65 protein-coding genes and 7 pseudogenes (2 of these 72 cut by a window edge) are annotated in these 55,741 nt (G+C 55.3%); 47 read left to right on the forward strand and 25 right to left on the reverse strand.

Annotated features, from left to right (window positions below):
- The 6 genes and pseudogenes from ACQ86N_RS21400 to ACQ86N_RS21425 form a co-directional block, all read left to right on the forward strand.
- Positions 1-758, forward strand: the 3' portion of a protein-coding gene (locus ACQ86N_RS21400) for a RagB/SusD family nutrient uptake outer membrane protein (protein ID WP_431216884.1). The gene continues 784 nt to the left of window position 1, outside the view; the window shows 758 of its 1,542 coding nt (coding positions 785-1,542); the start codon falls outside the window, past its left edge; the stop codon is at positions 756-758.
- A gap of 19 nt (positions 759-777) precedes the next feature.
- Complete coding sequence (locus tag ACQ86N_RS21405) at positions 778-1,401, forward strand: phytanoyl-CoA dioxygenase family protein (protein ID WP_431216885.1); 624 nt, start codon at positions 778-780, stop codon at positions 1,399-1,401.
- A gap of 31 nt (positions 1,402-1,432) precedes the next feature.
- Positions 1,433-1,594 (forward strand): hypothetical protein, encoded by a 162-nt coding sequence (locus ACQ86N_RS21410; RefSeq protein ID WP_431216886.1) that lies wholly within the window; start codon positions 1,433-1,435, stop codon positions 1,592-1,594.
- Positions 1,595-1,654: 60 nt separating this feature from the next.
- A pseudogene (locus ACQ86N_RS21415) lies at positions 1,655-3,939 on the forward strand (glycosyl hydrolase).
- A gap of 45 nt (positions 3,940-3,984) precedes the next feature.
- Positions 3,985-4,434: a glycosylhydrolase-like jelly roll fold domain-containing protein gene (locus ACQ86N_RS21420; protein WP_431216887.1), complete on the forward strand. Its 450-nt coding sequence runs from the start codon at positions 3,985-3,987 to the stop codon at positions 4,432-4,434.
- A 17-nt stretch (positions 4,435-4,451) separates the two neighbouring features.
- Positions 4,452-5,843 carry a glycoside hydrolase family 28 protein gene (locus tag ACQ86N_RS21425; protein WP_431216888.1) on the forward strand — a complete coding sequence of 464 codons (1,392 nt, stop codon included), beginning with the start codon at positions 4,452-4,454 and terminating at the stop codon, positions 5,841-5,843.
- 64 nt (positions 5,844-5,907) lie between these two features.
- Here the strand turns inward: ACQ86N_RS21425 and ACQ86N_RS21430 are convergent, their stop codons facing one another.
- Entirely contained in the window at positions 5,908-6,354 is a 447-nt protein-coding gene (locus ACQ86N_RS21430; protein WP_431217531.1) for a DUF2461 domain-containing protein, read from the reverse strand.
- Between the two features lie 275 nt (positions 6,355-6,629).
- Here ACQ86N_RS21430 and ACQ86N_RS21435 point away from each other — a divergent pair, with 275 nt between their 5' ends.
- From ACQ86N_RS21435 to ACQ86N_RS21550, 24 genes and pseudogenes are all read left to right on the forward strand, one after another.
- The gene (locus ACQ86N_RS21435; RefSeq protein WP_431216889.1) at positions 6,630-7,424 is read left to right on the forward strand and encodes a phosphatidylinositol-specific phospholipase C/glycerophosphodiester phosphodiesterase family protein; all 795 of its coding nucleotides are present in this window, start codon (positions 6,630-6,632) and stop codon (positions 7,422-7,424) included.
- A 91-nt stretch (positions 7,425-7,515) separates the two neighbouring features.
- Positions 7,516-8,412 (forward strand): GlxA family transcriptional regulator, encoded by an 897-nt coding sequence (locus tag ACQ86N_RS21440; RefSeq protein WP_431216890.1) that lies wholly within the window; start codon positions 7,516-7,518, stop codon positions 8,410-8,412.
- A complete protein-coding gene (locus tag ACQ86N_RS21445) occupies positions 8,385-8,507 on the forward strand; it encodes a hypothetical protein (RefSeq protein WP_431216891.1) in 123 nt (40 codons plus the stop codon). The genes ACQ86N_RS21440 and ACQ86N_RS21445 overlap by 28 nt, the downstream gene beginning before the upstream one ends.
- Positions 8,504-8,941, forward strand: coding sequence for a rhodanese-like domain-containing protein (locus ACQ86N_RS21450; RefSeq protein ID WP_431216892.1), 438 nt, complete (start codon positions 8,504-8,506; stop codon positions 8,939-8,941). Before ACQ86N_RS21445 ends, ACQ86N_RS21450 begins: the two co-directional genes overlap by 4 nt.
- A gap of 6 nt (positions 8,942-8,947) precedes the next feature.
- Complete coding sequence (locus ACQ86N_RS21455) at positions 8,948-10,582, forward strand: hypothetical protein (protein WP_431216893.1); 1,635 nt, start codon at positions 8,948-8,950, stop codon at positions 10,580-10,582.
- A gap of 64 nt (positions 10,583-10,646) precedes the next feature.
- Positions 10,647-11,213 carry an RNA polymerase sigma factor gene (locus ACQ86N_RS21460; RefSeq protein WP_431216894.1) on the forward strand — a complete coding sequence of 189 codons (567 nt, stop codon included), beginning with the start codon at positions 10,647-10,649 and terminating at the stop codon, positions 11,211-11,213.
- Between the two features lie 67 nt (positions 11,214-11,280).
- Complete coding sequence (locus tag ACQ86N_RS21465) at positions 11,281-12,459, forward strand: FecR family protein (RefSeq protein ID WP_431216895.1); 1,179 nt, start codon at positions 11,281-11,283, stop codon at positions 12,457-12,459.
- 235 nt (positions 12,460-12,694) lie between these two features.
- Positions 12,695-13,378 carry a carboxypeptidase-like regulatory domain-containing protein gene (locus tag ACQ86N_RS21470; RefSeq protein ID WP_431216896.1) on the forward strand — a complete coding sequence of 228 codons (684 nt, stop codon included), beginning with the start codon at positions 12,695-12,697 and terminating at the stop codon, positions 13,376-13,378.
- A gap of 16 nt (positions 13,379-13,394) precedes the next feature.
- A pseudogene (locus ACQ86N_RS21475) lies at positions 13,395-13,580 on the forward strand (TonB-dependent receptor plug domain-containing protein); the annotation flags it as partial.
- A 27-nt stretch (positions 13,581-13,607) separates the two neighbouring features.
- Positions 13,608-14,786 carry a hypothetical protein gene (locus ACQ86N_RS21480; protein ID WP_431216897.1) on the forward strand — a complete coding sequence of 393 codons (1,179 nt, stop codon included), beginning with the start codon at positions 13,608-13,610 and terminating at the stop codon, positions 14,784-14,786.
- A 14-nt stretch (positions 14,787-14,800) separates the two neighbouring features.
- Positions 14,801-15,949 (forward strand): TonB-dependent receptor domain-containing protein, encoded by a 1,149-nt coding sequence (locus ACQ86N_RS21485; RefSeq protein ID WP_431216898.1) that lies wholly within the window; start codon positions 14,801-14,803, stop codon positions 15,947-15,949.
- Between the two features lie 24 nt (positions 15,950-15,973).
- The gene (locus tag ACQ86N_RS21490) at positions 15,974-16,369 is read left to right on the forward strand and encodes a hypothetical protein (protein ID WP_431216899.1); all 396 of its coding nucleotides are present in this window, start codon (positions 15,974-15,976) and stop codon (positions 16,367-16,369) included.
- The gene (locus tag ACQ86N_RS21495) at positions 16,317-16,598 is read left to right on the forward strand and encodes a RagB/SusD family nutrient uptake outer membrane protein (RefSeq protein ID WP_431217532.1); all 282 of its coding nucleotides are present in this window, start codon (positions 16,317-16,319) and stop codon (positions 16,596-16,598) included. The genes ACQ86N_RS21490 and ACQ86N_RS21495 overlap by 53 nt, the downstream gene beginning before the upstream one ends.
- Before the next feature lie 101 nt (positions 16,599-16,699).
- On the forward strand, positions 16,700-16,927 hold the full coding sequence (locus ACQ86N_RS21500) for a hypothetical protein (protein ID WP_431216900.1): 228 nt from the start codon (positions 16,700-16,702) through the stop codon (positions 16,925-16,927).
- A 101-nt stretch (positions 16,928-17,028) separates the two neighbouring features.
- Positions 17,029-17,406, forward strand: coding sequence for a hypothetical protein (locus ACQ86N_RS21505; protein ID WP_431216901.1), 378 nt, complete (start codon positions 17,029-17,031; stop codon positions 17,404-17,406).
- A gap of 42 nt (positions 17,407-17,448) precedes the next feature.
- Positions 17,449-17,643: a RagB/SusD family nutrient uptake outer membrane protein gene (locus tag ACQ86N_RS21510; protein WP_431216902.1), complete on the forward strand. Its 195-nt coding sequence runs from the start codon at positions 17,449-17,451 to the stop codon at positions 17,641-17,643.
- A gap of 64 nt (positions 17,644-17,707) precedes the next feature.
- Positions 17,708-17,914, forward strand: a complete 207-nt coding sequence (locus tag ACQ86N_RS21515; protein ID WP_431216903.1) for a hypothetical protein — start codon at positions 17,708-17,710, stop codon at positions 17,912-17,914.
- A pseudogene (locus tag ACQ86N_RS21520) lies at positions 17,890-17,949 on the forward strand (hypothetical protein); the annotation flags it as partial. The gene ACQ86N_RS21515 and the pseudogene ACQ86N_RS21520, both read left to right, overlap by 25 nt.
- A 138-nt stretch (positions 17,950-18,087) precedes the next feature.
- Positions 18,088-18,894, forward strand: coding sequence for an alpha-N-acetylglucosaminidase TIM-barrel domain-containing protein (locus tag ACQ86N_RS21525; RefSeq protein WP_431216904.1), 807 nt, complete (start codon positions 18,088-18,090; stop codon positions 18,892-18,894).
- Positions 18,788-19,174 (forward strand): alpha-N-acetylglucosaminidase TIM-barrel domain-containing protein, encoded by a 387-nt coding sequence (locus tag ACQ86N_RS21530; protein WP_431216905.1) that lies wholly within the window; start codon positions 18,788-18,790, stop codon positions 19,172-19,174. The genes ACQ86N_RS21525 and ACQ86N_RS21530 overlap by 107 nt, the downstream gene beginning before the upstream one ends.
- Entirely contained in the window at positions 19,174-19,665 is a 492-nt protein-coding gene (locus ACQ86N_RS21535; RefSeq protein ID WP_431217533.1) for an alpha-N-acetylglucosaminidase C-terminal domain-containing protein, read from the forward strand. The genes ACQ86N_RS21530 and ACQ86N_RS21535 overlap by 1 nt, the downstream gene beginning before the upstream one ends.
- Positions 19,584-19,799 (forward strand): annotated as a pseudogene (locus ACQ86N_RS21540) (alpha-N-acetylglucosaminidase C-terminal domain-containing protein); the annotation flags it as partial. The gene ACQ86N_RS21535 and the pseudogene ACQ86N_RS21540, both read left to right, overlap by 82 nt.
- A gap of 99 nt (positions 19,800-19,898) precedes the next feature.
- Positions 19,899-20,270 (forward strand): glycosyl hydrolase family 28-related protein, encoded by a 372-nt coding sequence (locus tag ACQ86N_RS21545; RefSeq protein ID WP_431217534.1) that lies wholly within the window; start codon positions 19,899-19,901, stop codon positions 20,268-20,270.
- A gap of 75 nt (positions 20,271-20,345) precedes the next feature.
- Positions 20,346-20,807 carry a glycosyl hydrolase family 28 protein gene (locus ACQ86N_RS21550; protein ID WP_431217535.1) on the forward strand — a complete coding sequence of 154 codons (462 nt, stop codon included), beginning with the start codon at positions 20,346-20,348 and terminating at the stop codon, positions 20,805-20,807.
- Here the strand turns inward: ACQ86N_RS21550 and ACQ86N_RS21555 are convergent.
- The 4 genes from ACQ86N_RS21555 to ACQ86N_RS21570 all read right to left on the reverse strand — a co-directional run bounded on the left by ACQ86N_RS21555 (position 20,782) and on the right by ACQ86N_RS21570 (position 23,410).
- Entirely contained in the window at positions 20,782-20,925 is a 144-nt protein-coding gene (locus ACQ86N_RS21555; RefSeq protein ID WP_431216906.1) for a hypothetical protein, read from the reverse strand. The genes ACQ86N_RS21550 and ACQ86N_RS21555 overlap by 26 nt on opposite strands.
- Before the next feature lie 299 nt (positions 20,926-21,224).
- Entirely contained in the window at positions 21,225-21,623 is a 399-nt protein-coding gene (locus ACQ86N_RS21560) for a hypothetical protein (RefSeq protein WP_431216907.1), read from the reverse strand.
- Between the two features lie 2 nt (positions 21,624-21,625).
- Positions 21,626-22,240 (reverse strand): aminotransferase class V-fold PLP-dependent enzyme, encoded by a 615-nt coding sequence (locus ACQ86N_RS21565; RefSeq protein ID WP_431216908.1) that lies wholly within the window; start codon positions 22,238-22,240, stop codon positions 21,626-21,628.
- 525 nt (positions 22,241-22,765) lie between these two features.
- Complete coding sequence (locus ACQ86N_RS21570; protein ID WP_431216909.1) at positions 22,766-23,410, reverse strand: DUF4395 domain-containing protein; 645 nt, start codon at positions 23,408-23,410, stop codon at positions 22,766-22,768.
- A gap of 373 nt (positions 23,411-23,783) precedes the next feature.
- On the opposite strand from ACQ86N_RS21570, the gene ACQ86N_RS21575 reads away from it, so the two are divergent.
- From ACQ86N_RS21575 to ACQ86N_RS21600, 6 genes are all read left to right on the forward strand, one after another.
- A complete protein-coding gene (locus tag ACQ86N_RS21575; RefSeq protein ID WP_431216910.1) occupies positions 23,784-24,596 on the forward strand; it encodes a sensor histidine kinase in 813 nt (270 codons plus the stop codon).
- Positions 24,589-25,290 carry a LytR/AlgR family response regulator transcription factor gene (locus ACQ86N_RS21580; RefSeq protein ID WP_431216911.1) on the forward strand — a complete coding sequence of 234 codons (702 nt, stop codon included), beginning with the start codon at positions 24,589-24,591 and terminating at the stop codon, positions 25,288-25,290. Before ACQ86N_RS21575 ends, ACQ86N_RS21580 begins: the two co-directional genes overlap by 8 nt.
- Positions 25,287-25,712: a YybH family protein gene (locus ACQ86N_RS21585; protein WP_431216912.1), complete on the forward strand. Its 426-nt coding sequence runs from the start codon at positions 25,287-25,289 to the stop codon at positions 25,710-25,712. The genes ACQ86N_RS21580 and ACQ86N_RS21585 overlap by 4 nt, the downstream gene beginning before the upstream one ends.
- 230 nt (positions 25,713-25,942) lie before the next feature.
- Positions 25,943-26,245, forward strand: a complete 303-nt coding sequence (locus tag ACQ86N_RS21590; protein ID WP_431216913.1) for a hypothetical protein — start codon at positions 25,943-25,945, stop codon at positions 26,243-26,245.
- Between the two features lie 98 nt (positions 26,246-26,343).
- On the forward strand, positions 26,344-27,234 hold the full coding sequence (locus ACQ86N_RS21595) for a cation diffusion facilitator family transporter (protein ID WP_431216914.1): 891 nt from the start codon (positions 26,344-26,346) through the stop codon (positions 27,232-27,234).
- A 58-nt stretch (positions 27,235-27,292) separates the two neighbouring features.
- On the forward strand, positions 27,293-27,655 hold the full coding sequence (locus ACQ86N_RS21600; protein ID WP_431216915.1) for a chorismate mutase: 363 nt from the start codon (positions 27,293-27,295) through the stop codon (positions 27,653-27,655).
- Between the two features lie 80 nt (positions 27,656-27,735).
- On the opposite strand, the gene ACQ86N_RS21605 is transcribed toward ACQ86N_RS21600, so the two are convergent.
- Both ACQ86N_RS21605 and ACQ86N_RS21610 read right to left on the reverse strand, forming a co-directional pair.
- Positions 27,736-28,455 carry a hypothetical protein gene (locus ACQ86N_RS21605; RefSeq protein WP_431216916.1) on the reverse strand — a complete coding sequence of 240 codons (720 nt, stop codon included), beginning with the start codon at positions 28,453-28,455 and terminating at the stop codon, positions 27,736-27,738.
- 799 nt (positions 28,456-29,254) lie between these two features.
- Positions 29,255-29,599, reverse strand: coding sequence for a hypothetical protein (locus tag ACQ86N_RS21610; protein WP_431216917.1), 345 nt, complete (start codon positions 29,597-29,599; stop codon positions 29,255-29,257).
- A gap of 1,118 nt (positions 29,600-30,717) precedes the next feature.
- Here ACQ86N_RS21610 and ACQ86N_RS21615 point away from each other — a divergent pair.
- A pseudogene (locus tag ACQ86N_RS21615) lies at positions 30,718-30,984 on the forward strand (rhomboid family intramembrane serine protease); the annotation flags it as partial.
- A 108-nt stretch (positions 30,985-31,092) separates the two neighbouring features.
- On the opposite strand, the gene ACQ86N_RS21620 reads toward ACQ86N_RS21615, so the two are convergent.
- The 3 genes from ACQ86N_RS21620 to ACQ86N_RS21630 are packed head-to-tail and all read right to left on the reverse strand — an operon-like array spanning position 31,093 to position 32,358.
- A complete protein-coding gene (locus ACQ86N_RS21620) occupies positions 31,093-31,302 on the reverse strand; it encodes a hypothetical protein (protein ID WP_431216918.1) in 210 nt (69 codons plus the stop codon).
- On the reverse strand, positions 31,287-32,039 hold the full coding sequence (locus ACQ86N_RS21625) for a carboxypeptidase-like regulatory domain-containing protein (RefSeq protein ID WP_431216919.1): 753 nt from the start codon (positions 32,037-32,039) through the stop codon (positions 31,287-31,289). The genes ACQ86N_RS21620 and ACQ86N_RS21625 overlap by 16 nt, the downstream gene beginning before the upstream one ends.
- Before the next feature lie 16 nt (positions 32,040-32,055).
- Positions 32,056-32,358: a hypothetical protein gene (locus tag ACQ86N_RS21630; RefSeq protein ID WP_431216920.1), complete on the reverse strand. Its 303-nt coding sequence runs from the start codon at positions 32,356-32,358 to the stop codon at positions 32,056-32,058.
- Positions 32,359-32,477: 119 nt separating this feature from the next.
- Here ACQ86N_RS21630 and ACQ86N_RS21635 point away from each other — a divergent pair, with 119 nt between their 5' ends.
- From ACQ86N_RS21635 to ACQ86N_RS21645, 3 genes are all read left to right on the forward strand, one after another.
- Positions 32,478-33,533, forward strand: coding sequence for a helix-turn-helix transcriptional regulator (locus ACQ86N_RS21635; RefSeq protein ID WP_431216921.1), 1,056 nt, complete (start codon positions 32,478-32,480; stop codon positions 33,531-33,533).
- A gap of 219 nt (positions 33,534-33,752) precedes the next feature.
- Positions 33,753-35,252 (forward strand): WD40/YVTN/BNR-like repeat-containing protein, encoded by a 1,500-nt coding sequence (locus tag ACQ86N_RS21640; RefSeq protein WP_431216922.1) that lies wholly within the window; start codon positions 33,753-33,755, stop codon positions 35,250-35,252.
- A gap of 646 nt (positions 35,253-35,898) precedes the next feature.
- A complete protein-coding gene (locus tag ACQ86N_RS21645) occupies positions 35,899-36,129 on the forward strand; it encodes a T9SS type A sorting domain-containing protein (RefSeq protein WP_431217536.1) in 231 nt (76 codons plus the stop codon).
- Positions 36,130-36,134: 5 nt separating this feature from the next.
- Here ACQ86N_RS21645 and ACQ86N_RS21650 read toward each other — a convergent pair whose 3' ends face one another.
- The 14 genes and pseudogenes from ACQ86N_RS21650 to ACQ86N_RS21715 form a co-directional block, all read right to left on the reverse strand.
- Positions 36,135-36,578, reverse strand: a complete 444-nt coding sequence (locus ACQ86N_RS21650; RefSeq protein ID WP_431216923.1) for an SRPBCC family protein — start codon at positions 36,576-36,578, stop codon at positions 36,135-36,137.
- Positions 36,579-36,632: 54 nt separating this feature from the next.
- Positions 36,633-37,082: a helix-turn-helix domain-containing protein gene (locus tag ACQ86N_RS21655; protein WP_431216924.1), complete on the reverse strand. Its 450-nt coding sequence runs from the start codon at positions 37,080-37,082 to the stop codon at positions 36,633-36,635.
- Positions 37,083-37,119: 37 nt separating this feature from the next.
- Positions 37,120-37,461 carry a hypothetical protein gene (locus ACQ86N_RS21660; RefSeq protein WP_431216925.1) on the reverse strand — a complete coding sequence of 114 codons (342 nt, stop codon included), beginning with the start codon at positions 37,459-37,461 and terminating at the stop codon, positions 37,120-37,122.
- 102 nt (positions 37,462-37,563) lie between these two features.
- The gene (locus tag ACQ86N_RS21665) at positions 37,564-38,304 is read right to left on the reverse strand and encodes a SusD/RagB family nutrient-binding outer membrane lipoprotein (protein ID WP_431216926.1); all 741 of its coding nucleotides are present in this window, start codon (positions 38,302-38,304) and stop codon (positions 37,564-37,566) included.
- A gap of 16 nt (positions 38,305-38,320) precedes the next feature.
- Positions 38,321-38,947: pseudogene (locus tag ACQ86N_RS21670) on the reverse strand (SusD/RagB family nutrient-binding outer membrane lipoprotein); the annotation flags it as partial.
- Between the two features lie 96 nt (positions 38,948-39,043).
- Positions 39,044-39,424 (reverse strand): hypothetical protein, encoded by a 381-nt coding sequence (locus tag ACQ86N_RS21675; RefSeq protein WP_431216927.1) that lies wholly within the window; start codon positions 39,422-39,424, stop codon positions 39,044-39,046.
- A gap of 49 nt (positions 39,425-39,473) precedes the next feature.
- Positions 39,474-42,563: a SusC/RagA family TonB-linked outer membrane protein gene (locus tag ACQ86N_RS21680; protein ID WP_431216928.1), complete on the reverse strand. Its 3,090-nt coding sequence runs from the start codon at positions 42,561-42,563 to the stop codon at positions 39,474-39,476.
- 158 nt (positions 42,564-42,721) lie between these two features.
- A complete protein-coding gene (locus tag ACQ86N_RS21685; protein WP_431216929.1) occupies positions 42,722-43,231 on the reverse strand; it encodes a FecR family protein in 510 nt (169 codons plus the stop codon).
- Positions 43,228-43,719, reverse strand: coding sequence for a hypothetical protein (locus ACQ86N_RS21690; protein ID WP_431216930.1), 492 nt, complete (start codon positions 43,717-43,719; stop codon positions 43,228-43,230). Before ACQ86N_RS21690 ends, ACQ86N_RS21685 begins: the two co-directional genes overlap by 4 nt.
- Positions 43,720-43,768: 49 nt before the next feature.
- Complete coding sequence (locus tag ACQ86N_RS21695; RefSeq protein WP_431216931.1) at positions 43,769-44,380, reverse strand: RNA polymerase sigma factor; 612 nt, start codon at positions 44,378-44,380, stop codon at positions 43,769-43,771.
- Between the two features lie 52 nt (positions 44,381-44,432).
- Positions 44,433-46,352, reverse strand: coding sequence for a hypothetical protein (locus tag ACQ86N_RS21700; protein ID WP_431216932.1), 1,920 nt, complete (start codon positions 46,350-46,352; stop codon positions 44,433-44,435).
- Between the two features lie 137 nt (positions 46,353-46,489).
- Positions 46,490-46,996, reverse strand: coding sequence for a sensor histidine kinase (locus ACQ86N_RS21705; RefSeq protein ID WP_431216933.1), 507 nt, complete (start codon positions 46,994-46,996; stop codon positions 46,490-46,492).
- Positions 46,965-47,897 carry a GAF domain-containing protein gene (locus tag ACQ86N_RS21710; protein ID WP_431217537.1) on the reverse strand — a complete coding sequence of 311 codons (933 nt, stop codon included), beginning with the start codon at positions 47,895-47,897 and terminating at the stop codon, positions 46,965-46,967. Before ACQ86N_RS21710 ends, ACQ86N_RS21705 begins: the two co-directional genes overlap by 32 nt.
- A 36-nt stretch (positions 47,898-47,933) precedes the next feature.
- Positions 47,934-48,182 carry a hypothetical protein gene (locus tag ACQ86N_RS21715; RefSeq protein ID WP_431216934.1) on the reverse strand — a complete coding sequence of 83 codons (249 nt, stop codon included), beginning with the start codon at positions 48,180-48,182 and terminating at the stop codon, positions 47,934-47,936.
- Positions 48,183-48,863: 681 nt separating this feature from the next.
- Here ACQ86N_RS21715 and ACQ86N_RS21720 point away from each other — a divergent pair.
- The 5 genes and pseudogenes from ACQ86N_RS21720 (at position 48,864) to ACQ86N_RS21740 (ending at position 52,193) form a co-directional block, all read left to right on the forward strand.
- Positions 48,864-49,631, forward strand: coding sequence for a hypothetical protein (locus tag ACQ86N_RS21720; protein ID WP_431216935.1), 768 nt, complete (start codon positions 48,864-48,866; stop codon positions 49,629-49,631).
- 7 nt (positions 49,632-49,638) lie between these two features.
- Positions 49,639-50,307 (forward strand): Type 1 glutamine amidotransferase-like domain-containing protein, encoded by a 669-nt coding sequence (locus ACQ86N_RS21725; protein WP_431216936.1) that lies wholly within the window; start codon positions 49,639-49,641, stop codon positions 50,305-50,307.
- Positions 50,308-50,359: 52 nt separating this feature from the next.
- Entirely contained in the window at positions 50,360-50,878 is a 519-nt protein-coding gene (locus ACQ86N_RS21730) for a Dyp-type peroxidase domain-containing protein (RefSeq protein ID WP_431216937.1), read from the forward strand.
- Positions 50,793-51,394 (forward strand): annotated as a pseudogene (locus ACQ86N_RS21735) (Dyp-type peroxidase). The gene ACQ86N_RS21730 and the pseudogene ACQ86N_RS21735 overlap by 86 nt, the downstream one beginning before the upstream one ends.
- Positions 51,387-52,193 carry a family 1 encapsulin nanocompartment shell protein gene (locus ACQ86N_RS21740; protein WP_431216938.1) on the forward strand — a complete coding sequence of 269 codons (807 nt, stop codon included), beginning with the start codon at positions 51,387-51,389 and terminating at the stop codon, positions 52,191-52,193. Before ACQ86N_RS21735 ends, ACQ86N_RS21740 begins: the two are co-directional and overlap by 8 nt.
- A 17-nt stretch (positions 52,194-52,210) precedes the next feature.
- Here the strand turns inward: ACQ86N_RS21740 and uvrA are convergent, their stop codons facing one another.
- Entirely contained in the window at positions 52,211-54,718 is a 2,508-nt protein-coding gene (gene uvrA / locus ACQ86N_RS21745) for an excinuclease ABC subunit UvrA (RefSeq protein ID WP_431216939.1), read from the reverse strand.
- A gap of 30 nt (positions 54,719-54,748) precedes the next feature.
- On the opposite strand from uvrA, the gene ACQ86N_RS21750 reads away from it, so the two are divergent.
- Both ACQ86N_RS21750 and ACQ86N_RS21755 read left to right on the forward strand, forming a co-directional pair.
- Positions 54,749-55,189 (forward strand): GNAT family N-acetyltransferase, encoded by a 441-nt coding sequence (locus tag ACQ86N_RS21750; RefSeq protein ID WP_431216940.1) that lies wholly within the window; start codon positions 54,749-54,751, stop codon positions 55,187-55,189.
- A 121-nt stretch (positions 55,190-55,310) separates the two neighbouring features.
- A protein-coding gene (locus ACQ86N_RS21755) for a hypothetical protein (protein WP_431216941.1) crosses the window boundary here: on the forward strand, positions 55,311-55,741 show its 5' portion. Its footprint extends 241 nt past the window's final position; only the first 431 of its 672 coding nucleotides appear in the window; the start codon lies at positions 55,311-55,313; its stop codon lies beyond the right edge, outside the window.

The following is a 55,741-nucleotide window of genomic DNA, read 5'->3' on the forward strand; positions in this document are numbered from 1 at the left end:
AAGAAGCCATCTTCGAGGTACAGTACAAGGCCGGAACGGACGGGCAGTCCAGCCCCTTCATCTTCCGATTTATCCCCGGGACACCCCACACGCTCAATATCCTTGGCGTAGACTTCAATACCAGCAATGCCAACTACGGCGGCTGGAACGTCCCCACACAGAATATCATCAACGACTATGAGCAGGGTGACAAGCGGCTCGACGCCAGCATCGCCGTCGTAAAAGGGCATCTGGACGCCAACACCGACTTCCAGCCCGATAGCGTCGCCAGCATCCTGAGCCCTGCCACACCAGGCGAACAATCCCGTAACTTTATCCGGAAATACTATCATCCGGCCTATAACCTCCAGAACAACACCGATCAGGACTGGTACTGGTACCGCTATTCCGACGTTTTGCTGATGCTGGCGGAATCCCTCAACGAGCAGGGGCAATCCGGCGCAGCCCTGCCTTATCTCAACCAGGTCAGGCAGCGGGCAGGACTGACCCCGTCCGCCGAAACGGACCAGACCGCCCTGCGTAGGATCATCTACCACGAGCGGAGGATCGAGCTCGCGTTCGAGAACCACCGCTGGTTCGACCTTATCCGCACCGGCCTGGCCGTCGCCACCATGAACGCCTATGGCGCCACCCAGAAAGCCACCTTTTCTTATCTGTTACCCTCTGCCTATACTGTCACTAACGACCGATTGATCTATGCCGTACCTTTCAGGGAAACACAGGTCAACCCGGCGCTCGGGCAGAACCAGGGGTACTAATCATTTTAACTGAAAACAAATGAACTACCAGCTGACAAAAGAGCAAATCGATTCCTATCAACAAAATGGCTTCCTCGTCGTAGAAGACTTCCTTTCCCCCGAAGAGCTGGAGGACTGGCGCAAAAACGTCATGGAGGCCGTCCGCGAAAGAGCCGGTCAGAAAATGCCCGGGAAGGCAGGAAAAACAGGCGAAGACGACGGGATCAACGAAGACACGGAATATTTCGGGAAGGTTTTTGATCAGCTGATCAACCTCTGGCAAACCCATGAAGGCGTAAAAAGACTGATGACCGACCCCCGCATCGGGGAAATGGCGGCCACCCTGGCCGGGGCCGGCGGCATCCGCATCTGGCACGACCAGGCCCTGTTCAAGCGCCCTTGGGCCAACCCGACCGCCTGGCACCTGGACACTCCTTTCTGGTCCTTTACCGACAGGACCGCACTTTCCATCTGGGTGGCGCTGGACGACGCTACCCCCGAGAACGGCTGTCTCTATTTTATTCCCGGCTCGTTTAAGGGGACCCACTTTGACAACAGCGGAATCGGCAAGAACATGGACGGCATCTTCAGCGTCTACCCACAGTACCTGCAGGTCAATTCCGTCGCCGCACCGATGAAGGCCGGCAAGCTGCTCGTTCCATAACGGCCTTACCATCCACGGCGCCGGCGCCAATATGACCAGCGGCCACCGCCGCGCCATGACCTGCGCCTATATGCCCGACGGCAATATTTATAACGGCCAGCCCAACGTATTGCCCGACGCTTATGTAAAGACCCCGGCCGTAGGCGACCCGCTGAACAACGAACTCCAAAACCCACTCATTTACCGCAAATAGACCATGGATAGAAGAACCTTTTTGCTCCGAAGCTCTATACTAACTACCGGATACACGATGATGAATTTGGCGCCGGCCTGGGCCAAGCCGGCGCCCGACGGCAAGCCCACTCCGCTCTATGAGATCTTCAGAAATCCCCAATCCATCCACCGTCCATTCGTGCGATGGTGGTGGAACGGGGACAAAGTCGAAAAGGAAGAGATCGCACGGGAGCTCCGGCTGATGAAGGAAGCCGGCATCGGCGGAGTGGAGATCAACCCTATCAAGTTCCCACCCCGGACGGACGACCTGGGCAAACCGGCCATCCCATGGCTAAGCCCCGAGTGGATCGACCTGCTCGACTTCACCCTGAAAGAGGCGGCGGCACTCGACATCTCCTGTGACCTCATCGTCGGCTCGGGCTGGCCCTTCGGCGCCGAATACCTCGAAGGGGACGAGCGGTCGCAGACCGTCGTCATCGCCACGCACAAACTGGAAGGCCCCGACGAATACGAGGTATCTCTCTTCGACTTCTTTAAAGAGGCCGACCCCGCCGTCACCTCGCCCTTCCCCGGCCGCCTCATGGAGATCGTATCCGTCCAACTGGCGCCCGATCCCCTGCACATCATCGGCCAGGTAAAGGACTATACCAAGGAGATAAAGGACCAGACGGTCCGAATCCATATCCCCAAAGGCAAATGGGTCCTGTTCGGTCTGGTAAAGGTGAAAGGTTCGATGGAGGTCATCAACGGCGCACCGGGCGCCAACGGTCCCGTCCTCAACCACTACAATGAGGCAGCCGTAAAGAAATACCTCAACCATATGTCCGACACGATCCAAAAACAGATCGGTCCGCTGGCCGGTCGGGTAAGGTCTTTCTTTACGGATAGTATGGAGCTGGAAGGCGCGAACTGGTGCCCCGATATGGAAGAGGAATTCAAAAACGAAGAGGCTACGATCTTAAACCCTACCTGCCATTTACCATGTTCAAGACGGGCGCGATGGGGAATATCTATGACTTCGACTACGGCACGGGCCTTGACCCCGACCTCAGGGACACGATCGAGCGGGTGAGGTATGATTTCGACCTGACAAAGACCGAACTGGTCGCCGAACGATTTATCAGATCATTCAACGACTGGTGCCACTCGAACAAGGTCCTGTCGCGGGTGCAGGCCTACGGCAGGGGCTACCACCCACTCGAAGGCAGCTTCACCATCGACCTCCCCGAATGCGAGACCTGGATCAAATACGGCATCGGGAAAGAATTCAGCGAGGCCGACTATCACTACGGCAGGGCCTATTCGATGATCAACAAATACGTCGCCTCGGCCGCGCACCTGAAAGGGAAAACACATCAGCTGCGAAGAGCTGACCAACACCGATATGGTATTCAACGCCACTCTCGAGATCCTAAAGACCGCCGGCGACCAGAGCGCCATCTCGGGGTGACGCATCCCGTCTTTCACGGTTACAACTACTCGCCGCTGCAGGCGCCGTTCCCGGGGTGGATTCGCTATGGCACTTTCATCAATGAACGCAACAACTGGTGGCCATACTTCCGCCGCTTTACAGACTATAAGGCCCGCCTGTCCGCGCTGCTTCAGCAGGGCACTATGTTTGCCGACATCGCCGTCCTCCCGCCAGTCAACGATATGTGGAGCGTCGACGGGGCGCAGAACGAGCCCTTCCCCTCCCTCATGTATCCCAACTGGCTGCCCATGGTCTGGGAATCCATTCACCAGAACGGCAGCGCCTGCGACTATGTCAGCGACAACGTGATCCTCGATGCCACGATCACCAACGGCCGGCTCGTCTATGGTCCCCGCTCTTACCACACCCTGATGCTCGTAAACGTCGAACGCATGGAGCCCGCTACCGCCGAAAAGGTCTTCCGGTTCCTCTCGGCGGGAGGCCGCGTCATCTGCGTCGAGACCCTGCCCGTAAAATCACTGGGACTCGCCGACTATCCCCGCCGCGACAAGGAAGTCAACGACTGGGTCGCCAAAATGAAGGCTATACCCGACCGCTTCATCTTCGTCCGCAAGCCGGAGAACAGCTTCCTCCAAGCGGTTCCGCGAGATCCAAAAGAAATATCAGCTCGCTCCCTATATTCATATCGACAAACCCACCAGCTATGTCAGCCAGGTGAGATACCAGGCCGGCGACACGGAATGGCTTTTTATCGCCAACTCCGACCTCGCCAGCGGCCATTCCATCACCATCCTGCCCTCCAACGAACTCGGCGCGGGCAAACAGGCATGGATCTGGGATGCGACTACGGGAGAACGTTACTATGTCGGCGAGGGCTCGAAGCCGATAACCATCGACCTTGCCACGGGAGACTCGCGGTTGGTGGTCTTTGACAAGAATAAAAAGGCCCCGCGTGGGACCCTCTCCCCGCCGGCGCCGTGACCACCTTCGCTCTCAACGGCCCCTGGGAAGTCGAATTCCATCACATCGACGGCACGACCAAAACCGCCGCCATGCCGACGCTGACGGACCTGAAAGAAAACCCAGGCTATAGCGCCTTTACGGGCACAGTATTGTACCGCATCACCTTCACTGCCGAGAACGGAGCTTTGTGGAAATACATCAACCTCGGAAAAGTGGCCGGCGTCTCCGGGCTTTCTGTAAATGGTCATGACGCTGGTATACAGTGGTACGGCCGGAGAGTCTACCGCATCGACAACCTGCTGCAGTCGGGGCAGAATGTGCTGGAGATAAAGGTCGTCACCACCATGGGTAACTATATGAAGACCCTGAAGGACAACGGCATCGCCCAGAAATGGACCAATGAAAAAAGACAGGACCAGCCGATACAGTCGATGGGACTTCTCGGACCGGTAATATTGTATTAATTCGACAATCACCCAGGATGAAATATATTCTCGTGCTATTTCTCGGACTGACAGGACTCACGGCCTCAGCCAAAGACTATCCCGCCTCCCTCTTCGGAATCCGCTCAGACGGCCTGACCCTGAATACCCGTTCGATACAGTTCGCCATCGACTACGTCAACAGCAACGGCGGCGGCCGCCTGGTATTCGACGTCGGCCGCTATGTCACCGGCTCCATCCACCTGAAGTCCAACGTGACCATCGTCCTCAAAGAAGGCGCCGTACTCGTCGGCTCCCTGAATCCGTTCGACTATGACAAGCTGATGATGACAGCCCTGATCTTTGCCTACAACCAGCACGACGTCTCCATCGAAGGGAAAGGCGTCATCGACGGACAGGGAAGACAGCTCGCGATCAACGTCACCGATATTTACCACAAGGGGCTGATCAAAAACCTCTTTCGCAACGACCGGCCGGAAGCCGATATCCGCGCCATGCTGATCAATTTCAGGGAGTGCCGTAACGTACTGATCAAAGGCGTCACAATCCGCAACGCCGCCAGCTGGGTCCAGACCTATGACCAGTGCGTCAACCTCCGCCTCGACAGCGTCTGGGTCGACAGCAAAGCCTTCTGGAATAACGACGGCATCGACATCGTCGACTGCGACAGCGCTTCCATTACGAACTCTTATATCGACGCCGCAGACGACGGCATCTGCCTCAAGTCCCACGACGCGGCTAAATTCTGCAACAATATCCTGATCCGCAACAACACCATCCGCAGCAGCGCCAACGCCATCAAATTCGGTACGGCCTCCTATGGCGGATTCCGGAATATCCGGATCATCGATAATAAAACCTTCGACACTTATCGTTCGGCTATCGCGCTCGAAGCCGTCGACGGCGGCTTCGTCGAGAATGTGGAAGTCGACGGCCTTACGGGCATCAACATGGGCCACGCTATCTTCCTCCGCATCGGGGAAAGGGTAAAAGGGAAAAAAGGAAAGATGGAGAATATCCGCATCCGCAACGTCAATATCGAAATTGCGGCGAGCAAACCCGACGCCGGTTATGAATACGAAGGTCCCATCGAGGACATGCCCCGGAACATCTCCCCCATCGTCATCGCCGGAATGCCCGACGCCCCGATCACCAGGGTCTCGTTCGAAAATGTCGACGTCCAATACCCCGGCGGCGGCAATGCGATGTTTGCCAAACGCGGACTCGACTCCCTCGACAAAGTGCCCGAACGCCCCGAAGCCTACCCCGACTTCTCGATGTTTACCGAACTTCCCGCCTGGGGCGCCTATATTCGACACGCGCAGGACGTAGAGTTCAGCAACGTGGCCCTGTCGGCAAAGAAAAAGACTACCGGACCGCCGTCGTACTGGATGACGTCAGACAGTCCCGATTCATTTCGCTCAAAGTAAAGGAACAGGAGAAAAAATCGGCCGTCTTCCAGCATGCGACCACCGGCATCACCATTAAATAACACTATTCGATCGTCCCGTTGCCGTCACCCGCCAGCACTTCGCTCATATAGTCGAAGAACGGACGCATCGCTTTGAACGTGAGACCCGCGGCCTTTGTAAAACTTTTATCCAGTACCTCCTTGTCGGAAAAAGGGCGGACCAGCAGGAGCTGCTTGTGCCGTAAAAGATCGATCGCTTCGTGGCCGGCATCGAATCCTTTCGGCGCCGTCTTCAGCTGTTCCCCCTTTAGTTCTCCGAACAGGGAAACAAAGGCCCTGCTCCTGAGGATCCTTTTCAGCGGAGCAGGGTCGAAAACGATATCCTCCCTGATCCTGCGGAGATCCGCCGTCACGGGCGCCCAAAATCCACCCGCGATAAAGCTGTTGCCCTGCTCGATATTGAAATGATAGCCGCCTCGCCGGGCGAATACCCGATCCCGCGGAAATATTTGTATCCATTTGGTAAAAATAGCCCCAAATTTACTTAACCGAGGGTTAACAACCGGCCACGAAAATTCTCATAGGTAAATCGCAAATTTGCATTATCTTATAGTCCTAACGAAAGGCTCTCACCAACAGAACGAATAAGGCTCTCCGACGATCTCCGCGCGCATCTTTCCCAACCAGGGAATTAACGACAACCTGTTCACAGAAGCTAACCCCATATGCACCAACTGGCCCCCACGACCCGTCCGTACCAGTGTTTTAAAAAAATTGCCGGCCTGCTGATCGCCGGACTCTATTTTTGTGTCCCCGAACATATGCACAGGTACTCTCCCTTCCCCACGCTTACGCACACAACGACTACTGGCACAAGCGGCCGCTGCTGGACGCCCTCGACAACGGATTTACCCACGTCGAAGCGGACATCTATTTGCGGCACGCCCGCCTCGTCGTATCGCACAATCCGCCCTTTTTAGGACACAGACGCACGCTGGAAGACCTCTACTTCCGCCCCCTGCTGCAACGCTTCACCTCGGACGGCGAAAGTCAGCAGTCCCCGCTGGATACCGTCGTGCTGATGATCGATATCAAATCCAAAGGCGTCAGAACCATCAAAGCACTCAACAGACTGCTGGAAAGATACAAACCCGTCCTCACCTCCTGTGAAGACGGCAAACTGACCATTCGGAATCTCACCCTCGTCATCACCGGCCACCGCCCGATGGGCTGGCTGGAAAAAGACGGACCGAGATACCTGTTCGTCGACGCAGACCTGAACAGGCTCGATCACAGGGCCTCCCTTCCCGACCTATATATTACGGCGAGCTGCAAATACTCCCGCCTGATCAGCTGGAAAGGAAGGGGACAAATCCCCTCCTCCGACCAGCAGCGGCTATTGGCGCTGGTAGGCCGCGCCCACGCCATGGGCGCCAAAGTTAGGCTCTGGGGCTCCCCCGATAAAACACCCGTGTGGAATTTCCTGATGCGCTGCGGGGTCGACCTGATCAACACCGACAGACTCGTTGCCCTGAGAGATTATTTTATCCGCAATAACCGGGACGACCGTAGCGAGCTCGAGTTGACTCCCGGTCAATAGTCCAATTTCGGGATATCAGGGGCGTGAAAATAGACCTTCCAAAGGGTTGTTTTGGACTTAAAGATGTACTAACTTTATCCAAAGACCCGCCATGAAACACGTATCTCTGCTCATACCCGATGGGGAACCAACACTCAGCTGTATCATCTTGGCCTACGAGATCCTGTCGGCAGCGAACGAATACTATAAGACCCAAAAAGGAAAAGAGCCCGTTTTTAAAGTGGAGCTCGTCGGCGGCATGCAAAAAGACCGGCTCCGGAAGGGGCCTTTCTCCGTGCAGCCGGAAAAACATTTTAAAGAGATCAGCAGGACCGACCTGGTCATCGTCCCCGCCGTCCACTCCGATTTCGACGATCTGCTAAAAATGAACCGGGAGCTGATCGGCTGGGTCAAAGACGAATATATGGCCGGCGCCGAAATAGCCAGTCTTTGCACGGGCGCCTTCCTGCTCGCTTCTACCGGCCTCCTCCAGGGCAAGCAGTGCTCTACACACTGGGAGTCGGCGAACGCCTTCAGACAGTTGTTCCCATCCGTCGACCTGACCACGGACAAACTCATTACCGACAGCAATGGAATATATACTACCGGCGGCGCCATCTCTTCCATGAATCTGGTCCTCTATCTGATCGAGAAACACTACGACCGGGAGACGGCCATCTTTATCGCCAAACGGTTCCAGATAGACATCAACAGGAGCAGCCAGTCCCCGTTCACCATCTTCACCGGTCAGAAAGACCACGAGGACAACGAAATCCGAAAAGCCCAGTTGTTCATGGAGAATAATGTAGGTGAAAAGATCCTGGTATCCGAGCTGGCCGATAAATTCGCCATCGGCAGACGACATTTTGACCGGCGCTTTATCAAGGCTACCGGCAATACACCCGCGGAATATCTCCAACGGATCAAAGTCGAGGCCGCCAAAAAAACCTCGAGACGACGCGGAAGACGGTCAGCGAGGTCATGTATGACACCGGCTACTCCGACATAAAGGCCTTTCGCGAGGTGTTTAAGAAATATACCGGACTGTCCCCGCTGGACTACCGGAACAAATACAACAAAGAGGCCGTAATGGACTATATTTGAAGCATGAGAACACGCGCACTCTTAGCTATCCTTTTTTACTGGCGACCGCCTTTATCCGTCAGACCGAGCCCTGGACTCCCGCCCAGCTGCTTGAGCCTTCCGAACTGGCCGCGGCGATCAGCCACCCATCCGCCAATCCTCCGCTGATCGTATGCGTCGGACCTTCCGGGTTGATCAAGGGTTCTGTCGAGACGGGCCCGGCCCAGAAAAGCGAGAACCTTGAAGCGCTGAAGACCCTCCTCGAAAAGCAGGACCGCAACAGGGAGGTCATCATTTATTGCGGCTGCTGCCCGTTCCAGCACTGCCCCAACGTCAGACCGGCGTTCACCCTTCTCAAAGGGATGCACTTCACCAACGCCCGTCTGCTCAACCTCTCCCACAATATCAAAGTAGACTGGCTCGATCACAAATATCCCGTAAAGGACAGCAAATAGTTGTATATGCAAAGAAGAAATTTCCTCCGGCTAACCGGCTTCTCGGCCGCTGCGCTCTTATCCCAACGGCTACCAGTACACGCAGAGTCCGCATCTGGCGGACCCGCCTGGGGTCTTCAGTTTCCTTCGGCGGTTGCGGTCTGGCGCGAAGGCGCCCGGCAGCCCCTCGGCGGACGCGACGACCGCTGGTCCCTGGGCGGACTCAGTGTAGACCTCCGGCGGGATGACGACGCCATGAAGGTCCGCCTGCACGCGCCGGCCATCGCGCTGCAGCAGATCCGGCTGACCTGGAAAAAAGTATTCCCCGCCAATGCCAGCTATACAGGCGACGCATGGGAACGCAGCTACGGCGACCTCGCATGGCTGAACGCACCATCCGCCAGAGCGCCCTGGTATATGCTGGTCAGCGACGAAAAGCAAACACACGCATTTGGAGTAAGGACGGGCGCGAATTCCCTCTGCTTCTGGCAGGCCGCCCCCGGAGAACTAAGCCTCGTACTGGACCTCCATTCGGGCGGAATGGGCGTCGAACTCGGCGACCGTGTTCTGGATGCCGCGTACCTGGTTGCGACACAGAGCCTCCCCGGCGAGTCTCCATTCCATACCGAAGAACGTTTCTGCAAAATGATGTGCGGATTGCCGAGACTTCCGGCGAAGCCGGTTTACGGCATCAACGACTGGTATTTTGCCTATGGGAAGAACTCTAAAGAGCTCATCCTTTCCACGACCGCTGCCATGGCCGAACTGGCGGGCGACAACGACAACCGGCCTTTTTCGGTGATCGACGACGGCTGGGAGGACGGCTCCGTGTTTACCAGATCCAATTCGAAGTTCGGCGACATGTCGAAAGTTGCTGCGGAAATAAAACGCCTCGGCATGCATCCAGGATTGTGGACCCGCCCTCTCCTGGCGAATGCGGGCGACCCGCCGGCACGACTGATATCAAGAGGCAAACCCGGCCAGGAACGCTATCTCGACCCGACACAGCCGGAGAACCTCCGGCGGATCGCGCAGACGATCGGGCTGTACAAAGACTGGGGATTCCGCATGGTGAAACACGACTACAGCACCTGGGACCTTTTTGGACGATGGGGATCGCAGATGGGGGACGGGATAACCTCGGAAGGATGGAGCTTCAGCGACCGTTCAAAGACCAATGCCGAAATCATAGGCCGGCTCTACGCTACCATCCGCGAGGCGGCGGGAGACATGTACCTCATCGGGTGCAATACGGTGAGCCATTTGTCGGCAGGCGTCTTCGAGCTGAACCGCATCGGCGACGATACCAGCGGCCGCGAATGGGACAGGGTCGTCAAAATGGGCGTCAATACCATGGGGTTCCGCCTGCCGCAGCACAACGCCTTTTATGCCGTCGACGGCGACTGCGTCGGCCTTACCACTCAGATACCCTGGCGGCTCAACAGGCAGTGGATGCAGTTGCTGGCGGAAAGCGGCGCACCCCTGTTCATTTCCGCCCAGCCCGAGGCCACCGGCCCCGAACAGAAGGAATACATCAAAAAATGCTTTGCGATGGCCGCGAAAAAACAACCCACCGGAGAGCCGCTCGACTGGATGACAAACAGCCATCCCGAAAAATGGAGGCTCAACGGCAGAGTCGTCAGTTTCGACTGGAGCCACTGAGCGACGAAAAGTTCAAATAAAATAAATTTAAACTTTTTCATATTTTTACTGTCAGTTGTTGCCAATGCCGATTTACGAGCCATATACTGACCAGGACCTGGTTCACCTGTTACGCCAGGACGACGAACGGGCTTTTACCACGATCTACCAGCGATACTGGGACAAGATGCTGGTGACTGCTATGCACCGTCTGGGCAACCTCGAGGAAGCCCGGGAAATAGTCCAGGACATATTCTGCGGTCTCTGGAAAAGAAGGGCCGGCCTGGAGATCGAAACCTCCCTCAACACCTATCTGGCATCGGCGGTAAAATTCGAGGTCTACAAACGCTTCGCGGCAAAGAACAGGCAACAGCGCTACCAGCAACAGGCCATCCAGAACTGGGAGGAAGCCGCCAACGACACCGTCGATCAGCTGAAAGCCAACGAACTTCAGTCCCAGCTGGCCGCCCTCGTAAAGGAACTCCCCGAAAAATGCCGCATCGTATACCGCCTCAGCCGCGAAAAAGGCTATTCGCAAAAACAGATCGCCGCCGAACTCAGGATCGCCGAAAAAACAGTTGAAGCACACCTCGCCTCCGCCCTCCGCAAACTCCGCCTCGGACTCTCCCACTTTTTTACTTTCTTCCTCTAAATAAAATTATTTTCGTCGGACTAAGGGATCGGCATCCCCCGGAGCGCTATATATAAAATAGCGGCTAATGACTGACTTGCCATATTCCGAAAAGATCCGCGAACTGAGCCAAAAATGGATGGACGGGACTATCAGTCCGGAAGAAAGGATATTTCTGTTCAACTGGTACGACAGCTTCGACGATACTCAGCTCGAGCTGGACCCCGACCAGGCCCGGCTCTTCCACTTGCTGCAGCAGGACATGCTCAGCAGCATCCGGCAGCAGCTGGGTCAAAGCACCTCTCCTGTAAGAAAACTGGGCTTCCTCAGACCGGCCGCCGCCGCCGCGGCGATCATCCTGCTGGCCGCTGGAGGCTGGTACTTCACCAGAGGCAACGGGCACAGCACGGCCACAACAGCTTCAACCCCAGTTGTACCGGCTCACATGGACCTCCCTCCTGGCTCTGACAAAGCCACGCTCACCCTGGCAGACGGTTCCTCCATTCAGCTGGACGACGCCGCCACCGGCCGCCTCGCCACCCAGGGCAGCGCCCGGATCAGCAAGACCGGAGACGGGCGCATCACCTATACCGCCACCACTCCCCCCGAAGAAAAGACCTATAATATCCTTTCCACGCCAAAAGGCGGCCAATACCGGCTGACGCTGCAGGACGGCACACAGGTCTGGCTGAATGCCGGCTCCTCCATCCGCTATCCCACCGCTTTTTCCGGGAAAGAAAGAAGGGTCGAGGTCTCCGGCGAAGCATACTTCGACGTCGCCCGCAATCCGGAGATGCCCTTCCGGGTCGCCGTTAAGGGATTTGTCAGGTCCGCCACGGAAATAGAGGTGCTGGGCACGCAGTTCAACATAAATGCTTACACCGACGAGCCCGCCCTGAAGACTACCCTCCTCGACGGCGCGGTCCGGGTGGTCACTCCGGCTGCCTCCGTCACCCTCAGACCCGCCCAGCAGGCCGTACTCGCCGCCGCCGGCGACATGCGGACGCTGCCCGTCTCCGACCCCGACCAGACCATCGCATGGAAAGAAGGAGCCTTCGAATTTGACCACGCGGACATCGGGACGGTCATGCGGCAGATCTCCCGCTGGTACGACGTGGACATCGTCTATCAGGGACCGGTACCCGCAGACCAGTTCAGTGGCCGCTTCTCCCGGAGAACCAGTCTGGCCGGCGTTCTGAAGATCATGAACATCAGCGGCGTTCAGCTGCTGGCCGAAAATAAAAAGATCATTATCCGTTCGAATTGAATTTGGGACATTAAAATGTCCGGTAAGAGCTTTGACAAGACAAAAAAAACCGGGGACGTTGGCCCGTCTCCCGGTGGATGTCGGGTCAAGATAAACAACACGTTCTAGCACTGCTTATTTGTTAACCCAAACGATCAAATTTATGAATCCGACTGCTTTCTGCAAAATCGGGTCCGGAAGGCCTCACCCCCCTGTGGCCAATCCTGCCCGGTTTCTAACCAAAATCTTGCTTGTTATGAAATTGACGGCATTCCTGATCCTCACAGCCTGTCTCCAGGTAGCCGCCACAGGGCATGCCCAGAAGATCTCCATCTCCGTAAAAGAAGCTCCGCTGGAGAAGGTCTTCCGGGAGATCCACCGCCAAAGTGGCTATTCTTTCTGGTACAACACCAAACAGCTGGACAAGGCTACCAAAGTGACGGTCGACCTCAAGAACGCCACACTCGAGGAAGCGCTCCGCAAATGCTTCCAGGACCAGCCCTTCGACTACTCTATCGTGGAACAGACCGTGGTGATCAAGCCCCGGCTGACGCCCGAACCGGCCCCCGTGCCACCCATCATTGTCCATGGCAAGGTCACGACGGCAACCGGCAAACCGCTCGCAGGTGTCAGCGTCACCATAAAGGGCGCCAAAAAGGGTACGGCAACCGATGACAAAGGCGAGTTCACCCTGTCCGTCAACAAGGGAGAGACGATCCTCGTCTCCTATGTCGGCTACGACCCGCGCGAGATAAAGATCACCGACCAGGAGTCCGTGGAAGTAAGCCTGACGGAGTCCAACTCGTCGCTCAACGAAATAGCCGTCATCGGCTACGGCCGCCAGACAAGGAAAAACCTGTCCAGCGCCATCAGCACAGTAAAAAAGAAGACCTCAATGCCGGCGCCATCACCGACGTCGGCCAGCGCTGCTGCAGGGTAAGGTCCCCGGCCTGAATATCACCGCCAACGGCGACCCCAATACCCCAGCCGCCGTCGTCCTCAGAGGCGCTTCCACCATCAACAGTTCGCAAACCCCCTACTACGTCATAGACGGGGTCCCCGGCGCCGATATCTCCCTGATCGCCCCCAACGATATCGTAACGATCGATATCCTCAAGGACGCCGCCGCCTCGGCCATTTATGGCAATCGAGCCGCCAACGGTGTGATCATGGTCTCTACAAGGAAAGGTAAGGCCGGCCTGGCGCAGGTTTCCTATGGGGGTTATGCAGGGCTCGAAAAAGTGTCCAGCGAATTAAAGGTAATGGATGCGTCTGAGCTGAGGTCATTCGTGACAAAGAACAACCTCGCCTTCACGCCCGCGGACGACAAAGGCGCCAGCACCAACTGGCAGAAGGCGGTCGAAAGGAGCTCAGCTTACTCCACCAACCACAACATCTCTGTCAGTGGAGGCACCGACCACAGCAACTATATCGCCAGCCTCAACTACGCCGACAAACAGGGTATTCTCCGCGGCAGCTCGCTGCAGCGCGTCATCGGCCGACTGGCCATCGAGCAATACGCGATAAAAGACAAAGTACGCTTTGGCTTTAATGTCACCAACTCAGTCAGCAGCGCGGACGATATTCCCTTTCGCAATACGGTCTTGCTGGAATCCGCCCTCTATCTCCCTGTTTCACCCATTCGCAACGCCGATGGCAGCTACTTCGAGAACTTCAACCACCAGAACTATATGAACCCTGTGGCAATGATGGACCATAGCCAGCTGAATACCAAGTACAATAATCTCGCAGCAAGCTTTTTCACCCAGGTGAAGCTGCCCTTCGGCCTGAAATATGACCTCAACGTCTCCTACCAGGACTATTCCAGCCTGCAGGGTGTATACCTGGACAGCTACTATACCGGCAATTACAACGGTATGTACAACAATCCCGATCCAGGCCAGACCTTCCACCTGCCCCAAACATTTGGCAGCGGCGGACAGGCCACCCGTTCTTCTTACAAGACCACCACAAGAGTCATAGAGAGCTTCCTGACCTGGGACAGGAAGTTTGGCGACCACAGCATCAACGCCGTTGCCGGCTATTCCTGGCAGGACCAGACGACGAACGAAGGCTTTACGGTCACAACGGCCAACTTCCCTGTCAACAGCATCAGCTACAACAACCTGGCGCTAAGCAACCCCTACGGCATCTCCAACTGGAACGTCAGCTTCGGCCCCGACGGCGTCTATTACAAGACCCGCCTGATCTCCGATTTTGGCAGGGTGAACTATAACTATATGGACAAATACCTTCTGCAGGCTTCCATTCGCCGCGACGGCAGCTCGGTATTCGGGACCGACCACCAGTGGGGTTATTTCCCTTCCGTCGGCGCCGCATGGCGCTAAGCCAGGAGAACTTTATGCACAGCAGCCGGCTCTTCAGCGACTTCAAGCTGAGAGGCAGCTATGGCGTCACGGGTAATTCCACGGGCTTCAACGCCTATACGTCCCAATTCCTTTCGGGCAACAACGGGACCTTCTATTATAACGGCTCGAACATATCAGCCTATGGGCCCATCCAGGCTGCCAATTCCAATCTTCGCTGGGAAAAAACGTCCACCACCAATATCGGCGCCGACCTTGGCTTCCTCAACAACAGGCTGTCCGTCGTCCTCGATCTCTATAACAAGAATACGACCGGCATGATCTACAACTACGCCGTCGATCCTATCCTTGTCCCCGCCGGTTCGATCACTGCCAATGGCGGCAGCATGAATAACAAGGGGATCGAGCTTGGCGTATCCGCCAATATAGTCGACAGGCACGACTTCGGATGGTCGTCAAGCCTGAATCTTGCACACAATACTAACAAGATCACCAGCCTCACCAACCCGCTTTTCTCGGGAGGCGACTCTGTTCGGCTTTCTGATCCCGAAGGCGGAGGCCAGTCCGGCAGCACCCTCCAAATACTGAAAGCAGGCAAACCTCTCGGCCAGTTCTTTACGCCGCAATACGCAGGCAAGGACCCCAATGGCGTTTCGCAATACATATCCGGAACCGGCAAGCTGATCACGGCTCCGGAGATCGGCGTCGACTACCACTATCTCGGTGACGCGCAGCCCAGGCTGCTGTTTGGCTGGGCCAACAAATTCCGTTACCGCCGGTTCGACCTGAACGTCTTCCTCAGGGGCGTCCTGGGCAACAAGATATTCAATGCAACACGCGCCGACCTCTTCCGTCCGACAACCGCTCAGTATACCAATATTCTCAAAGAGGTGGCCGGCGAATCGATCACGAACGCCACGGCCTATACTTATTCGTCCCGTTTTATCGAAAGCGGTTCCTATCTGCGGTTCGACAACGCGACACTGGGGTACAATTTCAATGGCATCGGGGAGTACATCAAATCGCTGCGGCTATACGCTTCCGTAAATAACCTCTTTGTCATCACCAGCTACAAAGGGACCGATCCCGAGATCAACCAGGGCGGCATCTCTCCGGGCGTAGACTACAATAACTTCTACCCCAAGACACGCCAGTTCCTCATCGGCCTGAACGCCTCCTTTTAATCCAAACGACAAAAACTCATGTATATGAAAAAAATATTGCGATACATTCTCTTCCCCTTGCTGGCGGTGACGCTCGTCACCTCCTGCCACAAGCTCAACGAAGCGGTCACCTCCGAACTGGCGCCGGGCGCCTTCCCGGCCGACACCACCCAGTATCCTTCGGTCGTCGGCCCGATGTACGTCGTTCTGCGGGGCAATTACGCCGTCGAATACTTCTTCCAGCAGACCTACAGCACCGACGAAGGCATAATGCCCGCCAGAGGCGGCAACTGGTTCGACGGCGCCCAGAACCAGCAGATGCACTACCATTCCTCGGAATGCGGACAACGGGTACGTCAATGGCAACTGGACATGGTGCTCGACCATCATCGGTGTAGCCAACCAGACACTTTCGATCCTGAAGACGGCCGCCGGCACTGACGCTACCAAGCGCCCGTGGGTCGCCGAGACCAGATTGGTTCGCGCCACGGCCTATTTTTTCCTGATGGACAACTACGGCAATGTCCCAATCGATACGACCTACGGCGACTTTGCGCCGAAGGCCAATACGCCGAGAGCCCAGGTCTTCAGCTTCATCGAATCGGAGGTCAGGGCCGCCTTTGCCCGATCTCAACACCAGCCTAAGCGCAAGCCAGTATGGCCGGCCTAACAAATATATGGCGTACGCCCTCCCGGCCAAGTTGTATCTCAACGCCGAATACTATACCGGAACCGGCCGCTACAACGACTGCATCTGCCGCCTGCGACAACGTGATCGAGTCCGGCGCCTACTCCCTTCAGCCTATGAATAATTATTTTGCCCAGTTCGCTCCGACAAATGGCCCTTCCTGCAAGGAGTTCATTTTTGCTATCCCCTATGATCCGGCCATGACCAGCACCTTTGGTACCTCCGGCTGGCCTTTCCGCTGTGTCGATATCCATGCCCGCTACGACGTCCCGCGCTCCATGGGCAAGGTCGCGGCAGGCGCAGGCGGCTAGCAGCTTCTTCAGCCTGCCCTATACTACCGGCGCGCCGGCCTCCACTCTCGCGTCATTCTAGTAAGAATTTCAACGACCCCGGCGGCATCCGGCAACCGGCAATGGCTGACCGGTCTGCAGTATCCAGCACGACGGAGTCACGCCCGATCACGATCACCACTACCAAGAGCGGATATGACTTTACCTATTCCGGGTCTGACGGCTCAGCGTCCTACACTTATCAGCTCAACCTTACACCTGATATCGTCCTCCGCTATGATGCTTCCAAGTTCGATGTCGGCAACGACGAGATCGGCTGGAATATGGGCTACCGCAATATCAAGTTCTATCCCGACTCGACGTCCACCAGCAGAAACCAGAATAACGACATTCCGGTATTCCGCTATTCGAGATATCCTGCTAATGAAAGCGGAGGCTATTCTACGCGGAGGATCGGTAACCCTCGGCCAGGACGCCCTGTCCCTGCGCCAACCAGCTGAGAGCCCAGCGCACGACTTCCGCCGCCTGGACGAATGTAACTTTTGGACTCCGTCTATAATGAAAGAAACCGCGAATTTGCCTGGGAAGGCTGGCACCGCAACGACATGATCCGCTATGGAAAATTCGAAGACGCCTGGGGATTCAAGACCGATGCAGACAAGAACCACCGCATCTTCCCCATCCCTACATCCGCCCTTGCCAAAAATCCTGCCCTCAAGCAGAATACTGGTTATTAGCAAATCCTTCCCGGGCTTACCTTTGCAATGTAAGCCCGGGATTCTTTTATAAACCCTATTCGAAATGCGCCATCTTCTTATCGCTTTCCTCCTCTTTATCGCCACTGGCTGCTTAGCCCAGCCCTACCTCTCCGCTTCCAGACAACTGATACAACGCATCCTGCCCCAGCGCGCCGGCGCCTTTATCGTCGAGCCGCTGCCCCGGGAAAAGACAGCTTCGAGCTCGAATCAAGGGGCAACCAGATTATCCTCCGCGGCAACAACGGCGTAGCCGTCGCCTCGGCACTTTATTTCTATCTCACAGAATTCGGCCACTGCCAGGTCACCTGGAACGGCAGTAACCTACGGCTCCCCGCGACCCTGCCGCGCATCCCCAAAACGATCCGGCGCACCTCGCCCTACCACTACCGCTATTATCTCAACTATTGCACGTTCAACTACTCGATGAGCTGGTGGGACTGGGACCGCTGGCAGCAGGAGATCGACTGGATGGCCCTACACGGCATCAACATGCCCCTGGCCATTACCGGTGAAGAATATACCTGGTACCAGGTCTACCACAAAATGGGTTTTGCGGACAAAGAACTAAAGGACTTCTTCAGCGGACCCGCCTATTTCGCCTCGGTTCTGGATGGGCAACCTCGACGGCTGGGGCGGCCCCCTGTCCATGCACTGGATGGAATCTCAAAAAGAATTGCAGAAAAAGATCCTGACCCGGGAAAGAGAATTGGGAATGACGCCGGTGATGCCAGCCTTCACCGGACACGTCCCCGCCTCCTTCCCCTCCCGCTATCCGTCGGCGCGCTGCAAATCCACCAACTGGAAGAACGGCTTCAAGGACACCGTGGTTACTCGACGCCGCTGACCCGTTGTTCGCCGACATCGGCCAGCGTTTCCTCCGGGAACAGACCGCCCTCTTCGGCACCGACCATTTCTCATTCCGCCGATACCTTCAACGAGAACGAACCTCCCTCCGACGACCCGGCCTTCCTCTCGGGACTCAGTAAAAAGATCTTTGAAGGCATGCAACAGGCAGACCCACACGCCGTCTGGGTCATGCAAGGCTGGCTCTTCTATAGCGACCGGAAGTTCTGGAAGGCTCCGCAGATCCAGGGCGCTGCTCGACGCCGTCCCCAACGACAAAATGGTCCTCCTCGACCTGGCCGCCGAGATCGAGCCGGTCTGGCGACGGACAAACGCTTTCTACGGCAAACCGTGGGTCTGGAATATGCTCAACAACTTCGGAGGTAACACAAATCTCTTCGGCCGCATGGACGGCGTGGCTTCAGGCCCCGCCCTCGCGCTGCACGACAGCACATCCGGCAAAATGGAGGGCATCGGCCTTACGATGGAGGGCATCGCTACCAATCCCGTGATTTACGAACTGGCGATGCAGCATACCTGGCGATCCGACCCTATCGACATTCGTCAATGGCTGATGTCATATATGCGTAACCGTTATGGCTACAACTCCCCCGGTCTGGAAAAGCCTGGGACGTCCTCCGAAACACGGCCTACAACGGGCGCCTGATCCGCGACGGCGCCGAGTCGATCGTCACAGGCCGGCCGACGCTGGACTCCACTACCGTTTGGACCCGCACCCTCCTGAACTATCCCCCTGCCGACCTCCTCCCCGCCCGGGACGAATTCGTGAGATCAGCCGCTAAAATTCCCGCCACGGAAGGCTTCCGCTTCGACCTCGTCGACCTTACCCGGCAGGTACTGGCCAACTACGCATCGGTCCTCCAAAAGAAATGGGTGCTGGCCTTCCGCGGGGACGACACCGTCTCCTTCGACCTCGCCACCGCCGGTTACCTGCGACTGATCATCGACCTCGACCGGCTGCTCGCTACTCAAAAAGACTTTCTCCTCGGCCCCGGCTCGCTGACGCACGGAAAAAAGGCGCCACACAGGAAGAACAGGCCGTCTATGAACGCAATGCCCGCGACCTCATTACCCTCTGGGGTGACGCCAACAGCCCCCTCCACGAATACGCCTGCCGGCAGTGGAGTGGCCTGCTGAAAGATTTTTACTATGTCCGCTGGCAAAAATATTTCGCCTTCCTCCGCGCTGCCATGACGGCCGGCAAAACACCCGACTTTGCAGGTTTTGAGAAGGACATCCGGCAGTGGGAATGGAACTGGGTCAACGAACAGCACCCCTACCCGACATCGCCTTCCGGCGATCCGGTCACAACCGTAAAGCGTCTCTACGCGCACTACCGCAACGAGATCGGCTCCTCCTATATCATCAATATTAAGGACTACGGCGCCGTGGCCGACTGCAAGACCAACAACACCCGCGCCATCCAAAAGGCCATCGACCAGGCCAATTCGAGGGGCGGAGCCACCGTGCTCGTGCCACCCGGCCGCTGGGTCACAGGCGTCCTTACCCTCCGGTTCCAACGTACACCTGTACCTGTCTTCCGGCGCAGTCCTGCTGGGCAGCACCCACCGGCTGGACTATGGTACCGGCGACGCAGAACCGCTGATAAAAGCCGACGGGCAAAGCCATATCGGCATCGAAGGCGCGGGTACCATCGACGGACAGGGAGAAGCCCTGCTCGCGGACCTGTACCGGCAGATCCGGGCGGGGAAAATTGCCGACAACGAATGGCAAACCCCTAACCCCTGGGCCAGGTAAGACCCTCGGAAGAGAACAGGCCAAAGCTCATCCTCTTCCACCACTGCAACGACATTACCATAAAAGGGATCACCCTGAAAAATGCCCTCGACTGGGTCCAGGACTACAAAAGCTGCACCGGCCTCGTCATCGACAGCATCCGCGTAGAAAGCAACACGTTCTGGAACAACGACGGTATCGATATCGTCGACTGTAAAAAAGTAAGCCTCACCAACAGCTTCTTCAACGCCGACGACGACGGCATCTGCCTCAAGTCCGAAGACCGCAACGACTCCTGCTCGGATATCTATATCGCCCACTGCCGGATCCGGTCCAGCGCCAGCGCCATTAAATTCGGAACAGCCAGCCGCGGCGGATTTTGGCGGGTCACCATCCGCGACATCAGTATTTACGACACTTATCGCTCGGCCGTCGCACTCGAGGCCGTCGATGGCGGACGACTCGAAGACGTCGACATCCGCGACATCCGCGCGACCAACACCGGCAACGCCATTCTCATCCGCACTGGGACACCGCAATAAAGACTCCGTCTACAGCAAGCTGCGACGCGTATATATCGGCAACCTGACCACGCAGATCCCGGCCGGCAAACCCGACAAGGGCTATCCGATGGAAGGTCCGCTGCTCACCTTTTCTCATTCAGCATTCCCCGCAGTCATCGCCGGCCTCCCCGGCCATCCCGTCGAAGACGTGGTGCTGGAGAATATTACCGTCTCTTACCCCGGAGGCGGCAAAGACCCGGGTGACGGTCCACATACCGGTGGAGCTTCAGCCCATTCCGGCAGTTCCCAACCTGGCTCCGCCAACTCCGAAGGTGTCCCCCGTCCCGTACCCGAAAACCCCTCGGACTATCCCGAATTCTCCATGTTCGGTGAACTACCCGCACTGGGGACTATACACCCGCCACGTCGATGGCCTAACGCTCAAAAACGTGAACCTCAGTGCAAGGGCCGCGGACTATCGGCCGGAACGCCATATGGAGGACACCGAAAACGTTCGAACCACTCCCTGACCTGTTGCTCCTCTGCATCTCTGTTTCCCCGGAATCTGAATTCATTGGATCCGGCGTCATAGCAGTAGTCGGCCTCCCATTCCCGGAAACTGGCCGCAGTATCGCGGATAGCGATCAGGATATCGACGATCTCCGCATTAGTCATCGTCGGGTGCAACGACAGCCTCACCCAGCCCGGCTTCTGCGACAGTCCACCTGCAAGTACCGATCGGCGTATCGCATGAGACCGCTCCCGGTCGACACCCAGCAGGACATGTCCATACGGACCCGCACACGAACACCCGCCCCTGGTCTGAATACCATACCGGTCATTCAGCAGACGCACGATCAGATTGTAATGCGCGCCCTCGACGACAAAGGAAAAAACACCAAGGCGGTTGGTGACGCCGCCTTCAATACGGTGATCTGTTTTATTTCACGAAGCCTTTCCGCCACCAGCCTGACCATCTCTTCTTCCCTGGCCTGTATACGGTCTACCCCCATCGCCTCCTTCAGCCGGACGCACATCGCCGCGCGTATGCCCTGCAGAAAAGGAGGAGTACCCCCGTCTTCCCGCTGTTCGATATCTTCGAGATATTCCCGCTCTCCCCAGGGATTGGCATACCGCACGGTGCCCCCGCCAGGTCCGTCGGGAACGGCGTTCCTGTACAGCGCTTTCTTAAAGACCAGCACACCGGGCGTACCCGGTCCGCCCAGGAATTTATGCGGCGAAAAATAGATCGCGTCCAGCCACGCACCGCTTTCCGCCGGATTCATATCGATATCCACATAGGGAGCAGAGGAGGAGAAATCGACAAAGCAATAGCCGCCATCGGCATGAATGAGTTTTGCGACCTCCCTATAGGGTGTCTGAATGCCCGTGACATTGGAACAGGCAGTAACCGCCGCAATTTTGTTGGGCCGCCGGCGATACTGCTGCAGCAGTTGCCTGAAATGCTCCATGTCCACATTCCCGTCTTCCCCCTCCGGATAACCTCTACGTCGGCGATCGTCTCCAGCCAGCTGAGATGGTTGCTATGGTGCTCCATATGAGTGACAAACACTATCGGCCGCAGATCCTCACCGATGGATGCGCTCCAGTCCTCCTTCAGGTAGTCCCTGAGTCGTTCGGGTACCCGCAGGCCCAATATCCGCTGCAGCTTGTTCACGGCAGCCGTCATTCCACTTCCGCAAAAGACGAGCACATCGCCGTCGCCCGCATGGACGTGCTCTCTTACGATACATTTTGCTTCTTCATAGGCCTTTGACATCAACGTCCCGGTTGCGGTCGTCTCCGTATGCGTATTGGCAACGAAGGGGAGCACCTCTGTCCTTAGGCATTCTTCGATGGGCAGATAAGCCCTCCCGCAGGCCGTCCAGTCGGCGTACACGACCGGCATTCTTCCATAAGGCGACTCGAAACTGCTCCAGAAGCCGACTATATTCCTCCGGTAGGGAGCAAAGTATTTCTCCAATGTGGTAAGCATACTATCGGGTTTGGAACAAATTATGCGCCTGCCTGCCAAACTCTTCACTGAGCAGCCGGGCAGAGACAACGACAGAAACGATAAATACCGCGAGAACGACCAGCTGCCCCAGCGTGACCCGCTGGATCGCTTGTCTCGAACGCTTCTCACAAACCTCCCCCGGACAGACCCGCGGTTTCCTTTTATAGATCAATGGATAGAACTTGCAGCCCAAACAAATGCCGAATACCGATTCAAAGAACAGAAAGGCCAGACAGATCAGACAGATGATACCCGATATCGGACTATAGGAATTGAGCAGGACCATCAGGACAAACATGACGGCGGACAGGACAATGCCGATGCTCCACGCAAACTTCTTCGCCGGAGCGCCGACGTATTCAGGCGTCTGGCCGCGAACGATCATCCGCCCGATGATCAGGGAGGGAGAATAGCGGGGGTTTACCAGGACGCGTATCAGAAAATCGACGAGGAAACTGCTGATCACATACCTGATCAGCAAAAAATTACCGTTGAAAAGAATAAACAGCAGGGCCGTGTAAGTAGCAAGAAAGAACAGGCCCGCCGCGGCCCGGATCTCCCTTTCGTTCAGGACGGGGATCTCGTACCCATCTACCGTTTCTCCGAATTGGATCAACTTTTTCATATTGTCATTTTTGGGGTGTACACAAGATTACCCAATTAACAAACATGCTCCCCGACACCGTCAACAGACAGCGGGCTATGGTCTACGAACGGCCGTCCAACTCCAAAAGAATTACCGATATTTATAGCAGCGGACCGCGAATGAGAAAACCATTTAATATAAAAAACCCAGGCTGTACGGTTGGACCGGCGTCGCTGCCCTGACAATAGGCCTCCTGACAAACGCAGCTGAGCACCATGACCGCAGCTACTGGCTAAGGATAGCCGACGATCTCTGGAAGCTGATCTATCTTCTGGCCGTCAACTATTCGCTGTTCGAGATCACCCTTCCGAAACTCAGCTGGCAACGGCCGGGCAGCTCGATCCTCCGCATATTGGCCTACATCTTCCTTTATTCCGGCGGCTTTCTGCTCTGGCGGCATATCGGGATCGCCCTGCACATCTATATCGTACTGGACCCGCTGCCTTCATCGTCTGACGTGGCCGCCAGCCTCGTCGGCGACGCCGTCGGTTCCCTCATTTTCTTCGGGATCATCCGCCATATCTACAATCATATCCGGCTAAGACGCTCCGCCCAGCGGCTCCTCATCGAAAAACAAGCCGCGGAGCTGAACTTCCTGAAGTCACAAACCAACCCGCACTTCCTCTTCAATACGCTGAATAATATCTATTCGCTGGCGCGGGACAAGTCGGACCTTGCCCCCGAATCCATCATGCGTCTGTCTAAGATCCTGCGCTACATGCTGTACGAGACAGGCAGCCCTTTTACGGCCATCGAACAGGACCTGAAGATCATTGGAGACTATATCGCGCTCGAGCGGCTGCGGTATGACGATACCCTGCGCGTCAACTTCAACTACGACATAGAGGACATGAAACAAGCCCTGCCACCGCTATTGCTGATGCCGCTGGTGGAGAACGCCTTCAAGCACGGTACATCGGAGACCCGGAACCGCCCCTTCGTGGATATCCACCTGACCGTAAAGAACCGCCGGCTGCTGTTCATCGTAAAAATTCCACGGGCGAGCCGGCGGCCGAAACCGCGGACAAGGAGAAGGAAAACATCGGCCTGTCCAATCTGCGGCGCCAGCTGGAACTGCAATACTCCGACTACGGACTCACCCCTGCAAAAAGAACCGTTCCTGTATACCGCCACACTGAATATAAACCTTGCAAGCCATGTCTAAAATACGATGCATCGTGATCGAGGACGAGCCGCTGGCCGCAAAAGTGCTGACCGACTATATTGCCGATGTACCGTTTCTCGAGCTGCAGATGACCTTCAGGGACGCTATTTTGGCTACCGATTTCCTGCGACAGCACTCCACCGATCTAATCTTCCTGGACATCCACCTTCCGCGGCTCAAGGGCATGGCCTTTCTGAAGACCCTCTCCAATCCTCCGGCCGTGATCATCACCACGGCCTATCACCAATACGCCGTAGAGGGCTTCAACCTCGACGTAAAAGACTACCTGCTCAAGCCGATCGAATTCGAGCGCTTCCTCATCGCAGTCAACAAGGTCCACCGGGCACAGGCGGCTGCTCCAAACGCCGAGCCGGAAAAGGACTATCTTTTCGTAAATGTCCAGAAAAAGAAAGTGAAGATCCTGTTTTCCGACATCGTCTACGTCGAAAGCCAGCGCGAATACATTAAGATCGTCACCACCAGTGGACCAGTTCATCTCAAAAATGAGCACAGGCGAGATCGAGGCCATCCTGCCCGAACGCCTCTTCCGGCGCGTACACCGGTCCTTCATCATCTCCCTTGGCAAGATCGGCTCATACACCGCCGAAATGGTCGAGGTCAACGGCATACAAATTCCGATCGGCCGCGGCTACCGCGACGTGATCGAAAGTCTATAAAAACAAAACACCAATGAAACAATTCCTCATCCTGCTGCTCTGCGCATTCGCATACAAAGGCTTCGCCCAGTCCTCTCCCGACTCCGCCGAAGTCGCCACAACAATGAACTCCTTCGTCGACGCTTTCTCCAACCTCAGATGGGAAAAATTCTCCGCCTTTTTCCCTCCTTCTGCCAGAACCCCCTACAGGGCCAACAACAAACAGGAGATCCTGGACATTTTCAGGAAGGTCTTCGACCACGCGCAGCAACAAAATCCATCCTACCCCCATATCGTAATACAACCTCTGGACCTGAAGATCCAACTGGCCGGCACAACCGCCATTGTCACCTTTACCCTCAGAGACCCCGACCTCTTCGGAAGACGTACCATCGTGTTGAAGAAAGACAACGACCGATGGCTAATCCTCCACCTGCACGCATCCGGCGTGGCGCTTTAACCCCCTCCCGCTCCGGATCCACCATGGTCTATCCCACCCCTTAATTCGCCTGGTTCACGGGAAAGGGCTTCGACGATCCCCGCGGGTACAGCAAATTTGTGTCATAAATTTTAAAACAAACAATCATGACACAATCAACTGCTAAAATCATCTATTGGATCGGAGTCGCTCTTACGTCTTCTATGGTTTGGAGCCAGCGGGTTCTTCGAACTGACCAAAAACCCCATTGTATGGGACATCACCGTCCGAGCTGGGATACCCGGCCCACTTCATCTATATTCTCCGGCGTTGCCAAACTCTCGGGCATCATCGTCCTTCTGATCCCCGACAGGCTGATCCGCCTGAAGGAGTGGGTCTTCGCCGGCCTCTTCTTCGACATCATCTTTGCCTTCTTCTCCAAGCTGGCCGTGCTGACTCCCGCCGCCGCCATCGACGCCGTCGTCGCCTTTGTGATGGTCGGAGTGACCTACCTCCTGTTCCGGAAGATCTATAATACGGACTGGACGTCCGGTTCCCTTAAACCAATTCTCTAAACACCCCGATCGCCCGGAGCTAGCCCTCTCCGGGCGAAACAGGTCCATAGTGGGCAAAATATATTACATTTGCCCCCCCAAAATTATCAATCCGGCGAATGCAAAGTACAGACATCCACCCCTCAGTCAAAGGTATGCGGACCACCGCTATCGGCATCGCCATTAGCATCGTGCTCGTATTCGCCAAGTTCATCTCCGGATATATCGGACATTCCTACGCGCTGATCGCCGACGCCTCGGAAACCAGCGCGGACGTCCTTAGCTCGCTCCTGCTCTGGATCGGCCTCCGCATCTCCATGAAGCCCGCCGACAAAGAGCATCCTTACGGCCATGGCAAGGCGGAGCCCCTTGCGGCCATCGTGATCTCGCTCTTCCTCCTTGCCACCGCCTGCTGGATCGCATGGCACGCCATAGAATACATCCGTACGCCCCACCAGTTGCCCCGCCGGTTTACGCTGGCTATCCTCCTCATCGTCATCCTGATCAAGGAAGGCATGTTCCGGTATGTTCTAAAAGTCGGGAGGGAGATCAATAGTCAGGCCGTCAAGGCGGATGCCCGGCACCACCGCAGCGACGTGATCACCTCTGTCGCCGCATTCGTCGGCATCCTTGTCGCGATTCTCATGGGACGCGGATACGAGTCCGCCGACGACTGGGCCGCCCTTGTCGCCTCGGGCATCATCGTCTACAACGCCATCCACCTTCTCCGGCCCGCGCTCGACGAGGTCATGGACGCCGCTCCCTCCGGCGAGATCGTAAGGAGGGTCCGCCGGGCCGCAGCCGATATCCCCGGCGTCGATCTTGTGGAAAAATGCTACGTCCGCAAAATGGGCTTCGACTACTATGTCGACCTCCATGTCCAGGTAAACCCCGGTCTCTCCGTCGCAAAAGGCCACGAGATCGCCCACCACGTAAAGGACAGCCTCCTCCGCAGCATCCCTGGCATAAAGGACGCCCTCATCCACGTCGAGCCCTACACGACCAAATAGCCCGAAAACATTTTGGCGAACTATTTCGCTGCCATGATAGAATCAAACCAAAAAGATCATGAGTCACAAACTATTTATCCTTATCGTTATCGCGACCGCATCCTTCAGCCAGGCAAAAGCCCAGTCCGCCACCCCCAAAGACACCCTCAGCTATAACCGCGCACAGATCGACACGCTGGACAGCCAGATCATCGACCTCCTCGGCAAACGTATGGCCGCCGCCCGCGCCATCGGCATGTACAAGATCGACCATCATATCGGCGTCGTCCAGTCGGCCCGCTTCGACGAAGTCCTCCAAAACGCGATAAAACACGGAACAAGCCTCGGCCTTTCCGAAGAATTTATTCGCGCACTCTATAACGATATCCATAAGGAAAGTATCCGCCAGCAGGAAGAGCTCCAGCGGACCTACCACCACTAGCCGGCGACACTCCAGTTCACAGGATCGCGCGAACGCAGGATCGGCAGCCCGGGAACGGCGTCGAAGCCGTAAGTTTGCCCCTAGAGGCGCGCGTGCTGCCAGTCTTTTCCCGTATATCTGAACAGGGGCGGTATTGGGTCGGAACGATACAACTGGTCAAAAGCCCTGTTTAGCTCCCTCGTACCATAGAGGATCCGGTAGTAGAAGTCTGTCGGGGCGTAGTAGGACAATGTCGTGTCAGTGCAGGGCGAAATGACGCTTGAATAGACTGCCGGCCCAATTCCGAACTTGCGAACGTCGATGCTAAGGGCAATTCTGCCAGCCTTGTCGTACAATTCGAAACCCAAACTGTCATAGTTATACTTGAGGATTGCATTCCTGAACACTTTCCATTTGTTATCCTGTATCTGGACCATCAGATTTCCATAAAGATCCTTAATTGAAGCCGTTACAAAATACTGGAGGTTCTGCGTGTAAAACTCGAGGTCGCAGGTCCCTGCAAGTCCCCGTCTTTTACGATCCCTAAGTTCATCCAGATTATACTGCCCATTCGGCCCATTTCCCATGAAAACTACAACTTGCGCATAGTTAGGCAAAGTCGAATCGATGGGCCAGTAAAATTCTCCGGAGGTCTCCAGTGCCTGCCCCGGAAAACAGCTACCTTTCCCTGTTCGTGAACCGTTCTTCGCAGCATCGGCAACGGTCGCATCCTGTGTTGCCGTTTGACGCAGCTGGGGCGTCATCTTATTACATGCGACTCCGCCCTGGATAAGCAAAACGAGCAGCATTACAGTTCGCATCAGGAGTACCCGATCGCCGCGTTTGCGATCCAAGGTCGGCAGTAGACGTAAATGTACCATAGCTATATCATTTTTATGGGTTTTAAAGTCTTGCGTGCTGCCAGTCCTTTCCGGCATACCGAAAAAGCGGCGGTATAGGAACAGAATCATACAAACGGCCGAATTCCCTGTCAAGCATCCTTGTGCCATACGGAATGTTCCGGAAGTTTTCGTTCGGGGCATAATAATATAAAGAGCTATCGTTACATGGCGTGATACCATTGATAAACAACACCGGTGCAAAGTGATATACCTTCAGATCGATGCTCAGGGCAATCTGTCCTAATTTGTCATATAGTTCAAATCCGTTGTCGTCATAGTTGTATTTGCCGGCCGCATTTTTAAATACCTGCCAGCTTGTTATCCTGAACCTGAAAGATCAGATTCCCTCGCAGGTCATAAATATTCCCCGTCAAAAAATATTTCAGATCCAGCACATAAGCCTCCAGGACATGCGACCGGGGTTCACAAAAAGGAAGGTGCCGCGATTTTACAGCCGGGCGTGCTGCCAGTCTTTTCCCGTATATCTGAACAGGGCGGTATCGGGTCTGAACGATACAACTGATCGAACGCCTGATCGAGCGCCTTTGTCCCATACCGTATTGTTCGCCACCACATATCCGGAGCAAAATAGGACAGTGTCGTATCCGTACACGGAGAGATTACGCTGGAATAAATAACGGGACCATAATCCCAATGGCGAACATCGATACTGAGAGCAATTCTGCCTGCTTTATCATAAAGCTCGAATCCACTGTCATCATAATTGTATTTTGAGGATCGCGCTTCTGAATACCTGCCATTTATTATCTACTATACGAACCATTAGATTTCCATGAAGATCGTAGATCGATGCCGTAACGAAATACTTCAGGTCCTCCGTATAAAATTCCAGGTTGCAAACGCTGGCCAACGACCGCCTCTTCCTATCCCTAAGCTCACCAAGGTTAAATGCGCCGTTGTATCCATTGGCCATTACTATCTCTATCTGTACTGCATTGGATTGCGTGGAATCGATGGGCCAGTAAAACTCTCCGGAACTCGCCAGTGCCCTGCCCCGGAAAACAGCTACCTTTCCCTGTTCGTGAACCGTTCTTCGCAGCATCGGCAACGGTCGCATCCTGTGAGGCCATTTGTCGCCATGCGGGGCGTCATCTTATTACATGCGGTGGCACCGCAAAGGAAACCACGCGATCAGCACGACAAGCTGTAACCGGAATAGCCGATAAGTGTCGTTGCCCTGGCATTTCTCTCCCAGATATAAATGTCCCATACCTAAATTGTTTTTGGTTTTAGATCCACCTATGCTTCCAGTCCTTCCCTGAATACCGGAGACCGTCCGGTTGTTCCGGCAGCCATGAATTATATCGGTTTGAAATGGAAGTTCCCGGGTCAGCGGGTGAGGGTAGTCAATAAAGATACTATGAAACCAACCTCTTGAAGTACGACGGGGATCATAGTCCGGCCTGATCCTGATCAATTATTTTCCGCTGAGTTCACCGCATTTTTGCCGTATCCTACCGCTCATCCCTCACCTTAAATACTTTATCGTTTATGAAAGGCAAATCATTCTTCCACTGCACTTTTATTTCAGTGAAAGTCGCAATAACAGGAATGATACGGCGGAACCGATACGCTGAACTTCTCATACAACTTATGGGGAAATCCTGTTTCGATTATCCGCCCGCAATTTTCGACAGGGGCTCCAGACTTCCAGTTCAAATATGACCGGCGCAACCGTCATACTGGTCGATGGGCATCCCATACGGGGAGAATAGGGTGTCTATAACAAGGCCGGATTGCCGGCCAGCCTTGCCTGTTTTCCGGGAAATGCGTTAAGCTTCGGGCTTGGTCCCTCGACTGGTGAAATTTTCACGAATGCGATGATCGAATACAACCGGCCGTAATTGTATTTCCGTATTTTAGTGCAAAAAAATGGTTTTACCCATTGGCGACGACAACAGGGACAGGAAAACTACCCCCATTGTCAACTACCTCCTTATCGGGCTTAACATTTTTGCATTCATCTACTACCAGCACTGGGGGCAGGACGTCAGGTTTACCTATTCTTACGCCACGGTTCCCGGCGAGATCCTCACCGGTCACGATATCGTCACCAAAGCAAAGACCCTGATCGATCCGATTACCGGTCAGCAGATGGTCCTTCCGGGCCTCGGTCCCACCCCCATTCCGGTATTTTTCACGCTGTTCACCGCCATGTTCATGCACGGAGGGATAGGCCATATCGCCGGCAATATGCTGTTCCTGTTTATTTTTGGCGACAACGTGGAAGACGCGTTGGGACACACGAAATATCTTGTATTCTATCTGCTCTGCGGAATGCTGGCAGGACTAAGCCATGTAGTCACCACCTTCATTCTTGGACAAAGCCTTCTGATCCCCAGTCTCGGCGCATCAGGCGCCATCTCCGCAGTACTGGCCGCCTATATGCGGCTATTCCCTGGCAAAAGGGTCTATCTCTGGGTATTTCTTTTTATTATCCCGGTTCCCGCTTTTATCGCCGTAGGTCTTTGGTTCGCCTTTCAACTGATGAGACGGACTGGGAATGCTCGGCGGCCAGCAGGCGGGTGACGTGGCCTATGCGGCCCATATCGGCGGCTTCCTGTTCGGCCTGCTGCTGACCCGCGCATTCGCCAAAAAGATCAGCCACAAAAAGATACCGGAGAGGGTGAACCAACCAACCACCACTGGCACCATCACCACCATAACCACCATCACCGGCACTACCATCATCACCGGCACCACCATCACCGGCACCACCGGCAGACCCTTTAATCCGACAACCAAAACTCGATATTATACTCCGTCTCACCGAGGTAACCATATTTCCCAAACACCACAGGCTGGCTGACCGATGGGGAATCATCTTCATGCCGGTTGTCCAGCAGCAGGGTCCTTCCCGGATAGACCGCCTTCACCGTATACTTCCCGATAGGTACGTCCGTAACCATAAAAGTTCCCGCTACATCGTGTACCTGCCGTTCGATGACGACGGCCGCGGTTCCGTCGATCAGCGTGCTTTCCGCAGGCGTGAACACCAGTTTTACCTGGCTGGGGTCAACGTCTGTACCCATTTGATAAATGTCCACGTGAGCCCCGTAAAAACCGCCGTCCGCCCGCTGACCGCTAAGCCGCCAGGTAAAATTTCGGACGGTACTCTGCTGTCGGGTAAAAGCATCCGTGTGGTCGGCTGCGAGATCGAACTTGTACTGCTTTCCATAGGCCGAACTTTCCAGCTGCGCCTTCGCCGTCCAGCTGCCCGCGGGCTCACCAGGCAGGTCTATCTTGTAACGACCGGCATTGTCCGTACTGGCAAACACATACGAAGCGGCCCAGACCGTATGCTCCACCGTAACTTTTATCCCGCTCAGGGTATTTCCTTTTGAATCGGTCACCATTCCGGTGACAGAACCGACCGCCGCGGAACCAGGCCCATCCGGGCCTACGCCGCCACCCTGCGCGGGCGAAGACTTCTTACAAGCCGCCAGGCTTAGTAAAAGAAAGAGATGAACAAATAAGCGCATAATTTTTTGCGCAAACCTACCTCCGGACACCCACCCCTGCCAGCCACAAGGTCATCAACGGGGCAATCTGATGAATGAATTGACGCGTTCGCCTTTCAGCAAGGCCCTGGCGACACCAATAAGCTCTCCGCTGTCCGCTGGTGAGACGGAGCCCCCCTTCGCCGATCCTGGTATGTATGCCATCGCGGAGCTCTAGAGCAAAGTCCAGTACCCATGCCTTTTCAGCAGCCTCCAGTATTTCAATTTCCGAAGCCTCGGGCCGGCCGCTGCGGATATTGTTGTAGATAGTATCGTCGAACAGACAGGGCTCTTGACTCATTTCGATGATCTTTAGGAAGAAATTGGTAATTTTAACAAAGGTCCCCCATCGGCTGGTCAACTATTTATACTTTAGGAATAGAACTTTATATAAAAGGATTTTTATGGGAATGATCGTTTGTGACGAATACGGACTGGAGGCGGCTCACTGGACCGAGCTGGGCCACCACGTCAGCGAACGAGCTGCTGATGCAGCCCCTGGTGACGGAGATGCGACACAAGCTCAGCTTCCCTTTCGGCGACGCGGAAATTGTCCAGATCGTTCTGCCCAATATCCTGATAGTCTATGGCGACCTCGCACTGCGAAAACACCATATCCGGATGCGGGCCGTGGATATCCCCGACATGATCGAACTGCATTTCTCCCTGGCAGGCAACAGCCGGGTGACGAACAGGGTCAGCGGTCGCACACAAAACTTCATATCCAACCTGCAGAATATCCTGTACATTCCCGAATTCGACGGCGACGTCAACTTTGACCACAAAGCGCAAACGGGCTACAAATTCTTCGAGGTACATTTCTCCAGCCGGCATTTCCTCGAACTGGCCAAAGACAGCGGCGAAGTACTCAGCCGCTTTGCGGATCAGGTGGCCGAAGGCCGGCCTGCGGAGCTCGCCCCCAAAAGCCTGCCCATCACGATGGCCATGCACTCCTGCATCAACGACATTATCAACTGCCGGCAGCAGGGCCGGCTAAAGCTGCTTTTCCTGCAGGCCAAATGCCTCGAACTGCTTACCCTGCAGGCCCAGTCCTTTGAGCGCGCACCACCTTCCCCGAGGTCAGTACTACGATCGGACTATGAAAAGGAGCTCATTATACAGGCCAAAAACTATCTGGTTCAGCATATCGACAATCCACCCTCGCTGGCCGAGCTGTCCCGCATTGCAGGCCTGAACATGTTCAAGCTGAAGAACGGATTCAGGGAAGTTTTCAACACTACGGTATACGGATATCTCAACGACGTGCGGCTGATGCAGGCGAAAGAACAACTACTCACCGGCGTCAGTATCAAAGAGATTGCCCTGCAGCTGGGCTACGGATCAGTGCAGCACTTCAGCAAGGCCTACAGCAAAAAATTCGGCGTGCCGCCAGGCGGAGCCGACAATAGAATGGTCCCTTTTCCTTATATTTGTTTAACACAGTTATTTCTTCCCTATCAAACTCCGCTAAATTAAGTCCTTACTTAAAGCCGTAAACTGGCATCTATTGTATCCGCACTAAAGGACTTAACATGAACCGAATTCTATGCCCGCGCCTCCTTCGGCGCCCACTCATTCTTCTGTCATACACCCTGAGTCTCTTATTTATCCTGGCTGCAACAGCCACCAACGCCCGAGACTCCGTCACTGACCATACGGGAAGACCTGCCCGCAACAGACATAACGGTAAAACAGGTGACCTATGGGAACGGCGTTTTTCTCGCGGTCCTGATCAACCCCACCCGACTCTACAGGTCTTCGGATGGCATTACCTGGTCGAAAATTGCCGGCCCGTATCTGGGCACAGACACCAATATTACCGACTACAAACAACGGGCATCTTTGGCTTACGGCGCGGGGCAATTTGTTCTTGCATCCGACAGCGGCCGGATCTTCTCTTCTCCCGATCTCGTCACCTGGATAAGGTCAACCACCGGCACGACCCATAATATTATCGCCGTAAAATACCTGAACAATAGATTTTATGCCGTCGGCGATACCGCGACCTTTCTTTCGTCTCCTGACGGAGTCAACTGGAACGCCCTCCATACAGGCATCGGCGATACCACCGGTTCCTATCAGGATATTTTCTATGGCAACGGCCATCTGGCCATCGATGCCTACAACCACCTGACCGAGCCCTCCGCCATTCAGGTACTCTATGTAAACACCGGCGGGGTCTGGACCATGGACAGCTCACGACAATACTATAATCACGGGTTTGCCGCAAACCATTTCTATGAATTCGCGCGGGACTCGACATCCATCTCAGACGACATGCGCAGCTGGTCGGCGGTCACCTATGATGCCCCGACCGCCGGTACCGCCAATGGGGTGTTTGACGATAGCGACCACATATTCCTACTCTCAAACAACTATATTTACGTCAACGGCTCTCCGGTACAACGCGCCTTTGTCTCTTCCTCTGACGACGGCATCCATTTTAACAATCCTCATCAGGCCTCGGTATACGGAGACGCGGCTGCCTATTTCAACCGTCGGTATTTCATATGGGGCGGAGTTTTCTCAGGCCCGATGGCCGGCTCGGCCGACGGCTTCCACTACGTCATACTCGGGAGAGATTCAGCCCTGCTAGCGACAAGTGACACCAACATCGTAAAATTCACTACAACACCTGATGGGGACCATTTCTTTACTTCCACCGATTTCACCAACTGGTCGCCAGGGGACACCCAGCAAAGACTGACCAGCCTCACCCATGACGACACGCGCTTCATTGCGACAGGCCCTCATACATATGCCTCCACCGACGGATATACATGGACCGACAACGGCGCTACACCACACGCATTTTCGGGCATAGCCTACGCCGGCGGGCACTATATCGCCTGGAATCAAAACGCCACGAATTCAGGTCCCGACAGCCTCTGGCATTCTGCGGATGCTGTCAACTGGACCCAGGCAACCACACCGATACACCCCAGCGGTGGCCCCAAAGACCCACCCTACACAATCGACTATGGTCACGTTGCCCGCGTCCGGTTCTTAAGGGACACCATCTTTGTCGTCGGAAGCGAAGGCCTGATCCTGCACTCCTCCGACGGACTCACCTACAGCCTCGACTATGGCGGCAACGACCTTGGGCCGCACCTGTCCGACGTGGCCTACGACGCCGACAGCGCAAAATATTTTTCTTTGGCCTCAGCGGCAACGGCATTACCGAAACATCCCTGACAACGGCAGCCCTTGCCAATCCATTTGTCCTCAACCCCGGCTTTGCCTATACAATCGATACGATCAGCGGGCTTCCTTCCGGTACCGTTCTGGCAGGCATCAAACAGTATACATTCCTCCACAGTAACGGTCGCACCGTAACCATCGTCGACGACCAGCAGTTTCCCCCCTACCCCCACAGTCACCTCATCTGGTCCACAGACGGCGTTCACTGGGACAGCTATACGCTCGACCGCGAGACACAGATCACCGACGCTATAGCAAAAGGCGACACTTTTCGTATAGAGGGAACCCATAACTACGAGATCATTGCCAACTTCGCGGGCGGCGGAGGCGGTTCCCTCCCGTCACGCTGCTGGAATTCAACGCCAGACTGCAATCCAACTCCACCGCCCTGCTGACCTGGAAGACGGCTACCGAACAGAACAGCCGCCTCTTCACTATTCAGCGGAGTACGAACACTACCCCGTGGGATAATATCGGCACCGTAGCTGCCGCCGGCAACAGCAGCACGCCGATCGACTACAGTTTTACCGACCTACACCCCGCCCCCGGCTACAGCGACTACCGCCTGCAACTGACCAGCCTGGACAGCAGCACCCAAACCAGCGAAATAAAACGCGTCTATCTCGGCTCACCCAATAATATCCTCCTCTACCCCAACCCCGCCAAAGACTTTATCACCATCCAGTCAACCCAGCCAGACATAACCGGCCTAACCCTGTACGACGCGACCGGCCGCGAAATGCTGCGACAAACCTTCTCCGGTTCAGCGTTTACTCTGCCGCTTACCAACATGTCACCGGGTCTCTATTACATAATCCTGAGATCACCGGACGGAACACAACGACAGTATCCCGTAGTACACGTCAAGTGATCATCTTATTTCGTCGGCGGCCTGAACACACCCTTCCCCGTAGTCAGATACGAGAACAGACTCGTCCCGATCCAGTGCGTCCAGCCCGGTTCACAGTCCTTGTAACACTCAATGTCCGGCGTGAGGCCTTCATGGGTAAAGTTCAGCTCCGTTGCGCCGCCGCGCTCTTCCAGATCAAAGACCAGTCTCGTGCCGGCCCACTCCTTCTTGTCCGAATACCAAGGCATATTGCAGTCCTCGACAAACCACACCACCCTTTTGCCCGGAACCAACTCCGTCACGGTAAAATCGAAGAACGACTCCCCGCCCATCTTCACCACAAACTTATCTCCCTTCTCCGCGGCACTTCCCGAAAAGGCGACACCCCACCATTCCGGTACATTGCTGATTTTCCCGATTACCTCCGCGGCCGCAACCGTCGCGGAAATACTACAGTTAAAGTTTTTCATCTTTTTTATGTAAAGGTCGGCCGCCAATAAAAGAAAGTATTGTACGAATGCGAACTAGCTCATAAAATTCCTCGTACTGAGCTCGTTAAGGCTTCCCTGCAACTCGGTCGGCGTCGTGCCTGTGAACCGTCTGAATGCCCTCAGAAAATGGGACTGGTCGTAGTAGTTATGGTAGATCTGTTGCTTTAATTTTTCCGCCGGGGCGCCAAGCGAATACACCTGATAGAATTGCTTGAACCTTACGATCTCAGCAAGGTTCTTCGGACTGGTACCCAGGCGTTCTGAAAACTTTCGTTGCAACCACCTGCTGCTATACCCCGTTTCCTTTTCAAGGCCCGCTACAGTGACCAAACCCTTCGAGGAAGAAATCCGGTCGATACAATAGTCGTAAATGGGGTCCGCGTCGCCTTCCTGCAACCGCCCGATCAAAAAATCCTGCAGCAGCTCCAATTTCTGATCCACACTAACGGCATCCGCCAGCCTGGACCGCAGCCGAACCGCCACGCTGCCAAAAGCTCTGCCGTATCTACGATGCGGTTGGTCAGCGCCGCAAACGACAACTGAAAACACCGGTAAGCACCCAGGGATTGAACTCGATGATGATCGTCCCCGTCTCCTCATCCTCATAGGAATCCAAAATAACCGGCGCATCGATCAGCCCGGTCAGCGACAGCTCGTTCTCCCGCTGCAGAAAAGGATTGTCCCCCACCCTGGCTCCGATCCCGTTCCGATAGGTCAGCGTCAGCTTGAGATTCGCATTGGGAACGATCAGCTTTCTTTCCTCCGGGGGAAGGCGGCCGCTGCTTTCAAACACACACATCTTCGCAATGTATGGGCGCAGCAGCGGATGCGGTGTGACCGGTCTGAAACGGAATGCAGTCATTTAAAAAGCAAAAATATATTCCGTCTAATTTAAGCTTTTTCCCCGGGAAAGCAACGGAGCGCGTGGCTACTCAGCCCTCTGCGTCATGAACCCGGCAGTCTTTCAGGGTTTATCCCACCACACCCGTCCATTCAGATCGTCCTTCCCTCCGAGCCCCGTCTGTGCCTGTACAGCGGCTTTGTAATTATTGGTATTGATATTCGGTTCGCTGCTTGGATATCCCTGCCGCCTTGGGATCGGAGTATTATTGTTGTTAGGCGCCGGCGCCAGTACAGGATATCCCGTGCGCCTCCATTCGGCCCAGGCCTCGTATCCGTTCATGTATAGGTGCACCCAACGCTGGTAGGCGATCAGCCGGATGGCATTCGCGGGATCATAGACCACCGAAGGCTGAGCCAGATAGAGGCCAAGCCCTGTTGTATCACCCTGGTCGTTAGGATCATAAGACGTTTTCTCCACGTCGTCCACCACGCCACCCTTGTAGCTATTCCTTACCCACTGACGCACCGATGCTGCGATGGCCGCCTTGTATTTCGAAGCCGCGTCGGCATCACCTCCGGCCAGCCATCCCAGCTTGTCGGCCTCCGCCTCGGCCAGCAAAACCTCGGCATAGGTTACCAGGTAACAGGGCGCGTTCTGCGCACGGACATGCTTTCCCATCCACGAGACCTTCGATGTGGTGACCTTTGCAACCGAATCGCCATCCAGACCATATGGTACGCCGGCATAGGCGCCCGTAGACGGCGCGGGATCGGCAAAAACGGGCAGGCGCGGGTCCTGCAGCGGCCCCATATAATCCGTGAGCGTCTTGCTGATCCAGTACCACTTGCCGGTTTTGCACATCCGCTACATAGTACCAGTAGTTTTGGTTGACCGGGTCGGCCAGATGGACATAGACGGCGTTGTCGCTGTTGTCCGCAAATACACCTCCCGATATGGCGTCCGCGAAGTCCGTCTTACCCCTGTCCGGGTCGATCTTTGAAAGACGCAACGCCATCAGCGCCCGTATGGAATTGGCGAATTTCTTCCATTTACCCATATCCCCGCCATACAACAGATCGCCGGTCACACCCGTCCCGTCGTCTATCTGTGCGGCAGCGGCCTTCAGCTCTTTCAGCAGGTCGCTGTAAATATCCTTTTGCGCGTCGTATCTGGGAGCGAGATTGTCGTTGCCCTTCAGCGCATCCGAATACGGGATATCGCCCCACCGGTCTGTCATAAACCAGAAGAACCATGCCCGCAGGATCCGCGCCGCCGCTAGTTGGTTGTTCTTTGAACCCTCGTTGACAGTATAGGTCTTGCTGGTAAGTATCGTCTGTAGGTTTTCCAGCGGCCCCGCATAGACGCCGTAAAAATCGAAGTTCACGGATATATACCGTGAATCGTCCGTGTAGGGTTTTTCTGCCCACTGCTGTATACAGCGCCCCCGAGATCCCTTCGACGACCACGGGCATATAGTTGATGGCAGAGGTAAGCAACTGTGCATTGCTGGCCATAGTAGGGCTATTGGGACTAACGTTGATGTCGGCGGAGAATTTCTTACACCCCGGTGCAGCTACCGACGCTACGAATGCTGCTATGATTAGGAATTTTCTTCGCATGGTAATGAATTTAAAAGGAAATAGTCAGGTTTAGGCCGTATGAACGCGCAGTGGCCAGCTGACCGGTTTCCAGCCAGTTCAGCGAGGACGAGCCGGTTGCCAGTTCCGCCGGATTGACGCCCTTCGGAGCCTTCTGCCAGATCATCCGAGGGATTGCGGGCGATGAATGCGATGTTCAGACTTCTGAAAGGAAAAGAAGGAAAGGCAGTCCTTGAGAACGTATATCCCAGCCTCGCCTCGCGCAGCCGGATATAACTGGCGTCCTCCGTCCAGGGATCATAGATCTTCGAACCGAGGATATTCCGGAAATAGGCTCTTGCCGCCACATAGGCGGTGACCATCTGTCCCGATACCGAAGACATGCCGGATATCCTGACACCTCCGCCATCCGCCGGATTGTCTCTGACATTCTTACCCCTTGTCGTTGATCGCCGCAGTCTCGGCCGCCTGCCCGCTCTTTACCGCCAGCATCTTCGTCCAGCTGAGAAATCTGCCGCCGCTCTGAAAATCGACCGTCGCAGACAGATCGAAATTCCTCCAGGTCACCGTGTTCTGCCACCCGCCCGTGTACTTTGGCAGCACATTGCCCAGCTTGTGTCCCGACTCGTACTGCGGCATATTGTTGGCGTCGAGAAGAATGTTCCCCGTCTTCTGGTCTCTCTTATAGCCATTGCCTACAATGGTGCCGAAGGCCTCACCCTCATTTGCCAGCAGGAACATATCTACGCTGGCATACCGGTTATAATCCAACTGATAGGAATGAAGACCGGGATACAGCGATTTGATCTTGCTCGTATTGTGACTGATATTGAAGGTACTCGTCCAGCTGAAACGTTTCGTCATCACCGGCGTTCCGCCAACGGTCACCTCGATGCCATGGTTTTCTATGTTCCCCGCATTGATGACAGAGGTCGTATAACCGCTGGTCCCCGATACGTCCAGGGGCAGCACGGCATTCTTGTTGTTCTGGTGGTACCAGGTGCCGCTGATATTGAGCCGGTTCTGGAAGAACTTCAGGTCAAGGCCCGCCTCATAGGACGTGCCCAGGGAAGGCTTCAGATTCGGATTGTTCAGCGTATCGGGTACGTCCATAGGGAAGACATTGTTATAGGGCTGACCCAGATTGTAGTATCCCGTAGTCAAATAAGGAGCGATGTCCGCGCCGGCCTGTGCAAAGCTCAGACGCGCCTTGCCATAGGACAATGGCCGCCATTTCAGCAGCTCGCTGAATACCATACTGGCGGATACCGAAGGATACAGGTAGGAGTTATTGTTCTGCGGCAGCGTCGAAGAAATATCGTTTCGCAGACTTCCGTCGAGAAAGTAGATATTCTTATATCCCAGGGTCACCGATCCGTAAGCGCTTCTTACCTCTTTTTTCCTCAAATAATCGATCACCGCGGGTCTTTCCAGTGAGTTTGCGATATTATAAAACCCCGGCGTCACAAACCCGCCCTGCGTCTCCTCCTGAAGGTAGTCATACCGCTGCGTAAGGATATTACCACCCAGATTGGCATTCAGCGAGAAATCGCCGAACTCACGGCTATACTGCGCCAGAAACTCATAGTTCATTTCCTTCGACTGGTATTTGCCGATCCAGAACGAAGGCGTCCCGCGGCCGCCTGGCGCATTACGCCCGTCCAGGTTTTGGGTGAAGCCGTCCTGCCGTACGTATCCGCTGACCGACAACCCGGGAAGAACGGTCCAGCGCAGCCCCACATCCCCAAAGAACCTGTCGCGCGAGTCGTGCGCCGGATTCTCATAGGCGTCAAAATAAGGATTGTTCCAGTCGATGGGTGTCGGATCGTCGTATACGCCTTCCGAATTGGGATCGTTCACATTCCACTGATAAAATGTACCGTCGGAATATTTATACTGCTTCAGTTTTTGCATATCGAGGTTGCGCTCGAACCACTGATACATATTGCGGGAGCCCAGGGCCTGATATCCCTGTGAAGGCCGCTGCCCGTTATTCTGCGCATAGTTCAGGTTGGCAGTCGCCACGAGGTTTGGCGTGATATTCATCGATCCGCTGAATGAAAGATTATTCCGCTTGAGGTAGGTGTTGGGTTCGATACCCGTCACATCGGTATTATTGTATGACAGCCGAAAACTGGTATTTTGCCCTCCACCCGTCATCGAAACACTATTGTTCAGGGTGCGCCCCGTTACAAAATACTCTTTGATATTGTTGGGATGGGGTACAAATGGAGTTGCCTTGCCAAACTCCGGATCGGCCCGGTAAAAACTATACTGCTGCCGCACGGGTGTGCCGTCCATTTTCGGGCCCCAGCTCTCGTCCCAACTGCCATCTACATATTTGGTGTCGACGCCGTTGATATTGACGGTCTCGAAGTTCAGCGAGGAGCCGGCGCCATAAATATTTTGCAGCGGCATAAAATTCCTCGCCTTTTCTATCGAGGCGGCCGAACTCAGGGTCACGGTCGGCTTGCTGTTCTTGTTGCCTTTTTTGGTGGTGATCAGGATGACCCCAAACTGTCCCCGCAGTCCATAGAGCGCCGATGCAGCCGGCCCCTTCAATACATTTACGGACTCGATATCCTCCGGGTTGATGTCCTGCGCCAGATTGCCATAGTCCCGGCCATTCTTGCTGGCATAGTTGGTATTGGAGATAGGAGTATTGTCCACTACCACCAGCGGCTCACCGTCACCCGTGACCGAATTGACTCCCCTGATCTGGATCTTCTGGGTCCCGCCCATGCTGGCTGCCGAAGAACCGGATACCTGTACACCGGCGATCTTGCCGCCCAGCGAACCCAGGACATTTTGCTCTTTGGCAACGGTGAGACTGCTTCCGCTGATCTGCTGCGCGGAATAGCCGACCGACCGCTCTTTCCTGGTAATACCGAGCGCCGTGACGACCACCTCGTCCAGCTTTGCATTGCCCGCTTTCAGAACGAAATCGAAACTGGCCACTTCATTGTCCTTTACCCGGACCTCCACGACCAGCGGCTCATAGCCTACTGCGGATATCCTCAGTTTATAAGTACCGGCACTCAGACCCGTCAGCGTGAACGCACCGTTGTTGTCTGCAGCTACCGCCTTCTTCGAACCCTCGACCGTAATAGTGGCGTTCGATACTGCGTCCCCCGCCGGGCTTGTAACCCTGCCCCTTACGCCCCCATCGAATACCGTACCGACCACCGGCTGAGGACGGTCGGCTGCTTTGATCTTTTTGATGATGATATTGCTGTTTACCTGTTCGTATCCCAGCCCGGTGTTCAGCAACAGCGCATCCAGCACACGCGAGACCGGAATATCCGTACCCTCGCAGCTGACATCCTTATACTCCGCTATATCGCCGGTCTTGTAAGTAAAAGGAAGGCTGGTAAGCGCCTCGACCTTTCTGAGGGCGAATTTGAGAGAGACATTCTTCAGCTGTACGGATAGGGTCATTTTATTCAGATCCTGGCCACGGCCATCCCGCGCCACCAGCAATCCACCTGAAAGAAGCAATATACCCAGGAAAAATGCCTTCATAAGCCATGAATATATATTCATATATTTGGTTAGTTTTAAGTAATTCCAGACTGAGTTATTTTAAAACGCTGACCGCCTCAGTTGCAACCTGGGAGCGGTCGTTTTGTGTATGGCAACGTCTTATGTAGGCGGGGGCATAAGCATATAGTTGATTTTGGTTATTGAATGATATACCAGCCTTCGGACTGGCGCAGCGTCGCATCCGTTAGCCTGCACAACACCTGCAACGCCTGCTCGATCCCGATCTCCCTCCTGAAGGAGGTGGATATTTTGAGCGCCCGGATGGCCCCGTTGTCGATCCTGATCTTTACATTGTACAGCCGCTCCAGGTCGGCGACGATATCCCCGAGCTCTTCGTCGTCATACGACATATTCCCCTGTTGCCAGGCAGCCACTTCAGCAGGCGCTATCTTCTTCTCCTCGACCGTATTCAGCCGGCTGTTGACCTTTACCTGTTGTCCCCGGACAAGGGTTGTCAGGACGACATTATCATAACTGACCTTCACTTTCCCGGTACTCACGGAGACGACGATATGCTGACGGTCGGGATAGGCTTTGATATTGAAGGAGGTCCCCAGCACGGTTGTGGAGAGCTTCCCGGTATGGATGACGAAAGGGCTCCTTTCCGAGTGCCTGACGTCGAAATAGGCTTCACCCGACAAACTCACCTCTCTTCGGCCCCCCCGAAATGTTCGGGGAACTCGAGTGTGCTGGAGGCATTCAGCCATACCTGCGTACTGTCGGGCAAAAGAAGGTATTTGTATTCCGACGGCTCCGTTATTTTCTTTGTAAGCGCGGCCGTGACCAGCGCCGGGCGAAGGCGGTCACGCGTTTTTGCCAGCCAGATGACAGGAGCAGCCGCTATCAGCAATAGCAAAAGAGCCACCGCCAGCCGCCTGACTCCCTTTTTCCGCAGGGCCGGGACCTCTTCCGGCATCCCCGCATTGCCGGTGAGGATCAGCGAACCGTGTTCGTTCACATAGGTCTGTATGGAAGGGACCTTTCCGGTATTATCATATACCTTTTTTATGAGATTCCTCAACACCTCGTCATTCCCCGACGCCCGGATCAGGGAGAAAAATTCCTCCAGCTCCTGCCGGGAGCATTTATTTTCGAGATATTGCCGGAAAAGATAGCGTATTCTTTCTTCCATCATAAAGAATGACGAAGCATCGGCCAACTATTCCTATCCGGCCGAAAAAAATTTACAGGAAGAAAAACCCCGAATTGCGGGCTACAAAACTGCGGATGGACCGGAGAGCCGCCGACAGCTGATTTTTAACCGTATGACGGGAGATAGACAATTCCTCGGCTATCTGGACATGATCCAACCCTTCTTTCTTGTGCAGACAATATATCCGCCGGCGCTGCGGGGGTAAATGGTCGATGGCCTGTTGGATGATCCGGTTATATTCTTTTGCCTCCAGCCATTCATCGGTATCGTTGCGGGCCTGCGAGATCGTATTCCAGATGGCCTCTTTCAGCCGGCTGTCGGCTGCCGCCTTGCGGAGAAAATCGATGACCTTGTTCTCCATCACCCGGTAAAGCCAGGCCTCAATATTGTGAATATCCTGCAGTTGCTGCCGGTGCTCCCAGAGTTTGAGGAACACTTCCTGAACAATGTCCCTGACGTGCTGTTCAGACTTGACCAGACCCAGCGCCAGCGTATACAGCCTGTGCTCATGCTGCTGGAACACGTCCACAAAGAGGGCCTCCAGGGCGTGCTCGTCACCGTTGGTGTCGGAGGAGTGCAGGTAGCTGGTCATACCTAAAAATAACGAAAAATAAGACTGCCCCAAACCCTGCGCGATATTCATTTCAATACATGCTCCAGTAGGCCGCTTTCTGACGACGACTGCCATTCGTCGATCATCGGACCAGCACCGCCGTCCCTCTTTTCAAAATAACCCTACCGGTATAATCCGTCCCTTTCACCACCCATAAATAGGCATTGCTTTCCTGCAATATTCCACCAATCCTGCCGTCCCATCCCTGCCCAGGCTGAGAGGTGCTGTAGACGAGCTGTCCCCACCGGTTGAAGACGCGGAAATAGTCAAGCGACGCAATACCCATGCAGACGGGCCGGAACAGGCCGTTGCTACTCTTTCCAGGCGTAAAAGCGGTGGGCACAAAAATATCCGGCAGCGTTTCCGCTATAGTCACCTTAACACTGGCGGAGCCATAACAGCCAAAACTATCGGTCGCGGTCACCTGATAGTTCATGGTTCGTATCTCGGAACCATATATAGCAACAGGATCCGCTACGTCAGGATTACTGAGATATAGGGGCGGCGACCACTGGAAGGAGCTCTTGTACGGGTCGCTGCTCGTCGCATTGAAATGCAGGGGCTGATTGACCACCACCAGCGTGTCATTGCCCGCACTCACCTTAACGGGTGGTACAATATTCACTGTGAAGGTGTCGCTGACCGGTATGGGACATCCCTCGTTGAGGACGGTAAAAATATAATCCGTCGTTTGCTCCGGAGCGGCAACGACCCCGACGCTGAACGGCAGGCCGGGTATATTGCCCTTGCTTGCCCCGCCCAGCGAACCGCTGCCCGTCCAACTATAACTGGTCCCGGTGGTAACGAGTGCGTGCAATGGCGTGGCCCCGCCATAACAGACAGTCGTATCCCGGGGATCGATGGCTACCTGCGGAAGAGCCCCTTTATATAGCTCGACGAATAAACTATCGGTTAGATTCGCGCAGCTGTTCTTCTCCCTCGCGACTATCCACCCTGCCTGCGGGCCGACGCCCACGGTGATCGTATTGCTGTTGCTTCCTGACTCGATGGTCCAGCCGGGAGGCGCCGACCAGTCATACGACGCATCCCCCAGCGAAGGGATGGAATATTTCGCGACGGCATTCGCACAGGCTTTGGAATCCCCGCTGATCTGCAGCCCGCCGCAAACATCTCTCAGCGCAAAATAGGCGTAGGCAAAATGCCCGCCCGGTACACAATTGTCGGCCTCGAACGTCAGCGTCACTTCCTGACCCCGATAAGGCGACAGATCAAAAGTCACTTCGGTCCAGCCCTTTGTCCAGACGTCCTGCAGGTGCTGCCCCGCAGCCCCGGGATTCCGCGCCTCATTTGGAGAAGGAACTGGACTCGGGGTGAATCCATTCGCCCTCGCCGCTGCAGAATCAAGCCCGCCATTGGTCGGAAGAAAATACATAGGCGAAGCACACAGGATGACCCCGCCCGGCGTGCTCACGATCGCCCGGGCCATAGGCTGATTCTCCGAAGTATGCGTTCCGTTCTCCAGCACCATGGCATAGGCATAGGTGATCGTATAAGGCAGCGTGGGAGGGCCGGCAGGAACACTGATGAGATAGCTTATCCCGCGGACATAACCGCCCTGCGGGCCGTTGTTGGTCTGATTCTGCTGTCCGCCGGACTGATCGTCCATCTGCTGGCGCTGGGCAACCGACGTCGAACCCAACAGAACCACATAATGATATGCATATCCATTGATGGTCGGGATGGTAGGGAAGTCGCCGAAGGGATCAGAACTCTGTCCAACGACGACCTGAATGCCGTTGACACTTGGAAGATTGTACTCCGGGAGCGCGTTGGCCCCCACTACACCCATATAGTCATACCTCACCCTGATCGCTTCAGGTCCGTTGCCATCCTTGTTATTACCTGTATAGGCGAGCCATTGGCTAAGGTTGCCTTCTGAAAAATTGAGATTGACCGGGCAGGACTGGGCTTGCCCCGCGGAGGATAGCGAAGATATTCCAGCAAAAACCAGTAAACAGAACTGCTTTCCCGGCCAGGTCATAAGTAGAAGTTTGGCAATCTCCTCTAAAATTACCTGAATACAAACGAAGAAAACAACCCAACCGTCGGGGGATTTGGAAGATTTTTTACTGATTTGATTTTCAATGGCTGACGCGCCGCCAAATACTCCTGCCGCGGCTAATTTTGGCCCGAGAACAGATACGGAAGGGTAAAGGTAAAAACCGCCCCCTGCCCGTACTGACTTTTCACATCGATCGTTCCCCCGTGCCGGTGGATGATCTGCGCCGAGATATACAGTCCCAGCCCCATACCCGGAAACCGGTCCATATTATTCGAGGTTACCCGGAAGAACCGGTCGAAGACTTTGTGCAGATCCCCTTCCGGTATGCCATATCCTTCATCCTGGACGCTTACCCGGATGCCATCGGCGAACGAACTGCTGGCCACGGTCACCGTGGTCTCACCGGGGGAATACTTGATCGCATTGGACAAAAGATTGGTGATCACCTGCCCGATCCGCTCCCCGTCCGCCATCACCGGATCGGCAGCCCTTAATTGAAGATCGAACCGGTGGGAAGTGGTATGCCGGATTTCCTCTACCCTTTCCCTCAGCAGCTCGTCAATGTTCACGGATTCGATCGTCAGCTGCAGCTTACCCTCGGAGATCTTCGTGGTATCCAGCATATGATTGATTAGGGTAGCGAGGCGGTTGACCTGCGCGTTTAGCCGGATCAGCAGATTTCCCCTTGTCCGAACTCCGGTCTTCAGCCAGTTCCGTCTGCACGATCTGCGCATAGGCCTTGATACTGGTCACCGGCGTCTTGAGTTCGTGGCTGGCCGCCCCGATGAACTCATCCCTTTGCCTGAGCAGCAACCGCAGCTGCAGCTCCCGCTCGTGCAGAATTTGTTCAGCAGTATGTCTCGAGATAATGATCGCCGCCGCATGCGCGATCACCTGCGCCAGTTCGACCTCTTTCGACTTCGGTTCGCGTGGTTCGGGAAAATACAGCGCAAAAGTTCCGACGACAGGACCACCTTCCGTTCGTACAGGAAAGGACCAACTGGCCCTGATATGGTGACTACGGGCCAGTCCCCTCCAGGGTTCCCAGCCGGCATCCGTTTCTATATCGGGAGTGATCACCGGTAATCCGGTACACATCGTCAGCCCACAGCCTATAGAATCGTCGCCCACCACAAATCCTTTGATATCCTGGGCATATTCTTCCGACATACCCGCCACCAGGTGAAGACCCGCTTTATGCTGGGGGACCATAAAGAACGCCGCCCTCGCCCCATTACCGATCTGGCCTGCCGCCGTCCGCACCAGAACTCCCAGCGACTCCGCGATCGGCCTTCCGTTCATCGCCGCCTGAAAGGCTTCTTTTTGGCCATTCAGCAGCTCCTGGCTCTGGCGTAGCGCCCCTTCCGCCCTGGCCCTCTCTACGGCAGCCCAGGTCCTGTCCGCCGTCTCCCTCACGAAGACAATTTCGTCCGAAGTCCATTTCCGCGGAGCATCCTGCTGTATACCCAACTGCGCCACCAGCCGTCCGTTTTTTATGAGCGGCACACCAATAAAAGCAAGAATTCCCGCGTGACTGCAAGCCCCCTTTTTCCGCTTCGCTCAACCCCTCGCCTCCCGTACGTCTTCGACCGCGAGCGTCTCGCCGTTCACAAATCCTTCGATGATCGCGGGAAACGCATCGGCAGGGAACCATCCCTCCCGCGCTGAAAATCCCGGTTTGACATAATTATTCAAAATAGTATATCCTCTGCCGTCGGAGTCGAACTCCGCATAGAACGCGCGGATGGCGTTGAGGTACTCCCCGGCGACCCGGGTTGCCGTCCGCTGGATCTCCATCGGATCGGACAACAGTCGCAGCGCATCGGCAAGCCTGAGCAGGTATTCCTGCAGCCGCTCCCTTCGTTTGCGTTCGGTGATATCATCGAAAAAACAGCTACCTGGTGGGACTCGGGCCGGTCAAACGGGATCGCAAATACTTCATACCACACCCCGCCTGCAACATGCGCCGCCTCGTTCTCAAAATGAAGCGGCCTGCCCGTTTTTACTATATCGCCATAGATCCGGAACCAATGCTCTTCATGGTTAGGCTGCAACTCCTTCATTCGCTTACCCACCACATCCTTCAAACCGGTTTGCTTTTCAAACACAGGGTTCACCTCCAGAAATATATAGTCCCGCCCCACTCCATTTTCATCGAAGATCACCTCGATGATACAGAACCCTGGTCCATATTGTTGAAAAGAGTGAGGTATTTATCTGTTGCTTTTTGTGTCGCACTCAGCAGCTCGCGTTCCGACAGGCCCATGACAGCAATTTAATTTAAATATTACAGATTTTATCGATTTAACCCGCAAAAACTATAACTTAACCAATCAACACCTTTCCATGAAATACACCCCGCTTTTACTCTACAATGTTTCGGTGCGTACCCATAACCGGCAAATGTCACAAAAGACCCTTTAAATGTCGCAATCGCCCCTCACCGCTGCCAGGCAGATGCCGTAATTTGACGGAGCCAAAAACTTCGTTATGAAATATCTACTGCTTTGCGCCTGCTGCGTACTCCTTTCTGTCCGGAGTTCCGCCCAAAATCAAGCAGGCTCGGAACTGGACAAGATGCCCGCGGACCTCGAAACGGAATTTGCCCTGAAGGCGCTGCCGCCACAGCTGCGGCCCGCCGCCACCGTCTATTTGCTCGACCCCGCAAAAGGTTACTATATCGGCCGCAAAGGCTCCAACGGATTTATCTGTTTTATCGCAAGGACGAATTGGGAATGGGCAGAATACCGGAAGGACGTTTTCGCTCCTATCGCCTACGATCCCGAAGGCGCCAGAAAGATCTTTCCCATGTACCGCGACGCAGCGGCCATGCGCGCCTCCGGAAAGTTTACGCCGGCACAGGTGAAAGACACAATAGTAGCCCGAATCCACAGGGGAATTTACAAGGCTCCCGCGACCGGCGGGATCTCGTATATGCTGGCCCCCGTCATGCGGGTATACACCGGCAAGCCTGGTGACAACAATGTCAGCACAATGAACATGCCGCACTATATGTTTTATGCTCCCTATATAACGGATTCCGACGTCGGCACCGATCCGAATTCCCAGAAAGGTCCCTGGCTGGTCAATTCCGGCAACAGCGTTTTGGGCGAGCGAAAAGGACCCGAAGGCTATCTTATCATGCCCGCAGACGAAGCGGCGACGGCAAAAATAATGGCCGACGGCAAAGGCCTGTTGAAGCGCCTCGCAGACTATAGCTCCTACTTCACGAACGACGCACACACGATGCACCACTAGACTGACTATGAAACTACTTCTTACCTCCGCCGGTATCAGCAACCCCAGCATCCACAAAGCACTTACCGACCTCCTCGGCAAACCCGTCAGCGAGGCAACTGCACTATTCGTTCCCACAGCTATATACGGAATCCCCAACGGCGGCAACATCGTACGCGGAGTGATTTGTGGAACGCTGGGCGACCCGTTCTGCGAAATGGGCTGGAAATCGATTGGATTGCTCGAACTCACCGCACTGCCCACCATGAAGCAGGAACTCTGGGTTAGCAAGCTTTGGGAAACCGACGTCCTCCTCGTCGGGGGAGGCGACTGTCAGTATCTTACGTACTGGATGAAGCAATCCGGGCTCGCCGGCCTCCTTCCCTCTCTGTTACAAAAGATGGTCTACGTCGGTCTCAGCGCCGGAAGCATGATCATGACCCGGTACGGAACGACCTACGGCAACCACACCCTTCCCGCCGGCGCCGGCAAATCGCTGGGGCTGGTCGATATCGCGATCCACCCTCACCTGGACCACGAGCAGTTCCCGGAAAACTCCCTCGCCTGTCTGGAGCAACTGGCCGCTACCCTACCCATGCCGTCGTACCTGATCGACGACCAGACTGCTGTAAAGGTGGTCGACGGCGCCATCGACGTCGTCTCTGAAGGACACTGGCAATTGTTTACTCCTGCGTAAGCGAAGAAACCGTAAATTCGCGAACGTATGTCGATACATACATAGCCAATTTATGAATGCAGAGCCGCAAAACGTGCTGGAAAATACTGGTAACAATACGATCTTCCTCGTCTGGAATTTTAAAAAGGACCAGGAGGTAGGGGCCGTCTTTCAAAGGATTTGTGCATTGGTCATCAACCTCAATAACTCGGGCGAGACGCGATTCCCCGATGCTGGGGCCACCTGCGTAATGGGCATTGGATACGACGCCTGGCTGCGCCTGGGCCTTCCGGCTCCCCTGCCAAAGGAACTGGAGAATTTCGAGCCCATCGCCGGCAGGAAACATACTGCCGTGTCTACCCCGGGCGATCTGCATTTCCATATCAGGGGGAAGCTCCAGCAGTATCTGCTACGATATGGCTGCCGTCCTCGCTCAGGCGCTGGACCAGGTGGCCGTCAGTACGGAAGAGGTGCACGGATTCCGGTACTGGGACGGTCGGTCGATACTGGGTTTTGTCGACGGCACAGAAAACCCCAAAGGCGAAAAGCGTGCTTTTTTTGGACTGATCGGGGACGACGATCCCGCCTATAAGGGGGAAGCTATCTGTTCGTCCAAAAATACATCCACGACCTGAAGGCATTCAAAGCCCTGCCCGTCGAAGAGCAGGAAAAGGTATTCGGAAGATCCAAAGCGAATGACGTCGAAATGACGGACGAACAAAAGCCTTCCAATTCTCATTCAGCACTGGCCAATGTCGGCGACGACCTCAAGATCGTCCGGGACAATCTGCCGTTTGGGAATATGTCTACCAACGAAATGGGTACTTATTTCATTGCCTACGCGAGTAAGTTCAGCACGGTAAAAAAGATGCTGACAAATATGTTTATCGGTTCGCCGGAAGGCAACTACGACAGGTTGCTGGACTTCAGCACCCCAAAGACGGGAAGCCTGTTTTTTGTCCCTTCGGCATCCTTTTTGAAAACTATCGCATCGGGGACGCCCGATCCCGTCCCGCCTGCCGGGAGAGCAATTCAGGGAGCCGGATCGCGGGTGGGCGACGGGTCATTATTGATCGGATCACTAAAAAAAGAATCAGGATATGAATAATCTTTATCGGGAGCTGGCCCCTGTTTCAGACGCAGCCTGGGACGCAATAGAAGAAGAAGCAAAGCGTACGCTCAAACGCCACCTGGCGGCGCGTCGCGTAGTGGATGTCGAAGGTCCGAAAGGCGTTGATTTTTCGGCAGTCGGCACGGGCCATACCCAGGGGATCGCCGCCCCGGGCGAAGGGATCCAGGCCCTGCGGCGCGAGGTGAAGGCGCTCGTGGAACTTCGCGTACCTTTCGAACTCTCCCGCCAGGCCATCGACGACGTCGAGCGCGGGGCAACGGATTCAGACTGGTCGCCGGTAAAGGACGCCGCGCGCACCATCGCCTTTGCAGAAGATAATTCGGTCTTCGAAGGATACGACGCGGCAGGGATCCAGGGCATCCGTCAGGGCAACAGCAATACGGCATTGAAACTTCCTTCCAGTGTGAGAGGCTATCCCGATGTCGTCGCTCAGGCCGTGAGCCAGCTGCGGCTTGCCGGCGTCAACGGTCCCTATACACTGGTGCTCGGCTCCGACCCCTATACGGCCGTCTACGGCGGCAGCGACGAAGGCTACCCTGTCCTGCAGCATATACATCGCCTCATCGACGGGGATATCATCTGGGCCCCGGCCATCAAGGGCGGTTTCGTCCTCTCCACCCGCGGAGGCGACTTCGAACTGGACCTCGGTCAGGATATCTCCATCGGTTACCTCAGTCATTCCGAAACCACCGTCAGACTCTACCTGCAGGAAAGTTTTACCTTCCGGCTGCTGACGACGGAGGCCGCGGTGGCGCTCTCTCCTGCAGAGAAATAGGCCAGGCGCAATCTGGGCTAACCCGCAATTGCGCGCCGGAGATAAGTCGCCGTCTTATTGCCCTTTATTTTTGCCACTTCAGCCGGCGTCCCCTCAGCTACGATGCGCCCGCCTTCGTCACCGGCACCCGGCCCAATATCGATAACCCAGTCGCTTTTCGCAATGATATCCATATCATGTTCAACGACAATGACGGTATTGCCCGAGTCCACGAGCCTGTTCAACTGGATCACCAGCCGCTGCACATCTGCCGGGTGAAGACCCGTCGTCGGCTCGTCGAGAATGTACAGCGTCTGCCCCCGCCCCGGCCGCTGCAGCTCGGTCGCCAGCTTGATCCGCTGTGCCTCGCCACCCGAAAGCTCCGTAGCCGGCTGACCCAGTCGCAGATAGCCCAGCCCCACATCATGCAGCATATCCAGCGACCGGATGATCGTTGCGTCTTCTGCGAAGAATTCACGGGCTTCGTCGACGTTCATACGCAGGACCTCCGCGATATTCTTATTCTTATATTTCACTTCCAGCGTTTGCTCGTTGTAGCGCGTTCCCCCGCATACCGGACACGGAGCATAGACACTCGGCAGAAATAGCAGCTCCACCATTACAAAACCCTCTCCTTCACAGTTGGGACAACGGCCTTTGCCTACGTTGAAGGAAAAACGGCCAGCATCGTAATGACGCGACTTCGCCAGTTTGGTAGCGGCAAATAATTTACGGACACTGTCAAACAAGCCTGTATAGGTAGCCAGATTGGACCGCGGCGTCCTTCCAATGGGCTTTTGATCGACCACAACAAGACGTGTCACGCTCTCCAAACCTTCCGTTATCTTCCCTTCGGGAGCCGGATTATCTTCCTGCTGCAATAAATCGTCCTGCTCGTCATGCGCAATGGGCTCATGACCCAGGTAGGCCGCTACCAGCTGCACCAGGACCTGGCTTACCAGACTCGACTTCCCTGACCCCGAGACGCCGGTCACGGCTGTCAAAACACCCAGCGGGAATGCGACGTCCATCTGCCGGAGATTATTGTGGTTGACCCCCGCGACCCTCAGCCAGCTGCGCGGCTGACGGAAATTCGCCTTTCCGTCTTTTTTCACGGCGAAAAGATGCTCCCTCGTGTGTGACGCTGCGATGTCCTTCAGTCCTTCCAGCGGACCGCTATACAGGATTTCACCGCCGCGCTCCCCGGCTTCAGGGCCTACATCTACAACCCAGTCGGCATGACGGATGACGTCCGGCTCATGCTCCACCACGAAGATTGAATTGCCCGAAGCCTTCAGCCTGTCCAGCGCTCTTAGCAGGGCCTCGGTATCGGAAGGATGCAGTCCTGCAGACGGCTCGTCAAGCACATATACCACTCCAAAGAGATTGCTCCGTACCTGCGTCGCCAACCGCAGACGCTGCAACTCACCCGGAGACAAGCTCGGCGTGCTCCGCTCAAGCGTAAGGTATCCCAACCCCAGATCGAGCAGCACACCCAGCCTCGCCACCAGGTCGGCGGAGATTCGCTGCGCCACCAGCAACTTTTCACTCCCGGAATTCACTGGCGTTTCAGCATAAGGCCGAAACAGTCCCAGCAGGTTCCTGATCGGCAGTCTCGCGATCTCAGCGATATCCAGCCCGGCGAATTTTACGGAGAGCGCCTCCGGCCGCAGCCGCTTGCCCTTACAGGCTGGGCATTCCGCAGCAATCATATACGCCGAAACCCTCTTCTTCATCATAGCGCTCTGCGTATTGGCGAACGTGTGCAGCACATAACGTTTTGCGCCGGAGAAAGTGCCCATATAGCTTGGGGCGAGTTTTCGCCTGATCGCCTGTTTCACCTCTTCCCGGGTAAAGCCGGCATATACGGGTACGGTAGGAGTCTCGTCAGTAAACAAAATCCAGTCGCGGTCTTTTCGCGGTATATCCTTCCATGGAATATCGACGTCATATCCCAGTGTCGTAAGGATGTCCCGGAGGTTTTGCCCCTGCCAGGCACCGGGCCAGGCCGCTATTGCCTTCTCCCGTATGGTCAGTGAGTCGTCCGGCACCATGGATTCCTCGGTAACGGAATATACTTTCCCAAGTCCGTGACAGACAACGCAGGCGCCTTCGGGAGTATTGGGGGAAAACGATTCGGCATACACGATAGGCTGCCCCTTCGGATAATCACCCGCACGCGAATACAGCATCCGTAGTAGATTGGAGATGGTCGTCACAGAACCCACCGACGACCGGGTGGACACACCCCCTTTCTGCTGTTGCAGCGCAACCGCCGGCGGTAAACCTTCCACTGCGTCGACCATCGGCACAGGCATCTGATGAAACAGCCGCCTGGCATAGGGCGAAACGGACTCCAGATAACGGCGCTGCGCCTCCGCATACAAAGTACCGAAAGCCAGTGAAGACTTTCCAGACCCCGACACACCGGTAAAGACCACTATAGCATCCCTCGGGATCCGTAGGCTAATATTCTTTAAATTGTGCTCACGGGCGCCCCTAACGGAAACAAATCCACCGTTGAGATTATTGACTGGCTGGCTCATAACGGCGATACCTCAAATCATATGCCTTTTATGATAATTCAAATATTCACCGATTCCAACTTTCGCCTGATCCAAAGCCTTGTCGCCGAATCAAAACAGGAATGCTTCGAATTCGTGCAACGGACCATCGATGACTGGAATAGCGGCGCCAACCGCTTTTCCCGCGACGGAGAAGGCTTCTGGGGCTTGCTAGCCGGCGACGAATTGATCGGGATCGGCGGCCTCAACATCGACCCCTACACCAACGACTCAGCCATCGGCCGCGTCCGCCACCTGTATATCCATCCCGCCTGGCGCCGGCAGGGCTGCGCCTCCCTGCTCATGACCACGATCATCGAACAGGCGCGTCATCACTTCCACACACTCCGCCTCTTCACCGCCAACCCAGCCGCCGCAGCCTTTTATGGAATATTAGGGTTCCAGCATCTGTCTGGCCATAAACTAAGCCATGTGCTGATCCTTACGCGCTAAGGCGGTCAACCTATGTTCCAAATCCGAACAGAGGGACAGCCGTGGCCAAACCCAACCGGTTGATTAGTACTGTTTTACTTTTTGGCATTTAACTGGCGTATTAATATTTAAACACTTTACTATGAGACAGAAAAATATCCTGATGCTGACTGTTCCTATTTTTTGCTTTTTTATGCTTCGCCCGGGTCCTGCAGACGCCAATGCAGCGGTGCCGCGGCAAATAACGGACACCACCATCAGCCCCGGCGACCTCAAAGCTTTCGAGGGCTATTATAAAATGGAAGATATGTATCTCCACATTACAGCGTCCTCCAACGGCCTGGTATTGGAACAAATGTGGGATAACCAGAAAATCTCCTTTTCTCCCCGGACAGGCCTCGATTTCACAAACGACGACGGCAACTTCCCCCTGAAATTCACAAAAGCCCCCGACGGCTCGATCACCCAGGTACTGGCATTTAACAGGGACCTCTGGACAAAAACCAGAGACTACAAACCCCTGGTGATAAAGGAAGTTCAGCTGAAGGCCAGCGAACTGAAGGCACTGGAGGG

It is taken from the genome of Puia sp. P3 (assembly GCF_050632245.1).
In the GTDB taxonomy this organism is placed as follows: Bacteria; Bacteroidota; Bacteroidia; order Chitinophagales; family Chitinophagaceae; genus Puia.

Excerpts from the sequence above, each read along its gene's own strand:
- ACQ86N_RS21405 (WP_431216885.1), top strand. The coding sequence starts at position 778 with ATGAACTACCAGCTGACAAAAGAGCAAATCGATTCCTATCAACAAAAT.
- ACQ86N_RS21410 (WP_431216886.1), top strand. The coding sequence starts at position 1,433 with ATGACCAGCGGCCACCGCCGCGCCATGACCTGCGCCTATATGCCCGAC.
- ACQ86N_RS21425 (WP_431216888.1), top strand. The coding sequence starts at position 4,452 with ATGAAATATATTCTCGTGCTATTTCTCGGACTGACAGGACTCACGGCC.
- ACQ86N_RS21440 (WP_431216890.1), top strand. The coding sequence starts at position 7,516 with ATGAAACACGTATCTCTGCTCATACCCGATGGGGAACCAACACTCAGC.
- ACQ86N_RS21445 (WP_431216891.1), top strand. The coding sequence starts at position 8,385 with ATGTATGACACCGGCTACTCCGACATAAAGGCCTTTCGCGAGGTGTTT.
- ACQ86N_RS21455 (WP_431216893.1), top strand. The coding sequence starts at position 8,948 with ATGCAAAGAAGAAATTTCCTCCGGCTAACCGGCTTCTCGGCCGCTGCG.
- ACQ86N_RS21460 (WP_431216894.1), top strand. The coding sequence starts at position 10,647 with ATGCCGATTTACGAGCCATATACTGACCAGGACCTGGTTCACCTGTTA.
- ACQ86N_RS21465 (WP_431216895.1), top strand. The coding sequence starts at position 11,281 with ATGACTGACTTGCCATATTCCGAAAAGATCCGCGAACTGAGCCAAAAA.
- ACQ86N_RS21470 (WP_431216896.1), top strand. The coding sequence starts at position 12,695 with ATGAAATTGACGGCATTCCTGATCCTCACAGCCTGTCTCCAGGTAGCC.
- ACQ86N_RS21480 (WP_431216897.1), top strand. The coding sequence starts at position 13,608 with ATGGTCTCTACAAGGAAAGGTAAGGCCGGCCTGGCGCAGGTTTCCTAT.
- ACQ86N_RS21485 (WP_431216898.1), top strand. The coding sequence starts at position 14,801 with ATGCACAGCAGCCGGCTCTTCAGCGACTTCAAGCTGAGAGGCAGCTAT.
- ACQ86N_RS21490 (WP_431216899.1), top strand. The coding sequence starts at position 15,974 with ATGAAAAAAATATTGCGATACATTCTCTTCCCCTTGCTGGCGGTGACG.
- ACQ86N_RS21505 (WP_431216901.1), top strand. The coding sequence starts at position 17,029 with ATGGCTGACCGGTCTGCAGTATCCAGCACGACGGAGTCACGCCCGATC.
- ACQ86N_RS21515 (WP_431216903.1), top strand. The coding sequence starts at position 17,708 with ATGCGCCATCTTCTTATCGCTTTCCTCCTCTTTATCGCCACTGGCTGC.
- ACQ86N_RS21525 (WP_431216904.1), top strand. The coding sequence starts at position 18,088 with ATGAGCTGGTGGGACTGGGACCGCTGGCAGCAGGAGATCGACTGGATG.
- ACQ86N_RS21530 (WP_431216905.1), top strand. The coding sequence starts at position 18,788 with ATGGTCCTCCTCGACCTGGCCGCCGAGATCGAGCCGGTCTGGCGACGG.
- ACQ86N_RS21555 (WP_431216906.1), bottom strand. The coding sequence starts at position 20,925 with ATGAGAAAAGGTGAGCAGCGGACCTTCCATCGGATAGCCCTTGTCGGG.
- ACQ86N_RS21565 (WP_431216908.1), bottom strand. The coding sequence starts at position 22,240 with ATGGAGCATTTCAGGCAACTGCTGCAGCAGTATCGCCGGCGGCCCAAC.
- ACQ86N_RS21570 (WP_431216909.1), bottom strand. The coding sequence starts at position 23,410 with ATGAAAAAGTTGATCCAATTCGGAGAAACGGTAGATGGGTACGAGATC.
- ACQ86N_RS21580 (WP_431216911.1), top strand. The coding sequence starts at position 24,589 with ATGTCTAAAATACGATGCATCGTGATCGAGGACGAGCCGCTGGCCGCA.
- ACQ86N_RS21585 (WP_431216912.1), top strand. The coding sequence starts at position 25,287 with ATGAAACAATTCCTCATCCTGCTGCTCTGCGCATTCGCATACAAAGGC.
- ACQ86N_RS21590 (WP_431216913.1), top strand. The coding sequence starts at position 25,943 with ATGGGACATCACCGTCCGAGCTGGGATACCCGGCCCACTTCATCTATA.
- ACQ86N_RS21595 (WP_431216914.1), top strand. The coding sequence starts at position 26,344 with ATGCAAAGTACAGACATCCACCCCTCAGTCAAAGGTATGCGGACCACC.
- ACQ86N_RS21600 (WP_431216915.1), top strand. The coding sequence starts at position 27,293 with ATGAGTCACAAACTATTTATCCTTATCGTTATCGCGACCGCATCCTTC.
- ACQ86N_RS21605 (WP_431216916.1), bottom strand. The coding sequence starts at position 28,455 with ATGCGAACTGTAATGCTGCTCGTTTTGCTTATCCAGGGCGGAGTCGCA.
- ACQ86N_RS21610 (WP_431216917.1), bottom strand. The coding sequence starts at position 29,599 with ATGCTGCGAAGAACGGTTCACGAACAGGGAAAGGTAGCTGTTTTCCGG.
- ACQ86N_RS21625 (WP_431216919.1), bottom strand. The coding sequence starts at position 32,039 with ATGCGCTTATTTGTTCATCTCTTTCTTTTACTAAGCCTGGCGGCTTGT.
- ACQ86N_RS21630 (WP_431216920.1), bottom strand. The coding sequence starts at position 32,358 with ATGAGTCAAGAGCCCTGTCTGTTCGACGATACTATCTACAACAATATC.
- ACQ86N_RS21650 (WP_431216923.1), bottom strand. The coding sequence starts at position 36,578 with ATGAAAAACTTTAACTGTAGTATTTCCGCGACGGTTGCGGCCGCGGAG.
- ACQ86N_RS21660 (WP_431216925.1), bottom strand. The coding sequence starts at position 37,461 with ATGACTGCATTCCGTTTCAGACCGGTCACACCGCATCCGCTGCTGCGC.
- ACQ86N_RS21665 (WP_431216926.1), bottom strand. The coding sequence starts at position 38,304 with ATGTGCAAAACCGGCAAGTGGTACTGGATCAGCAAGACGCTCACGGAT.
- ACQ86N_RS21675 (WP_431216927.1), bottom strand. The coding sequence starts at position 39,424 with ATGTCTTCGGTATCGGGACAGATGGTCACCGCCTATGTGGCGGCAAGA.
- ACQ86N_RS21680 (WP_431216928.1), bottom strand. The coding sequence starts at position 42,563 with ATGAAGGCATTTTTCCTGGGTATATTGCTTCTTTCAGGTGGATTGCTG.
- ACQ86N_RS21690 (WP_431216930.1), bottom strand. The coding sequence starts at position 43,719 with ATGATGGAAGAAAGAATACGCTATCTTTTCCGGCAATATCTCGAAAAT.
- ACQ86N_RS21695 (WP_431216931.1), bottom strand. The coding sequence starts at position 44,380 with ATGAATATCGCGCAGGGTTTGGGGCAGTCTTATTTTTCGTTATTTTTA.
- ACQ86N_RS21700 (WP_431216932.1), bottom strand. The coding sequence starts at position 46,352 with ATGACCTGGCCGGGAAAGCAGTTCTGTTTACTGGTTTTTGCTGGAATA.
- ACQ86N_RS21705 (WP_431216933.1), bottom strand. The coding sequence starts at position 46,996 with ATGCTGGATACCACGAAGATCTCCGAGGGTAAGCTGCAGCTGACGATC.
- ACQ86N_RS21720 (WP_431216935.1), top strand. The coding sequence starts at position 48,864 with ATGAAATATCTACTGCTTTGCGCCTGCTGCGTACTCCTTTCTGTCCGG.
- ACQ86N_RS21725 (WP_431216936.1), top strand. The coding sequence starts at position 49,639 with ATGAAACTACTTCTTACCTCCGCCGGTATCAGCAACCCCAGCATCCAC.
- ACQ86N_RS21730 (WP_431216937.1), top strand. The coding sequence starts at position 50,360 with ATGAATGCAGAGCCGCAAAACGTGCTGGAAAATACTGGTAACAATACG.
- ACQ86N_RS21740 (WP_431216938.1), top strand. The coding sequence starts at position 51,387 with ATGAATAATCTTTATCGGGAGCTGGCCCCTGTTTCAGACGCAGCCTGG.
- uvrA (WP_431216939.1), bottom strand. The coding sequence starts at position 54,718 with ATGAGCCAGCCAGTCAATAATCTCAACGGTGGATTTGTTTCCGTTAGG.
- ACQ86N_RS21750 (WP_431216940.1), top strand. The coding sequence starts at position 54,749 with ATGATAATTCAAATATTCACCGATTCCAACTTTCGCCTGATCCAAAGC.